Annotated in this window: 52 protein-coding genes, 3 tRNA genes and 1 pseudogene (1 of these 56 only partly in view); 24 read left to right on the forward strand and 32 right to left on the reverse strand. The window is 72.6% G+C overall.

The features are described 5' to 3' along the window. Positions 1-1,166, reverse strand: the 5' portion of a protein-coding gene (locus tag ABD324_RS31185) for a dihydrolipoyl dehydrogenase family protein (RefSeq protein WP_344425320.1). Its footprint begins 217 nt before the window's first position; 1,166 of the gene's 1,383 nt are visible here — the first part of the coding sequence; its start codon is at positions 1,164-1,166; its stop codon lies off the left edge, out of view. Positions 1,167-1,414: 248 nt separating this feature from the next. Continuing rightward, positions 1,415-2,074: an NAD(P)H-binding protein gene (locus ABD324_RS31190; RefSeq protein ID WP_344425323.1), complete on the reverse strand. Its 660-nt coding sequence runs from the start codon at positions 2,072-2,074 to the stop codon at positions 1,415-1,417. 332 nt (positions 2,075-2,406) lie between these two features. On the opposite strand from ABD324_RS31190, the gene ABD324_RS31195 reads away from it, so the two are divergent. From ABD324_RS31195 to ABD324_RS31205, 3 genes are read left to right on the forward strand one after another with little or no spacing between them, the layout of a single operon-like run. Next, positions 2,407-3,435 (forward strand): NAD(P)-dependent alcohol dehydrogenase, encoded by a 1,029-nt coding sequence (locus ABD324_RS31195; protein ID WP_344425326.1) that lies wholly within the window; start codon positions 2,407-2,409, stop codon positions 3,433-3,435. A gap of 22 nt (positions 3,436-3,457) precedes the next feature. After that, positions 3,458-4,522, forward strand: coding sequence for an amidohydrolase family protein (locus ABD324_RS31200; RefSeq protein ID WP_344425329.1), 1,065 nt, complete (start codon positions 3,458-3,460; stop codon positions 4,520-4,522). Then, positions 4,519-5,211 carry an iron-sulfur cluster assembly protein gene (locus ABD324_RS31205; protein ID WP_344425331.1) on the forward strand — a complete coding sequence of 231 codons (693 nt, stop codon included), beginning with the start codon at positions 4,519-4,521 and terminating at the stop codon, positions 5,209-5,211. The genes ABD324_RS31200 and ABD324_RS31205 overlap by 4 nt, the downstream gene beginning before the upstream one ends. Positions 5,212-5,401: 190 nt before the next feature. Here the strand turns inward: ABD324_RS31205 and ABD324_RS31210 are convergent, their stop codons facing one another. The 5 genes from ABD324_RS31210 to ABD324_RS31230 form a co-directional block, all read right to left on the reverse strand. Continuing rightward, a complete protein-coding gene (locus ABD324_RS31210) occupies positions 5,402-6,910 on the reverse strand; it encodes an MFS transporter (protein WP_344425335.1) in 1,509 nt (502 codons plus the stop codon). Positions 6,911-6,975: 65 nt separating this feature from the next. Further along, positions 6,976-7,689, reverse strand: a complete 714-nt coding sequence (locus ABD324_RS31215; RefSeq protein ID WP_344425337.1) for a class I SAM-dependent methyltransferase — start codon at positions 7,687-7,689, stop codon at positions 6,976-6,978. Next, positions 7,686-8,012 (reverse strand): TfoX/Sxy family protein, encoded by a 327-nt coding sequence (locus ABD324_RS31220; RefSeq protein ID WP_344425339.1) that lies wholly within the window; start codon positions 8,010-8,012, stop codon positions 7,686-7,688. The genes ABD324_RS31215 and ABD324_RS31220 overlap by 4 nt, the downstream gene beginning before the upstream one ends. A gap of 114 nt (positions 8,013-8,126) precedes the next feature. Further along, positions 8,127-9,218: a 5-methyltetrahydropteroyltriglutamate--homocysteine S-methyltransferase gene (locus tag ABD324_RS31225; protein ID WP_344425340.1), complete on the reverse strand. Its 1,092-nt coding sequence runs from the start codon at positions 9,216-9,218 to the stop codon at positions 8,127-8,129. 218 nt (positions 9,219-9,436) lie between these two features. Next, positions 9,437-10,648 carry a Y-family DNA polymerase gene (locus ABD324_RS31230; RefSeq protein WP_344425342.1) on the reverse strand — a complete coding sequence of 404 codons (1,212 nt, stop codon included), beginning with the start codon at positions 10,646-10,648 and terminating at the stop codon, positions 9,437-9,439. A gap of 241 nt (positions 10,649-10,889) precedes the next feature. Here ABD324_RS31230 and ABD324_RS31235 point away from each other — a divergent pair, with 241 nt between their 5' ends. Continuing rightward, positions 10,890-11,726, forward strand: a complete 837-nt coding sequence (locus ABD324_RS31235) for an LLM class F420-dependent oxidoreductase (RefSeq protein WP_344425345.1) — start codon at positions 10,890-10,892, stop codon at positions 11,724-11,726. On the opposite strand, the gene ABD324_RS31240 is transcribed toward ABD324_RS31235, so the two are convergent. Further along, positions 11,719-12,459 (reverse strand): IclR family transcriptional regulator, encoded by a 741-nt coding sequence (locus ABD324_RS31240; protein ID WP_344425348.1) that lies wholly within the window; start codon positions 12,457-12,459, stop codon positions 11,719-11,721. The genes ABD324_RS31235 and ABD324_RS31240 overlap by 8 nt on opposite strands. A 70-nt stretch (positions 12,460-12,529) precedes the next feature. Here ABD324_RS31240 and ABD324_RS31245 point away from each other — a divergent pair, with 70 nt between their 5' ends. Both ABD324_RS31245 and ABD324_RS31250 read left to right on the forward strand, forming a co-directional pair. Next, entirely contained in the window at positions 12,530-12,775 is a 246-nt protein-coding gene (locus ABD324_RS31245; RefSeq protein WP_344425351.1) for a DUF2630 family protein, read from the forward strand. Beyond that, positions 12,772-13,395, forward strand: a complete 624-nt coding sequence (locus tag ABD324_RS31250; protein ID WP_344425354.1) for a nucleoside/nucleotide kinase family protein — start codon at positions 12,772-12,774, stop codon at positions 13,393-13,395. The genes ABD324_RS31245 and ABD324_RS31250 overlap by 4 nt, the downstream gene beginning before the upstream one ends. A 78-nt stretch (positions 13,396-13,473) precedes the next feature. Here ABD324_RS31250 and ABD324_RS31255 read toward each other — a convergent pair. Continuing rightward, positions 13,474-13,556 (reverse strand) — tRNA-Leu (locus ABD324_RS31255). Positions 13,557-13,688: 132 nt separating this feature from the next. Next, positions 13,689-13,892 carry a hypothetical protein gene (locus tag ABD324_RS31260; RefSeq protein WP_344425536.1) on the reverse strand — a complete coding sequence of 68 codons (204 nt, stop codon included), beginning with the start codon at positions 13,890-13,892 and terminating at the stop codon, positions 13,689-13,691. Here ABD324_RS31260 and ABD324_RS31265 point away from each other — a divergent pair. The 10 genes and pseudogenes from ABD324_RS31265 (at position 13,803) to ABD324_RS31310 (ending at position 25,734) form a co-directional block, all read left to right on the forward strand. After that, positions 13,803-15,053, forward strand: a complete 1,251-nt coding sequence (locus ABD324_RS31265; RefSeq protein WP_344425527.1) for an FHA domain-containing protein — start codon at positions 13,803-13,805, stop codon at positions 15,051-15,053. The two genes, ABD324_RS31260 and ABD324_RS31265, sit on opposite strands and share 90 nt — an antisense overlap. 91 nt (positions 15,054-15,144) lie before the next feature. After that, positions 15,145-15,603 (forward strand): FHA domain-containing protein FhaB/FipA, encoded by a 459-nt coding sequence (locus tag ABD324_RS31270; RefSeq protein ID WP_344425356.1) that lies wholly within the window; start codon positions 15,145-15,147, stop codon positions 15,601-15,603. Continuing rightward, a complete protein-coding gene (locus ABD324_RS31275; protein ID WP_344425359.1) occupies positions 15,600-16,967 on the forward strand; it encodes a PP2C family protein-serine/threonine phosphatase in 1,368 nt (455 codons plus the stop codon). Before ABD324_RS31270 ends, ABD324_RS31275 begins: the two co-directional genes overlap by 4 nt. Further along, positions 16,967-18,436: an FtsW/RodA/SpoVE family cell cycle protein gene (locus ABD324_RS31280; RefSeq protein ID WP_344425362.1), complete on the forward strand. Its 1,470-nt coding sequence runs from the start codon at positions 16,967-16,969 to the stop codon at positions 18,434-18,436. Before ABD324_RS31275 ends, ABD324_RS31280 begins: the two co-directional genes overlap by 1 nt. Beyond that, positions 18,433-19,902 (forward strand): peptidoglycan D,D-transpeptidase FtsI family protein, encoded by a 1,470-nt coding sequence (locus ABD324_RS31285; protein WP_344425365.1) that lies wholly within the window; start codon positions 18,433-18,435, stop codon positions 19,900-19,902. Before ABD324_RS31280 ends, ABD324_RS31285 begins: the two co-directional genes overlap by 4 nt. Before the next feature lie 8 nt (positions 19,903-19,910). Beyond that, positions 19,911-20,873 (forward strand): annotated as a pseudogene (locus tag ABD324_RS31290) (protein kinase domain-containing protein); the annotation flags it as partial. 1,255 nt (positions 20,874-22,128) lie between these two features. Further along, positions 22,129-24,108, forward strand: coding sequence for a Stk1 family PASTA domain-containing Ser/Thr kinase (pknB, locus tag ABD324_RS31295; protein WP_344425368.1), 1,980 nt, complete (start codon positions 22,129-22,131; stop codon positions 24,106-24,108). Between the two features lie 2 nt (positions 24,109-24,110). Beyond that, positions 24,111-24,746 (forward strand): aminodeoxychorismate/anthranilate synthase component II, encoded by a 636-nt coding sequence (locus ABD324_RS31300; RefSeq protein WP_344425371.1) that lies wholly within the window; start codon positions 24,111-24,113, stop codon positions 24,744-24,746. Positions 24,747-24,916: 170 nt separating this feature from the next. Further along, a complete protein-coding gene (locus tag ABD324_RS31305; protein ID WP_344425373.1) occupies positions 24,917-25,174 on the forward strand; it encodes a cell division protein CrgA in 258 nt (85 codons plus the stop codon). A 119-nt stretch (positions 25,175-25,293) separates the two neighbouring features. Further along, positions 25,294-25,734: a PH domain-containing protein gene (locus ABD324_RS31310; RefSeq protein ID WP_344425376.1), complete on the forward strand. Its 441-nt coding sequence runs from the start codon at positions 25,294-25,296 to the stop codon at positions 25,732-25,734. Between the two features lie 370 nt (positions 25,735-26,104). Here the strand turns inward: ABD324_RS31310 and ABD324_RS31315 are convergent, their stop codons facing one another. Both ABD324_RS31315 and ABD324_RS31320 read right to left on the reverse strand, forming a co-directional pair. Beyond that, entirely contained in the window at positions 26,105-26,959 is an 855-nt protein-coding gene (locus tag ABD324_RS31315) for a rhomboid family intramembrane serine protease (RefSeq protein WP_344425379.1), read from the reverse strand. A gap of 5 nt (positions 26,960-26,964) precedes the next feature. Continuing rightward, positions 26,965-27,507, reverse strand: a complete 543-nt coding sequence (locus ABD324_RS31320; protein WP_344425382.1) for a peptidylprolyl isomerase — start codon at positions 27,505-27,507, stop codon at positions 26,965-26,967. Positions 27,508-27,576: 69 nt separating this feature from the next. On the opposite strand from ABD324_RS31320, the gene ABD324_RS31325 reads away from it, so the two are divergent. Further along, positions 27,577-28,068 carry a hypothetical protein gene (locus tag ABD324_RS31325; RefSeq protein WP_344425385.1) on the forward strand — a complete coding sequence of 164 codons (492 nt, stop codon included), beginning with the start codon at positions 27,577-27,579 and terminating at the stop codon, positions 28,066-28,068. Positions 28,069-28,138: 70 nt separating this feature from the next. On the opposite strand, the gene ABD324_RS31330 is transcribed toward ABD324_RS31325, so the two are convergent. Continuing rightward, entirely contained in the window at positions 28,139-29,341 is a 1,203-nt protein-coding gene (locus tag ABD324_RS31330; protein WP_344425387.1) for an alpha/beta hydrolase family protein, read from the reverse strand. A 271-nt stretch (positions 29,342-29,612) separates the two neighbouring features. Between ABD324_RS31330 and ABD324_RS31335 the strand changes: the two genes are divergently transcribed. Beyond that, entirely contained in the window at positions 29,613-30,194 is a 582-nt protein-coding gene (locus tag ABD324_RS31335; protein WP_344425390.1) for a hypothetical protein, read from the forward strand. Between the two features lie 102 nt (positions 30,195-30,296). Here ABD324_RS31335 and ABD324_RS31340 read toward each other — a convergent pair whose 3' ends face one another. From ABD324_RS31340 to ABD324_RS31355, 4 genes are all read right to left on the reverse strand, one after another. Further along, the gene (locus ABD324_RS31340; RefSeq protein WP_344425392.1) at positions 30,297-31,541 is read right to left on the reverse strand and encodes an Nramp family divalent metal transporter; all 1,245 of its coding nucleotides are present in this window, start codon (positions 31,539-31,541) and stop codon (positions 30,297-30,299) included. A 5-nt stretch (positions 31,542-31,546) separates the two neighbouring features. Continuing rightward, positions 31,547-32,203 (reverse strand): metal-dependent transcriptional regulator, encoded by a 657-nt coding sequence (locus tag ABD324_RS31345; protein ID WP_344425395.1) that lies wholly within the window; start codon positions 32,201-32,203, stop codon positions 31,547-31,549. 56 nt (positions 32,204-32,259) lie between these two features. Beyond that, positions 32,260-32,883, reverse strand: a complete 624-nt coding sequence (locus ABD324_RS31350; protein WP_344425399.1) for a L,D-transpeptidase — start codon at positions 32,881-32,883, stop codon at positions 32,260-32,262. 211 nt (positions 32,884-33,094) lie between these two features. After that, positions 33,095-33,850 (reverse strand): maleylpyruvate isomerase family mycothiol-dependent enzyme, encoded by a 756-nt coding sequence (locus ABD324_RS31355; RefSeq protein ID WP_344425402.1) that lies wholly within the window; start codon positions 33,848-33,850, stop codon positions 33,095-33,097. Between the two features lie 207 nt (positions 33,851-34,057). Between ABD324_RS31355 and ABD324_RS31360 the strand changes: the two genes are divergently transcribed. Further along, entirely contained in the window at positions 34,058-34,882 is an 825-nt protein-coding gene (locus ABD324_RS31360) for an alpha/beta fold hydrolase (RefSeq protein WP_344425405.1), read from the forward strand. A gap of 125 nt (positions 34,883-35,007) precedes the next feature. Here ABD324_RS31360 and ABD324_RS31365 read toward each other — a convergent pair whose 3' ends face one another. After that, positions 35,008-35,673 carry a hypothetical protein gene (locus ABD324_RS31365; protein WP_344425408.1) on the reverse strand — a complete coding sequence of 222 codons (666 nt, stop codon included), beginning with the start codon at positions 35,671-35,673 and terminating at the stop codon, positions 35,008-35,010. Positions 35,674-35,968: 295 nt separating this feature from the next. Continuing rightward, positions 35,969-36,265 (reverse strand): hypothetical protein, encoded by a 297-nt coding sequence (locus tag ABD324_RS31370; RefSeq protein ID WP_344425411.1) that lies wholly within the window; start codon positions 36,263-36,265, stop codon positions 35,969-35,971. Between the two features lie 140 nt (positions 36,266-36,405). Between ABD324_RS31370 and ABD324_RS31375 the strand changes: the two genes are divergently transcribed. The 5 genes from ABD324_RS31375 to ABD324_RS31395 all read left to right on the forward strand — a co-directional run bounded on the left by ABD324_RS31375 (position 36,406) and on the right by ABD324_RS31395 (position 40,590). Further along, positions 36,406-38,058 carry a DUF6924 domain-containing protein gene (locus ABD324_RS31375; protein WP_344425414.1) on the forward strand — a complete coding sequence of 551 codons (1,653 nt, stop codon included), beginning with the start codon at positions 36,406-36,408 and terminating at the stop codon, positions 38,056-38,058. 126 nt (positions 38,059-38,184) lie between these two features. Continuing rightward, positions 38,185-38,796, forward strand: coding sequence for an FMN-binding negative transcriptional regulator (locus tag ABD324_RS31380; protein ID WP_344425417.1), 612 nt, complete (start codon positions 38,185-38,187; stop codon positions 38,794-38,796). A gap of 28 nt (positions 38,797-38,824) precedes the next feature. After that, positions 38,825-39,364, forward strand: coding sequence for a maltokinase N-terminal cap-like domain-containing protein (locus ABD324_RS31385; protein WP_344425419.1), 540 nt, complete (start codon positions 38,825-38,827; stop codon positions 39,362-39,364). Then, entirely contained in the window at positions 39,361-39,984 is a 624-nt protein-coding gene (locus tag ABD324_RS31390) for a GyrI-like domain-containing protein (protein ID WP_344425422.1), read from the forward strand. Before ABD324_RS31385 ends, ABD324_RS31390 begins: the two co-directional genes overlap by 4 nt. Before the next feature lie 111 nt (positions 39,985-40,095). Beyond that, the gene (locus ABD324_RS31395; protein ID WP_344425425.1) at positions 40,096-40,590 is read left to right on the forward strand and encodes a pyridoxamine 5'-phosphate oxidase family protein; all 495 of its coding nucleotides are present in this window, start codon (positions 40,096-40,098) and stop codon (positions 40,588-40,590) included. A 222-nt stretch (positions 40,591-40,812) separates the two neighbouring features. Here the strand turns inward: ABD324_RS31395 and ABD324_RS31400 are convergent, their stop codons facing one another. The 13 genes from ABD324_RS31400 to dnaA form a co-directional block, all read right to left on the reverse strand. Then, complete coding sequence (locus ABD324_RS31400) at positions 40,813-41,748, reverse strand: cold-shock protein (RefSeq protein WP_344425428.1); 936 nt, start codon at positions 41,746-41,748, stop codon at positions 40,813-40,815. Between the two features lie 491 nt (positions 41,749-42,239). Beyond that, on the reverse strand, positions 42,240-42,380 hold the full coding sequence (locus ABD324_RS37410) for a DUF433 domain-containing protein (protein WP_425565941.1): 141 nt from the start codon (positions 42,378-42,380) through the stop codon (positions 42,240-42,242). Between the two features lie 239 nt (positions 42,381-42,619). Beyond that, positions 42,620-42,695, reverse strand: a tRNA-Ala gene (locus ABD324_RS31405). Positions 42,696-42,723: 28 nt separating this feature from the next. Next, positions 42,724-42,831, reverse strand: coding sequence for a DLW-39 family protein (locus ABD324_RS31410; protein WP_344425431.1), 108 nt, complete (start codon positions 42,829-42,831; stop codon positions 42,724-42,726). A 34-nt stretch (positions 42,832-42,865) separates the two neighbouring features. Then, positions 42,866-42,939 (reverse strand) — tRNA-Ile (locus ABD324_RS31415). Positions 42,940-42,989: 50 nt separating this feature from the next. Continuing rightward, on the reverse strand, positions 42,990-44,021 hold the full coding sequence (locus ABD324_RS37415) for a DUF3566 domain-containing protein (protein ID WP_425565942.1): 1,032 nt from the start codon (positions 44,019-44,021) through the stop codon (positions 42,990-42,992). Positions 44,022-44,064: 43 nt separating this feature from the next. After that, entirely contained in the window at positions 44,065-46,572 is a 2,508-nt protein-coding gene (gene gyrA, locus ABD324_RS31425; RefSeq protein WP_344425435.1) for a DNA gyrase subunit A, read from the reverse strand. Positions 46,573-46,628: 56 nt separating this feature from the next. Next, entirely contained in the window at positions 46,629-48,620 is a 1,992-nt protein-coding gene (gene gyrB / locus ABD324_RS31430; protein WP_344425437.1) for a DNA topoisomerase (ATP-hydrolyzing) subunit B, read from the reverse strand. A 395-nt stretch (positions 48,621-49,015) separates the two neighbouring features. Then, positions 49,016-49,681: a DciA family protein gene (locus tag ABD324_RS31435; RefSeq protein WP_344425440.1), complete on the reverse strand. Its 666-nt coding sequence runs from the start codon at positions 49,679-49,681 to the stop codon at positions 49,016-49,018. Positions 49,682-49,750: 69 nt separating this feature from the next. Then, positions 49,751-50,881, reverse strand: a complete 1,131-nt coding sequence (gene recF, locus ABD324_RS31440; protein WP_344425442.1) for a DNA replication/repair protein RecF — start codon at positions 50,879-50,881, stop codon at positions 49,751-49,753. Continuing rightward, on the reverse strand, positions 50,882-51,865 hold the full coding sequence (gene gnd / locus ABD324_RS31445) for a phosphogluconate dehydrogenase (NAD(+)-dependent, decarboxylating) (RefSeq protein WP_344425445.1): 984 nt from the start codon (positions 51,863-51,865) through the stop codon (positions 50,882-50,884). 45 nt (positions 51,866-51,910) lie between these two features. Further along, positions 51,911-53,059 carry a DNA polymerase III subunit beta gene (gene dnaN / locus ABD324_RS31450; protein ID WP_344425448.1) on the reverse strand — a complete coding sequence of 383 codons (1,149 nt, stop codon included), beginning with the start codon at positions 53,057-53,059 and terminating at the stop codon, positions 51,911-51,913. A 1,892-nt stretch (positions 53,060-54,951) separates the two neighbouring features. Continuing rightward, on the reverse strand, positions 54,952-56,670 hold the full coding sequence (gene dnaA / locus ABD324_RS31455; protein ID WP_344425451.1) for a chromosomal replication initiator protein DnaA: 1,719 nt from the start codon (positions 56,668-56,670) through the stop codon (positions 54,952-54,954). Positions 56,671-57,135: the final 465 nt, after the last annotated feature.

Raw genomic sequence — 57,135 nt, forward strand, 5'->3', positions numbered from 1 at the left:
GCGTGCAGCGACGAGCCCGCCACCGCGATGTCCAGCGACACCTCGCGGACCTCGATCCCCGCCTCCCGGGCCTCGGACGCGGTGCGGCCGACGTGCGCGACCTCCGGATCCGTGAACACCACCTGCGGGACGGCGACGTGGTCCGCGGTGGCCGAGTGCTCGCCCCACGGCGCGGTGTCGAGGGCCGTGCCGGCGGCGCGGGCGGTGATCGCGGCGCCGGCGATCCGGGCCTGGTACTTGCCCTGGTGGGTGAGCGGGGCGCGACCGGTGACGTCGCCGACCGCGTACAGCCAGCCGCCCGGGACGCCCTCGACCAGGCCGGAGTCGTCGATCGCGAGCGGCTTCCCGGGCTCCAGACCCACCGCGTCCACGCCGAGGTCGGCGGTGCGCGGGCGGCGGCCGGTGGCGACGAGCAGCTCGTCGACCTCGATCGTCTCGCCCCCGACCGTCAGGGCGATCGCCTCCCCGGCCGCCGCGACGGACTCGAGCTGGGCGCCGATGCGCACGTCGACCCCTTCCGCGCGGAGGGCGTCGGCGACCCGCGACCCGGCGACCGGCTCGAGCGCCGCGAGCAGCCGGTCCCGGACGAGCATGGTGACCTGAGAGCCCAGCCGCTGGTAGGCCTGTCCGAGCTCGCACGCGACCACCCCGCCGCCCAGCACACCGAGCCTGCGGGGCGCCGCGTCGGCCGAGGTCGCCTCGCGCGAGCCCCAGCTGCGGACGTCGGACAGGCCGGGAATCGGCGGCGTGACCGGCACGCTCCCCGTGGCCACGACGACGGCGTGCCGCGCGGTCAGCGTCGTGTCGCCGACCTCGACGGTCCGCTCCCCCGCCAGCCGAGCATGCCCTCTGACCAGGGTCAACCCGGCCGACGCCGCCCACTCGGCCTGCCCCGAGTCGTCGCCACGGCCGGTGAAGGCGTCGCGGCGGGCGAACACCTCCTTCGGGTCGAAGGTCGCCGTGACGCCCGCGAGCCGACGGGCCGCGGCGACCGCGTTCGGCGTCCGCAGCAGCGCCTTCGACGGGATACACGCCCAGTACGAGCACTCGCCGCCGACCTTCTCGCCCTCCACGAGGGCGACGGACAGCCCGCTGCGGTGGGCGTAGTCGGCCGCGTTCTCCCCGACGGGTCCCGCCCCGATCACGATCACGTCGAACTCGGTCATCCTTCGCCTCCGGCCAGTCGCTCACCCGTCACGGCGAGACCTCGCCGCCCGCCCCACCACTCACATCCCGGGCCGACAGCCATCCGGGCCCGCAGCGGCATCGCCGGTGCGCACGGACGGCGCGACGGTGCGGCCCGACGCCACGGCGCGTCACCACCCTCGCTCCCGACACCGCGGCCACACCCTGCGACGCCCCGCCGCACCTCACAGTCCCGCGGGCCGCGCCGTGGCGCGACCGGGCACACCACTCAGACCACCGCCGCGACGGCCTCGGCGATCGGGCTGTCCCCACCCATCAGCTCCAGGGTCAGCCCGTCCGTGCCCGGCGCCGCCAGCAGCGCGGCGAGGACCGCGGCGACGTCGTCCCGGGTGACCTCGCGCCGCTCCAGCGAGCCGGTGGACAGGGCCACCCGGCCGACGGCGGGGTCGTTGGTGAGCGTGCCGGGACGAAGGATCGTCAGATCGAGATCGGTGCGCCCGAGCAGGGCGTCCTCCGCCGCCTTCTTCGCCCGGATGTACGCGACCCACACCTCGCCCCGTGCCGGATCGGGCTCGGCGTCCACCCCGGTCGCCGAGACCAACAGGTAGCGGCGGACCCCGGCGGCCGCGGCGGCGTCGGCCAGCAGTTCGGCGGCGGCGCGGTCGACCGTGTCCTTGCGCTCCGCCGTGCTGCCCGGCCCCGCCCCGGCCGCGAACACGACCGCGTCGGCGCCCTCGAGGTGCGGTGCGAGATCCGTTGCGGCGGCCGACTCGAGGTCCACAACCGCCACCGACGCACCGGTGGCCTCGACGTCGGCCCGGTGGTCCGGATTGCGCACCACCCCGGTCACCTCGTCGCCCCGGGCGGTCAACAGGGTGGCGAGCCGGAGGGCGATCTGGCCGTGGCCGCCGGCGATCACGATGCGCATGGCCGCGACGCTAGCGCGCCGCGCGCCGACGCTCGGGCCGGACACCGCCGATGTTCCACGTGGAACACCCTGCGTGAGGTCGGGCTCAGCTCCTCCTCCGTTGGGGGAGTGCGTCGCAGGATGAGACACCGGCCACCCAGGCCCACGAAGGTCCGCCGAACGACCATCGCCGCAGCTCAGAGGGCCTGCGGCGCGAACCGCATCCGAGCACCGCGGGCCACCAACTGCCCGATATGACCGTTTTCTCGAATAGCGGAAGAGGGCGCCTTGTGACGCCGCCCACCCCTGGCTGACGGTGATCGCGACCACACCGACTCGCGAGGAGGTACGGCGTGAAAGCCGTCCGGGTGCACGAGTACCACTCCGATCCCACGATCGACGACATCCCGGAGCCCACCCTCCAGGGCCCGCTCGACGTGATCATCAAGATCGGCGGCGCCGGCGTCTGCCGGACCGACCTGCACATCATCAACGGCGACTGGAAGGACGCCCAGAACCCGGATCTGCCGTACGTGATCGGCCACGAGAACGCGGGCTGGGTGCACGAGATCGGCGACGGCGTCACCAACGTCGCCGTCGGGGACACGGTGATCCTGCACCCGCAACCGAGCTGCGGACTCTGCCTGGCCTGCCGGCGCGGCCGGGACATGCAGTGCGAGGCCGCCTTCTTCCCCGGCCTGTCGAACAACGACGGCGGCATGGCCGAGTACCTGCGCACGACCGCGCGGGCCTGCATCAAGCTCGACCCGAGCACCAATCCCGCCGACGTCGCCGCGCTCGCCGACGCCGGGATCACCGCCTACCACGCGGTGCGCAAGGCGGTGCCGGACCTCTACCCGGGCACCACCGCCGTCGTGCAGGGCGTGGGCGGCCTCGGCCACATCGCGGTCCAGGCCCTCGCCGCGATCACCGGTACCCGGATCGTCGTGGTCGACCGCAACCCCGATGCCCTGGCGCTGGCCAAGCAGATCGGTGCGGACGAGACCGTTCTCGCCGACGGCAACCACATCGAGGCCGTCAAGGACCTCACGAACGGCCGCGGCGGCGACGTGGTGTTCGACTTCGTCGCCGAACAGGGCGCCGAGCTCGATGCCTGGCAGATGACCGCCCCCGCGGGATCGCAGTACGTCCTCGGTTACGGCGGCGAGTTCAAGGCCCCGACGCTCGACTTCGTCGGTGGCGAGAAGAACGTCATCGGCAACATCGTCGGCACCTACGCCGATCTGTCCGAACTGATGGTCCTGGCGCAGGCCGGGAAGGTCACGCTGCACACGAAGCAGTACCCCCTGGATGCGGCGCTCGACGCCCTCCACGATCTCGACGCCGGCCGGGTCCGCGGCCGCGCGATCCTCGTTCCGTAACTGACGGAAAGGACACCACCACATGTACGAGAAAGACGGAGAGAAGTACTTCGTCGTCGATTCCCACAGCCATTTCTGGGACGCGTCGAAGGAGAACTGGGTCGAAGGCAAGGAGCAGTTCGCGAAGGGTTGGATCGACTGCTTCTACGGCTACCACCAGCTCGGCCCGCCCGAGACCCACTGGGACTGGGAGCACTACCTCAAGGTCACGCCCGAGGACTTCGAGCGCGACATGTTCATCGAGGGCCACGTCGACTACGCGATCTTCCAGTCGACGTACCTCAAGGAGTGGTACAAGAACGGCTTCAACACCGTCGACCAGAACGCCGAGCTGCTCGAGCGCTGGGGCGACAAGCTGATCGTCAACGGCCGTTTCGACCCGCGTGAGGGCGACGCCGGGCTCCGCCAGCTCGAGGCGGACGTGAAGAAGTACAAGCACAAGGGCGTGAAGCTCTACACCGCGGAATGGAACGGCGCCTCCCGCGGCTACAAGCTGACCGACCCCGAATGCTACGAATTCCTGCAGGCCGCGCAGGAGCTCGGCATCAAGAACGTCCACGTCCACAAGGGCCCGACGATCTGGCCGCTGGACAAGGACGCGTTCGACGTCGCCGACGTCGACCACGCCGCCACCGATTTCCAGGGCCTGAACTTCATCGTCGAGCACGTGGGCCTGCCGCGCATCGAGGACTTCTGCTTCATGGCGGTGCAGGAGCCCAACGTCTACGCCGGCCTGTCGGTCGTCGTCGGCGGCCTGATGCACGCCCGTCCCAAGTTCTTCGCGAAGGTCATGGGCGAGCTGCTGTTCTGGGTCGGCGAGGACAAGATGCTCTTCGGCGGCGACTACAACATCTGGGTGCCGAAGTGGCAGGTCGAGGGCCTCGTCGACTGGAACATGCCCGACGACGACCAGTTCGCCGACTACCCGCGCCTCACCACCGCGTCGAAGAAGAAGATCCTCGGGCTCAACGCGGCGAAGCTCTACGACATCCCGGTGCCCGCGGAGCTGCAGCTCGAGACCTCGGCCGGCGACGCCGAGGCCCCGGGTGAGGAGCTCGTCGAGGGCAAGGCGGGTGCCCAGGCATGACCGATCTGCCCGCTGAGGTCTGGCGGGCGCTGGGGACGGTGCTCGACCCGGAGCTGGACGAGCCCATCACGGACCTCGACTTCGTCGAGTCGTGCACCGTCTCCCCCACGGGGGAGGTCTCCGTCGGGTTGCGCCTGCCGACGTTCTTCTGCGCGCCCAACTTCTCCTTCCTCATGGTCGCCGACGCCTACGACGCGGTGTCGGCGGTCCCCGGGGTCACGCGCGCGGTGGTCGCACTGGCCGACCACCACGCGTCGGAGGAGATCAACGGCGGGGTCGCGGCCCATTCCGGGTTCGTCGGCTCCTTCGAGGGCGAGGCCACCGCGGAGCTCGACGAGCTGCGCCACGTCTTCCTCTCGAAGGCCGCACTGGCCGGTCAGGACCATCTGGCCCGGCCGCTGGTCGACGAGGGGGTGGGCCCGGACGAGCTCGCCGCGATGACCCTCGCCGAGGTCCCTGACTCGATGGAGCTGCGCAGGCTGCGCGACCGCCGGATGGCGATCGGGCTGCCCTACGACGACGAGGCACCGCTGCTGATCCACGGCGACGGCAGCCGCGTCACCGCCGCGCAGGTCCCGCTGCACCTGCGGCGGGCGCGGCTGCAGCGCGTGGGGATCGAGACCAACGGGGAGTACTGCAAGAGCCTGCTCAAGACGCGGTACTCGGAGGAGGCCAAGGCGCGCGCCTGACCCACCACCGACGGCCCTCCCGGGCGGCGATCCCGCACGGGAGGGCCGTCCGCATGCGCGCCTCCGGCCCGGCCGAGATGAACCTCAGGGCGCTTCGAGCGCTTCCGAAACGTGCCTGAGGTTCATCTCGGCCGGGTTGGGCGGCGGCCGACGACGGCGGGTCCGCGCCGAGATGAACCCGAGATGAACCTCAGCGCCCTGCCTGCGCTTCCGCGACGTGGCCCACGTTCATCTCGACCTGTTCGGGGGCCGGGCGGGGGCGGAGGAGGAAGGCCGCGACCACCGCGCCGAGCAGGGCCAGGACGGCCGAGACCTCCAGCGCCAGCCGGATCCCGGTGGTCTGCGAGATCGCGTAGGCCGCCTGTACCGCCTGTGCGGGGGCGACCGCCGTCGCGCCGCGCAGATCCCCGGCCGCCAGCAGGTCCGCGGCGATCGGCAGCTCGCCCCTGGCCGAGGCCAGCGCGCCGGCGTGGATGATCGCGCCGAGGGCGGCGATGCCCAGGGCGTTGCCCAGCTGACGGGCGGTGTTGGCGGCGCCGGCCGCGACCCCCGCGCGTTCCGGCGGCACCCCGACGACCGCGGCCGCACCCAGCGCGGGGTTCGCCAGCCCGACCCCGAGACCGGAGAGCACGAACCCGGGCAGGAACAGCGCGAACGTCCAGTCCGTGCGCGCGAACGCGAGCGCGGCCAGTCCGGCGGCCGCGAGCGCGAGCCCGGTGGTGAGCCGGGTCCGCAGCGAGAACCTCGCGCCGATCCGCGCCCCGAAGAGCGCGACGACGGCTGACAGCCCGGTCGCCGGGAGGAACCACAGCCCGGCCTGCAGCGCGGACAGCCCGAACACCACCTGCAGGAAAGGCCCGATCAGCACCAGCATCGAGAGGATCGACAGCGCCATCGCCAGGCCCGCCACCAGGCCGCCGGTATAGCTGGGGATCCGCAGCAGGCCGACGTCGAACATCGGGACCTCGCGCCCGCGCTGCGTCGCGACGAACAGTGGGAGCAGCACCACGGCCAGCCCGAACGCGATCCCGACCCGCATCGAGAATCCCGAGCCGACCCAGCTCACCCCGAGGATCAGACCGCCCAGCCCGACGCTCAGCAGCACCGTCCCGACCAGGTCGAACCGGCCGCCCGCCGTGCCCCGAGGGGTCGGCAGCGCGACCACGCCGACCAGCGCGGCCATCGCCGCGACCGCAGCCAGCACCGCGAACGCCGGACGCCAGCGCCCGAACTCCAGCGCGAGCCCGGCGCCCACCGGCCCGCACGACAGCCCGGCGCCGATCGCGGCACCCCAGAGGGCCACCGCGCCGCCCCGGCGGGCCGGCTCGACGTTGCGCGCGATCAGGCCGAGCGAGCAGGCCATCAGGGCCGCCCCGGCGGCGCCCTGCGCGATCCGGGCCCCGACCAGCAGCGGAACGGTCGTCGCGAGGGCACACGCGGCGGACAGGACGGCGAACGCCGCCATCGCCCCGATCCAGACGCGGGCCGCGCCGAACCGGTCGGCCAGCGCCCCGCCCGTCAGCAACAGGGCGCCGAGGCCGAGCGCATAGCCGCTGACCAGCAGGCTCAGCTCGGAGAGGCCGACGCCGAGGTCCGCGCCGATGGCCGGGAGCGCCACGATCGGCAGCGGGAAGCTCGCGAACACCACGAACGGCGCGAGCGCGGCGGCGGCGACCGTCACGCCCTGAGTTTTCTTCACGAACTCAAGTTACGGACGCCGGTCGCTCCACCGCACCGGACATGACGCGGATCACAGGGCACCGATCACCCGGCGGCGCGGGCCTCCATGACCCGGAACAGGTTCTCCAGGCGGTAGCCCTCCCCGTTGCGGCGGGGCTCGAAGGTGTCCAGCACCGCTGTGCGGACGGCGGCGGGGCCGGCCCGGTTCGCCGCGTACCGGCCGAGATCGGACTGCAGCAGGGGCCCGACCAGCGAATCCTCGTCCGGGTAGGCGAAGGGGCTGCGCACCTCGTCGAGCGCGGTGACCTCCAGCCCGGCGAGCCCGGCGACCTTGCGGAAGCGGTCGGGATCGGTGAGCGGCGGCGGGCCGGCGGGCGTGCGGCGCTGGTCCTTCGGCGGTAGGAACGGCTCGAGGGCCTCGCCGAAGAGCCGGATGTCGGACTCCTCCTCGCGGCCCCAGACCGTCGCCCGCACCGCGCCTCCGACCCGGCCGGCCTCCTGGAGGACCTTCACCGGGTTGGTCACGTGGGCCAGCACCTGGACGAGCGCCACGACGTCGTACTCGCCGCTGAGCTGGTGGGCGTCGCCGATCGCGAAGGTGGCGCCGGGGGCCGTCCGCTCGGCCTGCGCGAGCGCCGCGCGGGAGAGGTCGACGCCGTGCACGGTCATGCCCCTGGCCTGCGCGAACGCGGCGAACACGCCCGGGCCGCAGCCGACGTCGAGCACGCTCGAACCCGGTGCGATCCCGGCCAGGACGCGGTCGTACAGCGGCTCGCCCCACCCCTCGGGGGAGCTCATTTCGGCGGAAGGGTGCGCACGAAGCCGACACCCTCGGCGACCCAGTCCTCCAGGCCGTCCACCTCGTCGATCTCGGGGGACCCGGAGACGCGCAGCCAGCCGTCCATCTCACGGCCGCCCATGACCATCCGGGTGCAGCCGGGCCTCTCCAGCAGCTCCGGCGCCCGCGCGGGATCCACGCGGACCATGAGCCCGCCACGCCCGCTCGCCGCGACGGCCATGTGGCCGTTCAGCAGGAAGGCGAGGCCCCCGAACATCGTCTTCTCCGTGGCGCCGGGCACCAGGTCGCGGATCCGCGCGGCGAGCCCCTCGTCATAGCCCATGCCGGGAGTATTCCGCGCCCGCCGCCCTCCCGCCGGTGATCATCAGGACCTGAGCGCGGAATTTCCGTGATCATCCGACAGCACGGTCCTGATGATCTCCACCAGGGATGATCATCAGGACCAGACGTCCTCGGCCACCTGGACGATCAGCCGCAGCTTCGCCTTCTCCTCCTCGATCGTGAGCGCGTTGCCCTCCACGGTCGACGAGAAGCCGCACTGCGGGGAGAGGCAGAGCTGCTCCAGCGGCACGTACCTCGCGGCCTCGTCGATGCGCCGCTTGAGCGCGTCCGCGTCCTCCAGCCGTCCGTTCTTGGTGGTGACGAGGCCCAGCACCACCTGCGTGCCCGGAGGCACGAACCGCAGCGGGGCGAAGCCGCCCGAGCGCTCGTCGTCGAACTCGCAGAAGAAGCCGTCCACGGCGAGCCCGCCGAACAGGGCCTCGGCGACGTAGTCGTAGCCGCCCTCGGCCGCCCAGCTCGACCGGTAGTTGCCGCGGCACATGTGGGTGGTGATCCGCATGCCCTCGGGCCGGTCGGCGATGGCGGCGTTGATCTGGCGGATGTAGCGGTGATGGTCGGCGTCGGCGTGCGCCTCGCGCTCGGCGGGATCGTTGAGGTAGGCGAGGCTGGTGTCGTCGAGCTGCAGGTAGCGGCAGCCGAGCTCACCCATCGCGCGGATCTCCGCCGCGTAGGCCGCGGAGAGATCGGCCCAGAACTCCTCGACGTCCGGGTAGACGCTCCGGTCGATCGCCGCGGTGCCGCCGCGGTAGTGGACCATGCTCGGGCTGGGGATGGTGAGCTTCGGCGTGGCCGTCGTGACCTGCTGCGACAGGAAACGGAAGGCGTCGGCGAAGATCGGCTCGTCCAGCCGCACCCGCTCGGCGATCGCGAGGCCGGCGCTCGTGAACGAGTCCTCGCCGTCGGCGTTGACCATCCGCACGCGGATCTGCTCGTCAGTCTTCGTGACGCCGCCGAGGCCGTAGATGAAGTCCATGTGCCAGGAGGTGCGGCGGAACTCGCCGTCCGTGGCGCTGCGCAGGCCGAGGTCCTCCTGCATCCGCACGACCTCGCGGATCGCCTCGTCCTCGGCGGCCACCAGCTCCGGCGAGCCGGGGGCGTGCTGCTCCCGGGCCTCCAGCAGGGCCTTCGGACGGAGCAGGGAGCCGACGTGGTCGGCGCGGAACGGAGGTTCGGTGCGGGGCGCCATGAACCGACGGTAGACCCGCAGGAGCCCTGCGACCGGGCCCGAGAGCCGACGAAGATCGACGATTCAGTGCGGTCGAGTACATAGGGGCAGACGGGCGAGCACGGGAACGGCGATCAGTCCCGGGCCGAGCGCGGCAGCGCAGCTCCGCCACGCGCGGTGATCGGCGCTTCGGTGCGCTCAGGCATCTCGGGGCAGCCGTGCGAGCACCGGGACGGCGATCACTCGGGGCCGAAGACCAGGCGCACCCCGAGCAGCCGCACCGGCTTGTGGATCTCGAACCTCCCCAGGGCCACGAGTGCGGCCTCCTCGATGACGGACGGGTCGGTGGTCGCCGGGGTGATGCGGCGCGTCTTCGTCCTCTCCCAGAAGGTCGAGGTGCGGACGGTGACGCCGACCTCCGCGACGGTGTGGCCGTCGCCGAGGACCTCCGCCGCGAGCTCCCGGGCCAGCCGGACGAGCTGCTCGGTGATCACGGCCGGCTCGACGATATCCGCGGCGAAGGTCTCCTGGTGGCCACGTGACACCGCCTTTCTCGGCTCAGTGACGAGATCACGAGGGCTGCCGCCGCGGCCGAGGTCGAGCAGGTGCGCCCCGCCCGTCGCGCCGAAGCGGGCGACGAGCCGGTCGGCGTCCGCGGCCGCCAGCTCGCCGACAGTCGTGATCCCCAGCTCGGCCAGGTGTGTGGACGTCCGGGGGCCGACACCCCACAGCGCCGAGGTCGGACGGTCGCCCATGGTGCCCAGCCAGGTCGCGGTGGAGAGGACGGCCGTGCCGGCGGGCTTGGCGAAGCCGGTGGCGGTCTTCGCCTGCAGCGGGGTGTCCCCGGCGCCCACGGAGCAGACGAGTCCGGTGCGGGCGAGCACGAGGGCCTGAGCGGCGCGGGCGAGGTCGGCAGGCGACCCGGACGCAGCGCAGGCGGGGCGAGACACCTCGCCGACCTGCGCAGCCGCGGCCCGGGAGTCGGGCGGTTCCGCGGTCCGGTCGGTGGGAGTCCCCGCTCGCCCCGGGCCGGCTCCCGACTCGTGCGGCGTGCCGCGTGGGCCGCCGACCCGCGCCGTGCCGGGGCCCGACTCGCGGAGTGCCACCTGCCGGCCCCCGCGAGGCGCGACGAAGGCCTCCTCCCACCCCAGCACCTCGACGTCCCCCAGCTCCCGCAGCGCGTCCATGACCTCGACGGATCCCGCGGCGCAGGCCTTCTCGTCGTACGGGAGATAAACGGCGTCCGGGAGCCGGCGGTGGGCGACCCGGAGCGGCGTGCCCGCCCGGATCCCGCGGTCCCGGGCCTCGTAGGAGGCGCACATGCAGACCGTGCGCGGCACCGTCGGGTCGCCCGTCCCGCCGACGATCACCGCCCGCCCGACCAGCGCCGGGTCCCGCCGGCGCTCGAGGGCGACGAGGAACTGGTCCACGTCGGCGTGCAGCACGACCATGCGGCCATGGTCCCCGATCGTCGCAGTGGCCCGACAGCCCTGAGGCCCGCGGCCCGACGATCGGGCAGCCCCACGGCCAGCAGCCCCACGGCCGACAGCCCGACGGTCCAGCGACCCGGCAGCCCGACGGTCCAGCGGTCCGGCGGTCCGGCGGTCCGGCGGCACGGCGACCCAGCAGCCCGGTGGCACGGCGATCCGCCACCCCGGCGGCTCGGCGGCCGGGGTGGCAGGGTCGGGCCCCATGCAGTTCGGCATCGCCACGTTCCTGACCGACTACGGCATCGAGCCCGTGGACCTGGGGCGCGCGGTCGAGGAGCGCGGCTTCGACGCGCTGTTCCTCACCGAGCACACCCACATCCCCGTCAGCCGCCGCTCGCCCTATCCCGGCGGGGGCGAGCTGCCGCGGAAGTACGCCCACACCCATGATCCGTTCGTCGCGCTCGGTGCGATCGCCGCCGTCACCGAGCGGGTCGCGCTCGGCACGGCCGTGTCGCTGATCAACCAGCACCATCCCGTCAACCTCGCCAAGGAGGTCGCGAGCGTCGACCGGATCTCCCGCGGCCGGTTCGAGCTGGGCATCGGGCCCGGGTGGAACACCGAGGAGATGAGGCACCACGGCGTCGACCCGGCGCGGCGGACGGCGGCGATGCTCGAGCGGCTCGCGGCGCTGCGTGCGATCTGGACGCAGGACGAGGCCGAGTTCCACGGCGAGTTCGTGGACTTCGACCCGATCTGGTCCTGGCCCAAGCCCACGCGGGTGCCACCGGTCCTCATCGGGGGCGGCGGGCCGACCGTGCTGGACCGGGTCGTCGAGCACGGCGACGGCTGGATCCCCCTGCGCCTGAGGCTCTCCGAGCTCGACGCGTTCGCCGCGCGGGTCCGGGAGCTGCGCGACCGCAGCGCGGGCCGGTACCGCTCGGTGACGATCTTCGGTGCCGTCCCGACGCCGGAGGCGCTGGAGTCCTACGTGGAGGCCGGGGCGGACCGGCTGCTGTACGCCCTGACCGACCAGGACGGTCCGGGCGCGCGCGACGCCACGCTGGCCGAGCTCGACGCGTTCGCGAACCTGATCAACTAGCCAGGGCCCGTCCGACGCGTTCCGCGGTCTCCCGGACGGCGTGTTCGAGCTCCCAGCGGCGGGCGGCGAACTCGGCGCGGCTGACGGCGACCCCGACGGCCGCCCCGCTGCCGGCCCGCACCGCGATCCCGGCGACGCCGCGGTGGAACTCCTCGACCTCCACCGCGGCCCCCGCCGCCCGGACCCGGCGCAGCTCGCGATCGAGGCCACGGCGGTCCGCGACCGTGCGCGGGGTGAACGCGGTGAACGCGCGCCCCTCCAGGACCTCGCCGAGCTCCGCGGGGCCGAGCCCGGCGAGCAGCACCTTGCCCAGCGCCGTGGCGTGCGCGGGGGCGGGCTCCCCGGCCACCAGCCCCAGCGCGCCGGGATGGTCCGCGCAGCGGTCCACATGGGCCACCACGACGTCGGTGTCCCGCAGCACGGCGAGGTAGGCCGCGGCGCCGATGCCGTCGTGCACCTCGTGCAGGAGGCCGCGCACCGGGGCCGGGGGCCGGACCTGGGTGGTGAGCCCGCGGTGCAGCTCGGCGACCTTGTAGCCCAGCCCGTAGCCGCGCACGGCGTTGAGCCGCACCAGGTATCCCTCCTCGACCAGGGTGGCGAGGGCGCGGTAGACGGTGGGCAGCGGGCAGCCGAGCCGGCGCGCGATCGCCTTGGCGGTCACGCCGTCGCCCAGCACCGAGACCGCCTCGAGCACCCGCAGTGCCCGTGCGAGGGAGCCGCCCTGCCCTGTCACACGACTAGTGTCGGCGCCGACGCGACCCAGCGGCAAGCACCCACCCCGCGGCACCCACACGGAGGCGATCATGGCCGACGATGCCGAGCTCCGGCACCGGATCACCGAGCTGGTCGACGAGGAGCACCGCCTCGAGCGGGCCCATGTCGGCAAGGCCCTCGACGAGGAGGAGCAGTCCCGCCTCCGGCAGATCAACGTGGACCTGGACCGCTGCTGGGACCTGCTGCGCCAGCGGGACGCCCGCCGCGCCGCCGGTCTCGACCCGGACGAGGCGAGCACCCGCGCCGAGTCCGTCGTGGAGAACTACCGGCAGTGACGGCGGCGATCCGGCCGGTCTCGCGCGCGCTGCTGGCCACGCACCTGGCGGACCGGGTCGAACGGAAGTACGAGGAACGGCCGGGCCGGATCCGGCTCGCGATCGACGGGCCACCGCCGGCGGCCCCGGACGAGCTCGCGGCGGCCGTCGTCGAGGAGCTGCGGCTGCGCGGGCGGACGGCGCTGGCCGTGCGCGCCGCGGACTTCCTGCGCCCGGCGTCGGTGCGGCTCGAGTACGGCCACCACGACGAGGAGATGTTCCTCGACGGATGGCTCGACGAGGGCGCCCTGCGTCGCGAGGTCCTCGAGCCCGCCGGTACCCGCGTGCTGCCCCGGCTCTGGGACGCGGAGCGGGACCGCGCCTACCGCGAGGAGTACGTCGATCTGGGGGACTCCGGCGTCGTCGTCCTCTCCGGGGCCCTGCTGCTCGGCCGGGGCCTGCCGTTCGAGGTCGTGGCGCACCTGCACATGGGGCGCGCGGCGCTGGGCAGGCGCACGCGTGAGGACGAGCGGTGGACCCTGCCCGTGTTCGAGCGCTACGCCCGCGAGCGGAACCCGGAGGGCGAGGCGGACGTTCTGGTGATGGCCGATCATCCGGAGCGGCCGGCGATGCGGGGGTGAGGATGGTCGTTCACCGCACCCCGGGTGCAACTCGGCGAAAGAAGAAAGGCCCGCCGACGGCGGGCCTTCTGAGGATTGTGGGCGAGGAGGGAGTTGAACCCTCACGTCCTTTCGGACACACGGACCTGAACCGTGCGCGTCTGCCATTCCGCCACTCGCCCGAGCGACGGGAGGAAAGCTATCACGCACACTGATCACCCGATCCACGGGGGGTCGGAGTGCACGGAAGTGACCATCGGGGCCCGCGATCCGGCGCGCGCGGGCGGACGGTCACCGCACCACCGGGTCGGGTGTCACCGGGGCGCGGCGTAGCACGGATACGATCGGGAGCGCCGGTAACACGCCGACGCGGAGGAAAGGAAGATCGAGTGGGCCGTGTCGATCGCTTCGAACGCCGTCTCCAGGGGATGGTCGACGATGCCTTCGCGCGGGTCTTCGGAGGCAGTGTCGTTCCCCAGGAAGTCGCACAGGCGCTGCTCAGGGAAGCCGAAGACCATCTACGGCAGCTGGCGGGGGGCCGGGTGCTCGCACCCAACGCCTACACCGTCCAGCTCAGCCCCGCCGATCTGGACCGCATGGCGGGCGACCACGCGGAGGTCGTCGATTCGCTCTCCGCACACGTGGCCGCCCAACTCGCCGACCAGGGGTGGGACACCTATGGCGAGGTCGTAGTCTTCCTGGAGCGCTCCGAGGCGCTGCACACGGGACAGTTCCGCACCCGCTCGGCCGTGGATCCCGACGCTTCCCGTCGGTCCGCCACCCGGGCACGCAACGCAGGAGAAGCACCCATGAGCCAGCAACCGGGCCACCCCGAGGAGAACGGGCAGTACGGCTACGACCGTAGTGCCCCCTATGGTCAGCAGACCTACGCGCCGCCGGCCGACCAGCAGGGCCAGCCTGGCTACGGCCAGCAGGCCCCGCAGGGTCAGCAGGGCCAATACGGCCAGCAGGGCCAGTACGGCCAGCAGGGCGGCTACGACCAGCAGGGTGGCTACGGCGCCCAGCAGGGGTACGACCAGGGCTACGGGCAGCAGCAGTACGGCGGCCAGCAGCAGGGGTACGACCAGGGCTACCAGCAGGGTGGCTACGGCCAGCAGGGTCAGCAGGGCTACCAGCAGGGCGGCTACGAGCAGGGCTACGAGGGCGGCCAGCAGTACGGCGGCCAGCAGCAGGGCTACGGCGCGGCCCAGCCCGGCTACGGCCAGCAGGGCTACCAGCAGCCCGGCTACCAGCAGCCCGGTTACGACGGCTACGGCCAGCAGCAGCAGTACGACCAGGGCTACGACGGCGGCTACGACCAGCAGGGCTACGGCCAGCAGCAGGGTTGGGGCGGGCAGCAGCAGGGCGGCTGGGGACAGCAGGGCCAGGCCCTGCAGGCCTCGCTCACCCTCGACGACGGCTCGGGCCGCAACTACCCGCTGACCGAGGGCACGCACGTCATCGGCCGCGGCCAGGACTCGAACTTCCGGCTCCCGGACACCGGCGTCTCGCGCCGGCACCTGGAGATCAGCTGGGACGGCCACGGCGCCACGCTGTCGGACCTCGGCTCGACCAACGGCACCACGGTGAACGGCAACCCGGTGCAGCAGTGGCAGCTCAACGACGGTGACGTCATCCGGGTCGGCCACTCGAGCCTGGTGTTCCGCACCCAGGCCTGATCCGGCGGGAGGGCCACGGTCGAGGGGTCGGTACCCTGCACCGTCCCCTGGATCCGTCCTGCCCATCGGTTGAGATCGGAGTGCGCGGCGAGTGCCCGAATTGGTGCTGCAGCTGACCAGAGCGGGTTTCCTCGCCCTGCTCTGGCTGTTCGTGCTGGTCGCGTTACGGGTCGTGCGGTCGGACCTGTACGCCGCCTCCGGCCTCCGGGCGATCCTGCCCGGCGGTGGCCGGACGGCACGGCGCACGGGCCGCAGCCGCACCGCACGTCAGCTCCAGGTCACCCAGGGCCCGCTCGCGGGCACCCGGATCACCCTGGACTCCCGGCCGATCCTGATCGGCCGGGCGGACGACTCCACGCTCAAGCTCGACGACGACTACGCCTCGACCCGCCACGCGCGGATCAGCCAGCAGGGCGAGGAGTGGTACGTCGAGGACCTCGGGTCGACGAACGGCACCTACCTGGACCGGGCTAAGGTCACCGGACCCACCCGGGTGCCCCTGGGGGTCCCTGTCCGTATCGGCAAGACGGTGATCGAGCTGCGCTCATGACGCTGGTCCTGCGCTACTCCGCCCGCAGCGATCGCGGGCTCGTCCGGCAGAACAACCAGGACGCGGTCTACGCCGGCCCGCGGCTGCTGGCCCTGGCCGACGGGATGGGCGGGCACGCCGCCGGTGAGGTGGCCTCGTCCCTGGTCATCTCCGCCCTCGCCCCGCTGGACGAGGACCAACCCGGCGACGACCTGCTCGCCGAGCTGCGCGAGGCGACCTTCGAGGGCAACGCCGCCATCACGCGGCACGTCGCCGAGTCCCCCGACCTCGAGGGCATGGGCACCACGCTCACGGCGATCCTGTTCGCCGGCACCCGCCTCGGCATGGTCCACATCGGCGACTCGCGGGCCTACCAGCTGCGCGACGGCGACTTCAAGCAGATCACGAAGGACGACACGTTCGTCCAGTCGTTGATCGACGAGGGCCGGATCACCGAGGACGAGGCGCACACGCACCCGCAGCGCTCGCTGCTGCTGCGCGCCATCACCGGGGCGGACGTCGATCCCTCGCTGACCATCCGCGAGGCCCGCGCCGGGGACCGCTACCTGCTCTGCTCGGACGGGCTGTCGGGGCCGGTCAGCGACGAGACCCTGGCCGAGACGCTGCGCGGCTACACCGATCCCCGGGAGTGCGCGGACCGGCTGATCGAGCTCGCGCTGCGCGGCGGCGGCCCGGACAACATCACCTGCATCGTGGCGGACGTCCTCGACGTCGACTACGGGGACGACCGGCCGATCATCGGCGGCGCCGCCGGGGACGGCAGCGACGACGGGCTCTCCGGTCACGACACCGCCGCGTCGCGGGCCTCGGCGACCACGCTGCCGCGCGCGCTCCCCCGCCGGGTCGAGCCCGGCCAGGTCGAGCCGGCCGCCGCCGGGCGCCGGGACCGCCCGCACCGGCGCACCGCGGTCCGCGTGGCGATCGCCGTCGGCGTCGTCGCCGTGCTGCTCGTCGTCGGCGGGCTGCTGGCGCGCAGCTGGGTGCTGCAGCAGTACTACGTCGGTCTGGACGCCGAGCAGGTCGTGATCTACCAGGGCGTCCGCGGCAGCGTGCTGGGCGTACCGCTGCAGCAGGTCGCCGAACGCTCGGACATCAAGCTCTCGGACCTGCCCGAGGACGCGCGCAACAACCTGCGCAGCGGCTTCTCGGCCAGCAGCGGCATCGACGGCGCCCGCGGCACCGTCGAGCGGCTCGAGTCGCGGATGCTGCCGGTCTGCCCGACCGCGGCCTCCACGCCGGCCACCACCGCGCCCCCGGTCCCGACCGACCCGAACGCGCCGCCCGCGGACACCCAGCAGCCCGACTCGACGCCCCTGCCGAGCGCCACCCCCGTGCCGGGGACGACCTGCCGGCCGGCCGGCTGATGGCGGCCGGTCTCCCCAGCACGGCACCGCCCCGTCCGGACCCGGCACCGGCCGGGCGGGCCCCCGGCCTCCCGACCGGCCGCACGATCGAACTCCTGCTGCTCGTGTTCGCGGCGGTACTGGTCACCGGGGCGCTGGTGCTGGTGGAGGCCAACCAGGAGCAGGAGCTCACCACCTCGCTGCTCTACGTCGGCGCCGCGTACCTCGTGGTGCTCACGATCGCGCACCTCGCGGTGCGCCGGTTCGCGCCGTACGCGGACCCGCTGATCCTGCCCGCGGTCGCCCTGCTCAACGGGCTGGGCCTGGTGATGATCCACCGGCTCGACCTGGCGGACGCGGACCGGGCGGCCCTGCTCGGCAACGCCCCGCCGAGCGCGCTGATCGCCCGGCAGGTGGCGTGGACGGCGATCGGGCTGGCCCTGTTCATCGCGGTGCTGTGGGTGGTCAAGGACCACCGCACGCTCGCCCGCTACGCGTTCACCTGCGGTTTCGCCGGCCTGGTGCTGCTCGCCCTGCCCGGCCTGCTGCCGTCGTCGATCTCCGAGGTCAACGGCGCGAAGCTGTGGATCCGGGTGGGCGGCGTGGGCATCCAGCCCGGTGAGTTCGCCAAGATCCTGCTGATCATCTTCTTCGCCGCGTTCCTGGTGCAGAAACGGGACCTGTTCTCCACCGCGGGCCGGCGGTTCCTGGGCATGGAGCTGCCCCGCGCGCGCGACCTCGCGCCGCTGATCGTGGCCTGGGGGCTCTCGGTCGGCGTCCTCGTCGTGGAACGCGACCTGGGCACGTCGCTGCTGTTCTTCGGCATCCTGCTGGTGCTGCTCTACGCGGCCACCGAGCGCGTGTCCTGGATGCTCATCGGGCTGGCGTTCTTCGTCGTCGGCGCCGTGATCGCCTACCAGCTCTTCGGGCACGTGCAGGTGCGCGTGCAGATCTGGCTGGACCCCTTCGCGGACTACGACAACCGCGGCTACCAGCTCGCGCAGGCCCTGTTCGGGCTGGGCACCGGCGGCGTCGGCGGCACGGGACTGGGCGCGGGCCGCCCGGACCTGGTGCCCTTCGCCGAGAGCGACTTCATGTGGTCCTCGCTGGGCGAGGAGCTGGGCCTGATCGGGCTGGCCGCGATCCTGATCGTCTACCTGGTGCTGATCACCCGCGGCCTGCGCAGCGCGCTCGCGGTGCGGGACAGCTTCGGGAAGCTGCTGGCCACCGGGCTGTCGTTCGCGGTAGCGCTGCAGATCTTCGTGGTCATCGGCGGGGTCACCAAGCTCATCCCGCTCACCGGCCTGACGCTGCCGTTCCTGTCCTACGGCGGCTCGTCGCTCGTCGCGAACTACGCCCTGGTGGCGATGCTGCTGCGGATCTCCAACGCCGCGCGGGCGCCGCTGACCCGCCGCCCCGCCGCCCCGGCCGTCGCCATCGCGGACGCCGGCACCGAGCTCGTCGCGCGACCGGGGGCGGCGGACTCGTGAACACGCCCATCCGCCGTATCGCCATCGCCGTGATGGTGCTGATCCTGCTGCTGCTCGGGAACCTCACCTACGTGCAGGTCGTCAAGGCCGGGGACTACCGGGACGATCCGCGCAACCAGCGCGTCCTGCTCGCCGAGTACGCCCGCAAGCGCGGCCAGATCAGCGCGGACGGGCAGGTGCTCGCGCAGAGCGTCGAGACGGACGACCGGCTCAAGTACCAGCGCCAGTACGCCGACGGGCCCGTCTACTCGCCCCTGACCGGCTACTACTCGGTGATCTACAGCTCCAGCGGCATCGAGCGCTACGCCGATCCCGTGCTCAACGGCAGCGACGACCGGCTCTTCGCCCGCCGGCTCTCGGACCTGATCACCGGCCGGGACCCCAGCGGCGGCAACGTCGTCCTCACCATCAAGCCGTCGGTGCAGGAGAAGGCCTACCAGCAGATGACGGCGAAGGGGTACGAGGGCGCGGTGGTGGCCCTCGACCCGAAGACGGGCGCGATCCTCGCGATGGTCTCCACGCCGTCGTTCGACCCGAACCCGCTGGCCAGCCACAGCAGCTCCACCCAGCAGCAGGCCTGGAAGGCCGACAACGCGGCGAACCCGGCCACCCTGCCGAACCGGGCGATCGACCAGACCTTCCCCCCCGGCTCCACCTTCAAGCTGGTCGACACGGCGGCCGCGCTGCAGAACGGCTACACGCCGGACAGCCAGCTCACCGCGGCCCCGCGGATCACGCTGACCAACACGAACACCACGCTCGAGAACTACGCGGGCACCCAGTGCGGCACGGGGCAGACGGCGTCGCTGCGCGAGGCGCTCGCCCGCTCCTGCAACACCGCGTTCGCGCAGCTCGGCGGCGAGCTCGGGGCGGACAAGATCCGGGCCCAGGCGGACGCCTTCGGCATCGGGCGTTCGGACCTGACCATCCCGATGCCGGTCACCGCGTCGGCCGTGGGCGACATGCCGGACACGGCCGCGGCGCAGCAGTCCGCGATCGGGCAGCGGGACGTGCGGCTCACCCCGCTGCAGAACGCCATGATCGTCGCCTCCATCGCCAACGGCGGGCAGACCATGGCGCCGCACCTGGTCAAGGAGATCCAGGGCCCCGACCTGGACGTCATCGACACCACCGAGCCGGACCGGCTCGGCCGCTCGATGCCCGCCGGGGTGGCCGCCACGCTCACCGACCTCATGATCGGCTCCGAGAACCGCACGCAGGGCGGCGGCAAGATCACCGGTGTGCAGATCGCGTCGAAGACGGGCACCGCGGAGCACGGCACGGACCCGAAGAACACCCCTCCGCACGCCTGGTACGTCGCCTTCGCCCCGGCCAACGACCCGCAGGTCGCGGTGGCCGTGCTGGTGGAGAACGGCGGCGACCGCGCCCTGGAGGCGACCGGCGGCTCCGTCGCGGCGCCGATCGGGCGGGCCGTGATCGCGGAGGCGCTCCGGGGGGGCCAGTGAGTACCCCGCTGGACTCCTTCGCCGCCGGGCGGGTGATCGCGGAGCGGTACCGCCTCGAGCGCCGGATCGCCGTCGGCGGCATGGGTGAGGTGTGGGAGGCGCTCGACGAGCGGCTCGGCCGCAACGTCGCCCTCAAGGTCCTGCGCGCCGAGCTCTCGGACGACGACGAGTTCCTGCACCGTTTCCGCATCGAGGCCCGCACCGTCGCCTCGCTGAACCACTCGGGCGTCGCCTCCATCCACGACTACGGCGAGGACGACGCGGCGGACGACGGCCGCCGCCTCGCCTACCTCGTCATGGAGCTGGTCCGGGGCGAGCCGCTGTCCGCGGTGATCGCCCGTGGGCCGCTCGAGACGGCCGAGACGCTGCGGATCATGGAGCAGGCGTCGTACGCCCTTCATGCCGCGCACGAGCGCGGGTTCGTGCACCGGGACGTCAAGCCCGGCAACATCCTCATCCGCGTCGACGGCACGGTGAAGCTCACGGACTTCGGCATCGCCAAGGCCGCCAACGCCGTGCCGGTCACCCGCACCGGCATGGTCATGGGCACCGCCCACTACATCGCCCCGGAGCAGGCCAGCGGCGGCGAGGCCGGCCCCGAGGGGGACGTGTACTCGCTCGGCATCGTCGGCTACGAGTGCCTCGCGGGGCACCGGCCGTTCCGGGCCGACAACGCCGTCGCGGTCGCGATGATGCAGGTCAGGGACGCGCCCCCACCCCTGCCGGGCACGGTCGACGCGCGGGTGCGCCGGCTGATCGAGACGATCCTGGTCAAGGACCCGGACCGCCGCTACGCCGACGGCGCGGAGCTGGCCGCCGCGGTCGCCGCGATCCGCCGGGACGAGCCCCTGCCCACCCCGCGCCGGATGGCCGCGCAGGGCCTGTCGCTGGGCCCGGACCCGGGCGGTGCCACCGCCCGGGCGACGCCGGCCGCGGCGAGCCCGGAGGCGACCCCGGCCGAGGCGCCGACGACGCACCGGCGGCGGAGCAAGAAGGAGCGCCGCGCGGCGCGGAACAAGGCCTCCACCGCCCGGGCGGGATCGACCGACGTCGAGTCCGGGCCCTCGCCGGCCGCGGGACCGCCCGCAGACCGCAGCACCCCGTCGAGCACCCCGTCGAGCCTCGCCGCGGGCGGCCCGGGCGCGGCGAGCGCGGCCACGGGCAGCCCCGCGGGGACCCGTCCACCGGCAAACACGGAGCGGCCGGGAGGGACCCCCGCCCGGACGTCCGGCGGCACCGGCGGCTCCACGAGCGGCAGCGGTACCGCGCGCCCCGGCGCGGGCCGCGCCGGCGGTCCCGGCACGGGATCCGGGCCGATCCGCCCCCGGACCCCCGGCGGCGGGTCCGGCGCCGTCCGCCAGAGCGGCCCCGGACCGTCGTCCGACCCGATCCGGCCCGGCAGCCCCGGAACCGGCTCCGGGCCGATCCGTCCCGGCGCCTCCGGCCAGGCGCCCGCCCGTGCCCCCGGGACCGGGTCCCGACCCCCCGGAACCCCGGACGGCGGCTCCGACCCGTCCCGTCCGGGTGCGTCCGGCACCACGGGCGCGTCCCGGCCCGGCACCCCGGCCGCCGGAACCACCGGCGCCACCCGGCCGGGCACGGGCAGCACCGGTGCGGGCCAGGCCGGCTCCCGCGGCGGCGCGGCGCCCGTCCCCCAGCCGTTCGCCGGCATGCCCGGCAGCGGGGCACCCTCCTCCCGTTCGGGGTCCGATCCCCGCTCGGCCTCACGCGGAGGTTCCACCACCGCGTCCGCGGCCGGCCCCCGCGCGGTCCCGCCCCGCCCGCCGCTCCGTCCGGAGGCCCCGCCGGCCCCGCCGACCGAGCCGCTGCGGATCACCGCGCCCCGCCACAGCGGTCGCACGGGCACCGTGCTGCTCGTCGCGTTCGTGGTGCTCATCGTCGCCGCGGTGATCGTCGCCGCCCTCACCGTGCCCAAGCTGTTCGCCGCCGGACCGGAACCGGGCACGGGCCCCGGACCGGCCATGACCCGCTCGTTCGCGGCGCCGGGTAGCGTGACGGGCCGGGGGGTCGTCCGCACGCGACCGGCGGTGGACGAGGGCCCGACTGGCCCGAACGACGTCACGGCCGTGCCGATCGGCCCGAAGGAGGTCCGGTGAGCCCTCGCAGGCGCCTGCCCGGCGCAGGCCGGGCGTGGCCGCGACCCGGACCCGCCCCGGACCCCGGCATGATGAAGCCCACCCACGTCCCCCTCAGGAACCGGACCCGATGACCACCCCCAAGCTGCTCTCCGAGCGCTACCAGCTGGGCGACACGCTCGGCTACGGCGGCATGTCCGAGGTCCATTTCGGCACGGATACGCGCCTGAGCCGGGACGTCGCCATCAAGGTGCTGCGCGCGGACCTCGCCCGTGACCCCCAGTTCCAGCTCCGGTTCCGCCGCGAGGCGCAGAACGCGGCCGCGCTGAACCATCCCGCCATCGTCGCCGTGTACGACACCGGCGAGACCCAGAGCGAGTTCGGTCCGCTGCCGTACATCGTCATGGAGTTCGTCGACGGGCAGACGCTGCGGGAGATCGTCAAGACCACCGGGCCGCTGTCCCAGCAGCGCGTCATCGAGGTCATGGCGGACGTGTGCGCGGCGCTGGACTTCAGCCACCGCCACCACATCATCCACCGTGACGTGAAGCCCGCGAACATCATGATCACCACCGGTGGCGCGGTGAAGGTGATGGACTTCGGCATCGCCCGGGCGCTGGGCGAGGGCCAGAACGTCACGCAGACCGCCGCCGTCATCGGCACCGCGCAGTACCTCTCCCCCGAGCAGGCGCGCGGCGAGCAGGTCGACGCGCGCTCGGACGTCTACGCGGCCGGCTGCGTGCTCTTCGAGCTGCTCACCGGCGAGCCGCCGTTCACCGGGGACACCCCGGTGGCGGTCGCCTACCAGCACGTGCGGGAGGACCCGCGCCGCCCGTCGGACGTCAACCCGACGATCACGCCGGCGCTCGACGCCGTGATCCTCAAGGCGCTGTCGAAGAACCCCGTCAACCGGTACCAGTCCGCCGCCGAGATGCGGCAGGACCTCATCCGGGTGCGCAACGGGCAGCAGCCCCTCGCCCCGATGGTCATGGGCGAGGACGAGCGCACCGCGCTGCTCGCCGAGCAGACCGGCGCCACCCGCCGCATCTCCGGCGGTGGCCGGCACACCGCCCCTCCCCCGCACGAGCAGTGGGAGGACTACGAGGACGAGAAGCCCCGGCGCACCGGTCGGACGATCGCGATCGTCGCCGGGGTCGTCGCGGTGCTCGCGCTGCTGGGGTTCGTCGGCTACCAGATCTTCGGCGGCCCGGCCAAGCCCACGCAGGTCGCGGTGCCCGCCGTGACCGGCCAGGATCCGGACGCGGCGCGGGCCGCGATCACCGGCGCCGGGCTGCTCACGAACCTCAAGCAGGAGGCGTCGGACGTCACGCTGGCCGGCAAGGTCACCCGTACCGACCCGGGGGCGGGCGTGCAGGTCGCGCAGCGCACCACCGTCACGATCTTCGTCGGCACCGGGCCGGCCTCCGCCACGGTCCCGGCGCTCACCGGCAAGACCCCGGACGACGCGTCCACCCTGCTCCAGCAGCGCGGCCTCAAGCTGGGCGACCAGACCACGCAGGAGACCACGGACTCGACGCTCGTCGGCAAGGTCATCTCCTCGACCCCCGCCGCCGGGGTGGACGCGCCCGGCGGCAGCGCCGTCGCCGTCGTCATCGGCACCAAGGTGACGACGGTCGCGGTACCGGACGTCAGCGGCCAGCCGCAGGCCCAGGCCCAGCAGACCCTGCAGAACGCGGGCTTCACGTCGATCCAGGCCCAGCAGGTCGACGGCGGGGGCACGGCGGGCACCGTCGTGGGTACCAACCCCGCGGCGGGCAGCAAGATCTCGAAGGACACCACGATCACGCTGCAGGTGTCCAAGGGCAACCAGGTGCAGATGCCGAACGTCGTCGGCCAGTCCGTGTCCGACGCCGTGAGCCAGCTGCGCTCGGCCGGCATCCGCAGCTACCAGCTCCAGCAGCAGCAGGTGTCGGACAGCTCGCAGAACAACAAGGTCGTCTCCACCAACCCGGCCGCCGGGCAGAGCGTGGACCCGAACAACCCCGTGACGCTGGTGATCGGCCAGTCCAGCGTCTTCGGCGGCGGGAACGGCAATGGCAACGGCAACGGCGGCGGGAACGGCAGCGGCAACGGGAACGGCGGCAACTGACGATGCGCGTCCTGGTCGTCGACAACTACGACAGCTTCGTCTACAACCTCGTCCAGTACCTGGCCCAGCTGGGCGTCGAGACGGTCGTGCGGCGCAACGACGCCGTGGAGCTCGACGAGCTGGACGAGGTCGGTGCGGTGCTGGTCAGCCCCGGCCCCGGCGTGCCCGAGGAGGCCGGCCGCAGCATCGCGGTGATCGGCGCGGCGGGCGAGCGGAACATCCCGCTGCTCGGCGTCTGCCTCGGCCACCAGGCCATCGGCGTGGCGTGGGGCGCGATCGTCGAGCGGGCGCCCGAGCTGCTCCACGGCAAGACCTCGCTGGTCCACCACGAGGGCGTCGGCGTGCTGCGCGGGCTGCCGCAGCCCTTCACCGCCACCCGGTACCACTCGCTGTCCATCCGGCCGGACTCGCTACCGCCGGAGCTGGAGGTCACCGGGCGCACCGAGTCCGGGCTGATCATGGCGGTGCGGCACCGGGACCTGCCCCTCGAGGGCGTGCAGTTCCATCCCGAGTCGGTGCTCACCGAGGGCGGGCACCGGATGCTGGCGAACTGGCTGTCCTCGGCGGGCCACGAGGTGCCGGAGGAGATCGTCGCGCGGCTGGGCGCCGAGGTCGCGGCGCTCACCTCGCACACCTGAGCACGCCCGAGCGTGCCTGATCCGTCCCTTTCCGGCCCACCGATCCGGTTCGGGCGCGCCGCTCGTCACGCTCGTCGCTCGTGAGGGGCCCGGTTCGCGATACGGTGGTGTCCGAGTACGTCCGGTGCGCCTGGTGCCCGGATCCCCGCCGCCCTGACGAGGTTCCTCCGATGCCGAAGTCCAAGGTCCGCAAGAAGGCCGCCTACACCGCCCCGGTCAGCCGGCAGCCGGTCAAGGTGTCCGGGCCGACCCATCCCGCGTACGTGATCATCATGCTGGCCGTCGGCATCCTCGGGCTGGCCTGGTTGATCACGGACTACCTGGGCCGGGACGCCATCCCGTTCATGGGCACGCTGGGCGGTTTCAACTTCCTCATCGGCTTCGGCTTGATCGTCATCGCACTGCTGATGTCAATGCGTTGGCGCTAGTCGATCTTCACATCACTCAGCGTAATCCAGGGGAAACGTTCGTGATCATCACCCTGAGCAGCCAAAACTACACGGGTGTGATTCATCCCCAGTGTGGATAAACACTGTGGACAACTGGCGTGATCACAGTGGGTGAGCAGCGGTGGAGCCCGGCACCGGGACTGGTGGTCCTGGCGTGGCTGGGCACCGCGGGCGCCCTCGCGTGGTTCGTCGTCCTCCTTCTGGGGGCGGCGGACCCGGCCGGGCAGCTGTTCGCGGCCGTCGTCACCCTGGGTCTGGGCGTGGCCGCCCTCTTCGGCACCGTGGCCCGTCCCAGGCTCGCCCTGCACGGGCACGGCCTCGAGATCCGGGGGCTCACGGGCCGGCGGCACGTGGACTGGCCGGCGGTGCAGAACGTGCGCGTGCTGCGCACCCGCCGCTTCGGCCGGGAGACCTCGCTCCTGGAGCTGGACCTGCTGATCGGCGGCGAGGAGCGCCTCGTCGTCCTCGGCCGCCTCGACCTCGCCGCGGACCCCGAGGACGTCGCCGACGCCGTCCGCCCCTACCTCCCCACCCGCTGACCCACGCCCCCCACACCCAACCCCCGCGAGTCGGCACTTTCGGGAGGCCGTAGGTGACGTTCGCGCGCGCCGTGAGCGTGCGACTCACCCTCCGAGAAGTGCCGACTCGCGGGTGGGGGGTCACCCGGGTGGCGCAGGAAGGGTGACGCGGGGCGAGGGCGGCCGGGCGATCACCCACGGTCGGAGGATCGCCCGAAGGGCGTCGCGCTTCCTACGCTCGACGGGCCGACGAGAAGAGGAGATCACCATGATCGCCAGGACGCCGATGCGCGGAACCGACGGCTGCTCCACCGGCTGCGGGTGCAGCAAGCCGGAGTAGCCCCACCCGGCCGGGGACCGACGTCGTTCCCCGGCCTGCTCAGGCGGGCCGTCAGGCCACGACGGCCGCCCGGCCGACGATGACCGACAGCACCACGATCGTGAGGACGGCGATCGCGCCGACCTGCATCAGCGTGCGGTTGCGCACGTTGGGGGCATGGACGATCGCGGCCGTGGCCAGCCCGCCGACCACCAGCCCGCCGAGGTGCCCGGCGACGGACAGCGAGCTCCCCGGGATGAACCCGATGGCGAGGTTGATCGCGATGAGCGTGACGACCTGCTGGGTCGGCACGCGCAGCCGCCGCGCGACCACGAAGTAGCCGCCCATCAGGCCGAAGACCGCCCCCGAGGCGCCGGCCGTGGCCGTGTTCGGGGCGGTGAAGACGAGGACGGACGCGGAGCCGCCGAGCAGCGCCACGAGGTACACGGCGAGGAACCGACCGCGCCCCAGTACCAGCTCCAGGTCCCGCCCGATGATCCACAGGGCGAACATGTTGAACGCCAGGTGCAGCGGCCCGTAGTGCAGGAAACCCGAGGTCAGCGGTGTCCACCAGTCGGTGTCGACCCGGCCGGGGACCAGTACCCACTCCCGGAAGAGCGCCGCGCGGTCGTTGCTGCCGATGCTGCGCGCCTGCGCCGCCGTGAACACGAACAGCGCGATGTTGAGCGCCATCAACACCGGGACGACCAGTGGTTTCCCGCCGGGCGGTGCGCCGGCGACGGTCGTGGCCCGCCGGGATCCGCGCGAGCCCTCCCGCACGCAGTCGACGCACTGCTGCCCGACGGAGGCGTCCCGCAGGCACTCGACGCACGCGGGCCTGCCGCACCGGGTGCAGCTCAGCCCCGTGGGCCGGTCGGGGTGCCGGGCACATGCCGGCAACCCGACCGGACCGGCGGGACCTGTCACGTGTCCTACTCCGCGATGTCGATGTGCTGGATCACGACGTCGGTCTGGGGGCGGTCGCCCCGGTCCGTCGTGGTGGCGGCGATCGCGTCGACGACGGCGCGGGACTCGGCGTCCGCGACCTCACCGAAGATCGTGTGGCGGCGGTTGAGGTGCGGGGTCGGGCCCACGGTGATGAAGAACTGCGAGCCGTTGGTGCCGGGCCCGGCGTTCGCCATCGCGAGCAGGTAGGGGCGGTCGAACTTCAGCTCGGGGTGGAACTCGTCCCCGAACTGGTAGCCCGGGCCGCCGCGGCCGGTGCCGGTCGGGTCCCCGCCCTGGATCATGAAGCCGCTGATCACGCGGTGGAAGATGGAGCCGTCGTAGAACGGCCCGCTGGTCCCGCCCGCGGCGTTGGGCTGGGTGTAGGCCTTCGACCCGGTCGCGAGACCGGCGAAGTTCTCCACCGTCTTGGGGGCGTGGTCCGGGAAGAGCGTGATCCGGATGTCGCCCTCGGAGGTCCGCAGCGTCGCGGTCTGCTTCGAGTTGCCTGGTGCAGTCACGCGGTCCATCGTGCCAGGGTCGGAAGTGGACGCGACCGGAGCACCGATCGCGACACCACCGAGAACCCCGGAGGCAGCATGAGCGCGCCCACCATCGACACCACGCGGGAGGCGCTCGTCCGCGCTCGCGAGCACGCGGGGGCGACCCTGCACTCGCTGGGTGAGGCGGTCGAGGAGTTCGCGCACGAGGCCGTCGAGAAGCTCGAGGAGGCCCTCCCGGTGCTCGCCGAGAAGGCCGGTGAGAAGGCCGCCGAGCTGGGCGAGAAGGCCGGTGAGCTGGCCGGCACCGCCCGGGAGCTGCTGGAGGAGTCCGGCGGGAAGCTCGACGAGGGCGTCCTCGCGGCGCGCCGCGAGCTCGCCCAGCGCATCGACCCGGGCCCGCCGCAGCGGCGCTGGCTGTGGATCGTGGCGGTCGTCGTCCTCACGGCCGGGTCCGCCGCCGTCTGGTATCTGCTGTCGCGGCGGCCCCAGGCGGTCGAGGGCACCGAGCCCCCGCCGCGCACCCCGCCGGGTGACCTCGACCTGAAGGCCGAGACCCCGGCCCACGCCACCCGCAACGGCAAGTCCTGAGTCGTGGACGAGCTCGGTCGCTCTCGCGGCCGAGCTCACCCATCCCGCCGGCGACCGTCCCCCTGACCACTCACAGGGTGTCGGTCAGGAAGGCGGTCACGGCGCGGTCGTAGCGCTCGGGGTCGGCGTTCCAGGAGCCCGTGTGCTCCACGCCGTCGACCTCGAGCAGCCGCACCGGCCAGTCGAGGTCGCGGCTGCGCGCCGCGAGCGTGCGGGCCGTCCCGATCGGCACCGCCGTGTCCGGGACGCTGTGGATCACCAGGGTCGGTGGGCGCCGGGCCGGCGGGTGGCGGACCAGGTCGAAGTGGTCGAAGTCGATGCCGATCCGCCGCCGCGCCGACACCTCGGCGATCGGCACCAGGGCGGGCGGGAGCAGGCGGTTGCGGGCCTGGCGGCGCAGCGTGGCGCGCCAGTCGAGCAGCGGCGCGTCCCACACCACGGCGTCGACGAGGTCGGCGGCGGGCGAGCGGTCCAGGAACGCCCCGCTGATCGCGGCTCCCATGGACCAGCCGACCAGCACGATCCGCCGGGCCCCGCGCCCGCGGGCGTACCCGACGGCGGCCTCGAGGTCCTCCCACTCGGTGTCGCCGAGGTGGAAGGCGCCGTCCGGGCTGGGCGGGGCCTCGTCGTCGTTGCGGTAGCTGATCACCAGCGTGGGCAGGCCGAGCGCGTGCAGCGTGGGCAGGATCCGCAGCGCCTCGCGCCGCCGCCCGCCCCGCCCGTGCACCGCGATCGCCCAGACGTCCCGTTCGGCGGGGATCTCCCAGGCCGGGGCGGGCCCGAGCGGGGTGTCGACCGTGACCTCGGTGAACTCCAGTCCGCGGGCCCCGGGATCGGGGTCGTAGGGCCCGGCGTCGACCACCGCGGGGCCGACGGGCGGGACCGGCCCGGAGAGCAGCCGGCGGCGCACCCCGTGCCGGTCGTCCCGCAGGATGTCCCCGACGACGGCGAGACCTTCGGAGGCGGAGCCGACCATCGGCACGGAGGCGGAGCCGACCATAGGTACGCCGGCCGAGCCGACCACCGGCACGCCGGCCGAGTCGGCCGGCGGCGCGGTCCAGCGCAGCCCCCACACCCCCGGCTGCCGCACCAGCCTGCTCGTCGCCAGCGTCACGGTCCCGTCGCCCACCCCGAGCACCCGCTCCGGGTAGGCGACGACGCGGGTGGGGTCCAGCAGGACCGTCGCGTAGTACCGCCCGATCGCGACCGCCCCGCCCGCCAGTCCCGCCCCGAGCCCCGCTCCGAGCGCACCGGCCGCCGTCTTTCCTCGCACGGCCGCATCATCGGCCACCACGACCCCCCGGGTCGACCCGGGACCCCGGGGGCCCGGCCGGACCCGAGGGTCTCGTGACGGGACCGAGATCGTGCACTCGTCAAGCACCGCCCCGTCCCCCGACCCGGTGATGCCTGTGTGACCTGCGTCTTCCTTCCCACCGGTTCGAGTGAAGCGGGCGCTTCGGCCACAACCCGGTAACGACGGGGTCGTTGGGGCAACCGAGATCACACGAGTCCGACTCTCCCCCGATCGGAAGGAACCACCCGCTATGAGCAGCCTCGCGAGGCGCACCCTCCGCACCTCGGCGACCCTCGCCGGCATCGCCGCCCTGGGTGCGGGTTTCGCGGGTCAGGCACTGGCCGCCGACCTGCCCTCCCTGCCCGCAGCGCCGGACGCGGCCGCCGTCCCGGACCTGGGCGCGCCGTCGCTGGACTCGCTCCCGCAGGTGGACCCGATGCACATCCCCGGCATCTTCAACTTCGAGGTGCCGACGGTGAACACCAGCACCGCGCCCGACGGTGACCAGGACGCCTCGGTGGCCGACTCGGCGATGCCGCAGGCCTCGCACCAGTCCGCGACCGACGCGGTGCCGTCGCTGCCCGGTGTCCCCTCCCTGCCGGGTGCGGACGCGCTCCCCGCCCTGCCGGACGTGCCGTCCCTGCCGAACACCGGTGGCGAGCTGGCCACCCCGTTCGCCTCGGTGCCGGTCGACGGCCCGCAGGCCCCGGCCCTGCCGCTGCCGGCCACGGCCAACCAGTCGCTCGACACCAGCGACGCCCCGGCGGCCAGCGACTTCGCGGCGCCGTCGTTCGACGACCTCGCCTCGCAGATCGCCTCCCTCGCGGGCTGACGTCCGCTCCCCACCGCGTCCGGACCCCGAAGCCGGGCGCACCCATTCCGGAACGCCGGCCGGCCCGCACAGGGCCGGACCGGCGTTTCCGGCTTTCCGGGCTCAGCCCCAGAACGTGCGCACGAGCAGGACCACGTTGAGCCCGCTGACCAGGACCGCGGCCCCACCGGCGAGCACGGTCGTCACGGGCCGGTTGACCAGGGCCCCCATCACGCGCTTGCGGGCGGTCAGCATCACGAGCGGGACCAGCGCGAACGGGATCCCGAACGACAGCACCACCTGGGACACGACGAGCGCGGCGGTGGGGTCCACGCCGAAGCCCAGCACGATCAGCGCCGGGGCGAGGGTCAGCGCCCGCCGCAGGGTCAGCGGGATCCGCCGCTTGATGAACCCCTGCATCACGACCTGTCCCGCGTACGTCCCCACGCCCGACGACGCGAGCCCCGACGCCAGCAGCGCGATGGCGAACAGCAGCGCGGCGTTGTGGTCGAGCGCCTGCCCGAGCGCCGCGTGGACGCCCTCGAGGGTGTCCGTGCCGTCGTAGGCGTGGCCGTAGAACAGGCCGGCGGCGACGATCAGCATGGATGCGTTGACGAGCCCGGCGAGGCCCATGCCCAGCAACACGTCGATTCGCTGGTGGCGGAGCAGGAAGCGGCGCTCGTCGAGGGTCTCGGCCGTGATCCGGCGCTGGGTGAGCGCCGAGTGCAGGTAGATGACGTGCGGCATCACCGTGGCACCCAGGATGCCGACGGCGAGCAGCAGGCTGTCCTGGCCCTGCAGGCGCGGCACCAGGCCCTCGGCCAGCTCGGACGGCTCGATCGGCACCCGGATCAGGGTGAGCAGGAACCCGATCAGGATCACCGCGAACAGCCCCGCGATCACCAGCTCGAACGGCCGGTAACCGCGCCCGTGCAGCGCCAGCAGCGCGAACGCCACCGCACCCGTCACCAGGCCGCCGACGAACAACGGCAGCCCGAACAGCAGGTTCAGCGCCACCGCGCCACCGATCACCTCGGCCAGGTCGGTGGCCGCCGCGACCGCCTCCGCCTGCACCCACAGGCCCCGCGAGACGGGCTTGGGGAAGTGCCGGCGGCACTGCTCGGCCAGGTTCTCCCCCGTGGCGAGGCCCAGCTTCGCCGAGAGCGCCTGGATGAGCATGGCCAGCAGGTTCGCCCCGACGATGACCCAGAGCAGCAGGTAGCCGAACTGCGAGCCTGCGGCGACGTTCGTCGCGAAGTTGCCGGGATCGACGTAGGCGATGGCGGCGACGAAGGCCGGTCCGAGGAACGGCAGGGTGCGACGGAAACGGCCCCGGGCGCGGATCTCCGCGACGGTCGTGGGCCTCATCGCCGTCACGACACGACTCGCCCGTGCACCAGGCCGGCCAGCATCGGCGCGAGCGCCACCCGCTCGCCGTCGATCCGCACCCATCGGGGCCCGCCGTAGGGCTCGAACTCCTCCACGTCGACCACGACGCCGGGCCGCAGCCCGCGCTCGCCCAGGTAGCGCAGGGCGTCGCTGCGCCGGTCGGACACCCGCTGGATCTCGAAGCGGCAGCCCCGCGGCGCGGCCGACAGCGGCTGCGCCCAGCTCTCGTCGTGCTGGCCGTCCGCGCTCGGGATCGGGTCGCCGTGCGGATCGTGGGTCGGGTGGCCCAGCGCGGCGTCGATGCGCTCCTCGAGGCGGGTGCTCAGCGCGTGCTCGAGCTGGTCCGCCTCCTCGTGCACCTCGTCCCAGGACATCTCCAGCACCGAGACCAGGAACGTCTCCAGGAGACGGTGGCGGCGGACGATGCGCAGCGCCTCCCGCTCACCCCGGTCGGTGAGGGTCAGGGTGCGGCCCCGCTCCACCAGTTCGCCCTCGGCGAGCCGCTTGACCATGGCGGACACCGAGGGCGAGGACACGCTCATCTCGCGGGCGAGCGAGCCCGTGGTGACCTCCTCGCCGCGCGTGCACAGCAGGAAGATCGTTTTGAGGTAGTCCTCGACGGCCGGCGTCAGCGTGCCCACGAGCCGGGATGGTAGCCATGTCTACCGACGAGCGATAGACGGGCGAGTAGCCGCGCCTACCCCACGGCGGGGGCCGGAGCCGAGGAGGGAGCCGGCGCGGGGGCGGGCTGGCCCTCCGGGGTCAGGCCCCGCGCCTTCATCTCCTCCGACGCCCTCACGACCTGCACCTTGTCGCCGATCTGCAGGTAGTTGAACCAGGCCTCGGCGTCCGCGGGGTCCAGGTGGATGCAGCCGGCCGACGAGCGGTTCGGGCTGCCGCTGTGGAAGGCGATCCCGCCGTCCTCGAAGAACACCGACCACGGCATGGGCGCCGGGTCGCCGTTGGCCAGCCGCGACTCCTGGCTCAGGTGGTTCTGCTCCTTGCGGTACACGCGCAGGGAGTGCCCGACCGGGGTCTCCTGCCCGTTGCCGCCGGAGGCGATCTTCACCGGACCGCGGGTCACCTTGCCGTCCTGGATCAGCCAGGCCTGCTGCGACTCCAGGTCGACGCACGCCTTCGCCGAGATCGAGCACGGGGTGCCCGGCACCAGCGGCTCCGCCCAGGCGGCCTGGGCCGCGGGCGCCGCGGCGGGCGCTCCCGATGCCGCGAAGGCGGGACCGGCCACCGCCGCACCGCCCAGTCCGACCGCTGCCACCACGATGGCGATGACCGCCCTGCGCGTCCCGATCCGCCTGCTCACGCCGCTCCCGTCCTCGGTGGTCGTCCTCCGTCCCGGAGGACGCTTGGCGACGCACTGTGGTTGCTCCATGACGGTGAGTGGTCGATCTCGTCCGCCACCCGGCCCAACGCGCGCGCCCGGCTGCGGGGTGCGGCCCGCGCTTCCCCGACGCAGTGACCGGTCGACAGCTCACGCCGAACGCCTGAGAGTTGGGCCGTTCGGGGTAACCGAATCAGGCGAAAGCGGCGTGGCTCCGCCAGAGCTCGAGCAGCGGGCGCTCGCCGGTGACCTCGGCCGCGTCGAGCGGGAGGCGCCGGTAGAGCACCAGCAGCAGGGTGGTCAGCGGCGCACGCAGCCCGGCCGCAGCCCCGCCGGACCCGCGCCGCCAGGTGATCACGTCGCCGGTGAGGTCGACGAACCAGCTCACCCCGGAGTCGCTCGCCTGAAGGACGAGGGTCCGCCCGGCTCCCAGGACCTCCCGCTTCGACGGGGTCAGCGCGAAGTGCTCCGGGATCGCGTCGAGCTCCAGCCACTCGTCCACCGCGTCGAGCGCGATCTCGCGCCCCGCCTCGAACGCGCGGCCGGCGGCGAGGCACGCGTCCGCGCGGTGCAGCAGGGTCTCGTGGGCGAAGCGGCGGGCGAAGAAGGACGCGCTGTCGTACCGGAACGGCACCCAGACCTTCGCCGCCGGGCCGGCCTCGCGCAGCGCGGCGACCAGCTCGTCCGCCCCGGCCCGCAGCCAGTCCACCGGGAGCGGGCCGGAGTCGTCCCCGTCGACCTTGCGGACCTGCTCGTCGTCCAGGAACTCGGTGGCGCGGGTCCGCACGAGCTCGGCGGCCCACCGGTGCCCGCCGCCGACGTGGCGGACGAGGGCGCCGAGCGTCCAGCCCGGGCAGGAGGGCACCGGCGCCCGCAGGTCGGCGCCGTCGAGGGCAGTCAGGAGCTCGGTCTGGGTGCGGATCTGGGTGCAGTGCGTGGCGAAGTCCATGCCTCCCGGTCGGAGCACGGGCGCCCGATCTCGACATCAGGTGGTGACGACGTTCGCGGTCGCTCAGCGGGATGGCGGATGTTTCCGGGCGCCCTCGGCGGCACGGTCATGAGGTCACCGCCTCCGCGGCCGTTCGCGGCCCGATCCCGTCGTGCCCGTCCCCGTCCCGCCGGGTTCGAACCCATCCCGTTCCCGAAGGATGTCGTCATGACCGAGCTCTTCACCCCGTCCGGTGTCCGGCTGCGCCTGCACTCCCGGAGCCCCGGCGAGCTGAACTGGCTGCTCCTGCCGGGCGGTCCCGGGATCGGGGCCGTGAGCCTGGCCGGCCTGGCCGACGCGATCGACGTCCCCGGCGCCGTCTGGCTGGTCGACCTGCCCGGCGACGCCGACAACGTCACGCCGCCCGGGGTCGCGCCGGACCCGTTCGCGACCTGGCCGGGCGTCCTGGTCGAGGCCGCGCAACTGCTGCCGGACTGCGTGTACGTCGGCCACTCCACCGGCGGCATGTACCTGCTGTCCGCGCCCGAGCTCGAGGGTCTCGTGCGCGGACTCGCCCTGGTCAGCACGTCGCCCGACGCCACATGGCGCCCCGCCTTCGTCGCCATGACCGAGCGCGATCCGCTGCCCGCGGTCGACGAGGCGACGCGCCGCTACGAGGCCGATCCGACGAACGAGAACCTCGGGGCCATCGCGGTCGCCTCCGCGGAGTGGAACTTCACGGCGGGCACCGTCGACCGCGGCCGCGAGTTCCTGGCGCGGATGCCCTACAACAAGGACGCCGTCGCCTGGTCCGACGTCCATTTCGACGACGTCTACGCCGCCACCTGGTGGCCCACCACCCTCCCGGTGCTGGTCCTGGGTGGCGGGGCCGACCGGATCGTCGTGCAGACGGTGTGGGACCGCCCCGGCTACGACACCCCGAACGTCCTGCGCCGCACCGTCGACGGCGGAGCCCACTTCCTCTGGTTCGAGCGGCCCGAGGAGGTCCGCCGGGCCTTCGCCGAGCTCACGGAGCGGGTCCTCGGGGGCTGACCGGCTTACGGTCGGTCCAGGAGCCGCTCCAGCGCGGCCACCGCACCGCACCCGACGATCATCGGGTGCGGAGCGGAAGGCTCGCTCGGCGGTCGCCACGCTCCGGCTCCCGCCGCTCCGACCGCCTAATCCGGACGCTCCCGACGCACGGCGGGCCTCGCCGACACGCTCGTCCCGCCGCCGGTGACCGTCGAGGCGGAGGGCGGCGCCTCCGGCAGGTCGGTCCACACCTCGATCGCCTCGGCCGCCCGCTCCCGCACCGCGTCGCCGTCGAGGGGCACCACGGTCTCCTCGATCCCCCGCTCCCGCCACTGGGTCACCAGCTTCCACGGCCCCGCCGGCAGCGGCGTCAGGTAGAGCGAGAGGGTCCGGAAGTAGGGGCCCCAGGAGCTCCCGGCCCCCATCACCAGCAACGGCTCGTCCGGCGGGACCTCGCGGACCTGCGGGCCTCGGTGTGACCCGTCGAGATGGACCACCCGGCGCCCGTCCGCGAACTCGAGGCCGACGTGCCACCCGTCCGCCCGCGGATGCCGGAGCGCCGGCGGCCCGCTCGCCCCGTCCCACCCGTCCCGCATCATCGCCCGGAGCTGCAGCGTCGCCCCTTCGGGCCAGCACTCGACGTGATCGAGCGCGATCACCGTCGCCGATCCTTCCGCGAGCCGCCGGCCCCATGGCAGAACCGCCGGGAGCACCCAGTCCCGCGGCGGCTGATAGCGCTGATCCCGCTGCCGCGCACGGAGCAGCGGCGGCTCCAGCACCCCGTCCGGAACAGCCTCGTCGAAGAAACCCACCGCACTCCCCCCATTTCCCGGACATCCGGTGCCCGATATCCCCCGTCTCACCGTTCCACCCCATCAGCTCGCGAGTAAAGGGAGCGCCGCCTACGGGCCGCCCATCAGCGAGTACTCGACCACGTGCTGATCGTCCGTCCCGACGAACAGACCCATTCCGCAGTCGGGAAGGTCAGGACGTCCGACCACATGGAGACGTGAATGGAGGGGTGGCCGGAGTTCCTCGATCTCCACGAGCGGACCGTGCCCTATCGAGTCGGCCGCGCCGACCAGGTCGGCAACCACCGGCGAAGGCTCACAGTCCCTCTCGCCGCATCGCCACGATCCTGAACCCACCGAGGACCGCCGCGCCGACGAGCGACAGCACGAGCACCGCCGTACGCACATCCCCCCGCCGAGGCCCACCGAATCCGAACACCCACCCCGCCACGGTGACGAGAAACGGCGGCAGGAACGCGACGACACAAGCGAGCAACACGAGCCGCACGATCGCCACGGTGCGCGCATCCCGTCGCGCCGCCCGCTCGTCCTCGAACTCCACTTGCCCATTCTGACTCATCGAACCGATGGTCGTCCGCTCGACGACCGACACCAGAGATCGCTTTCCACCGCGTGCTCCGCCCGGCGGACAGCCGTCGGATTCCCTCACCGTTCGTCGGCCGATTCGGCTACGCCGCCGAGGCTGCTCACCTCGCGGCCCGATGCCCTCGGCGGCGATGACAGGATCATCCGGTGCTGTCTGGTTCGGGAGCGACGCCGGAATTCGAGCGAGTCGCCACTCTGGTCGCCACGCCGCTGGGCCCGCCCGTCGCGACCGCCGCTCGTCCGGTGGCGGCGCGGGTGTCCGATGGGGCGGCCGAGGCGCTGGGGCGGCTCGGCGACAACACTTCACGGCGCCGACCCCGGCGCGCCGTGGCGGCCCCTCACGCGGTCTTCCCGCCGCCGCCGGCGGCCGTCGTGGACTCCTCCGGCTCCGGGTTACCGGGCAGCGTTCCGAGCGCCCTCGCGCACCGGCTCCTCGGTGCCGTCGAGACCTCGCTGCCGGACACCGGGTTCGCCGCCTCCGTCGCCGACGTGCTGGGCTCAACCGCCGGGACGGCAGCAGCGGACGGGACCATGGCGATCGCGCGGGTGGCAGGAGGTCACGACGCGTTCGACCTCGCCCTGCAGCTCGCCGGCTTCCGCATCCCCGCGGCCGGCCCCATGACGACCGCGCTCCTGCGCGCGCTCTCGGCGACCGGTCCGGTCGCCGACTTCCTCGCCGTCCATACCTCCGAGCCGGCCGGGGCCGTCGCCGCGGACCACGGCCGGAGCTGGTTCGCCGTCGCGGTCGTCGCGGCGGCCGTCGTCGTGCGCGCTGCGGAGCCGGGTCCGACGCCCGGAGGCGAGGCCGCACTCGTCGTCGGCCTGGCCCTGCGATCCGCCGCCGAGCTGCTCCGCGAGCGACCGATGCCGCCGACCTGGGCGGTCGCCCGGGAGGCCGAGCGGAGAGCCGGATTCCGGTTGCCCCACATGACCGCGATCTCCCTGCGCGCCGATCGCGGGCGTATCGCTCTCCTCGGCCCCGAGGGCGACGCGATCCCGGACCTGCCCGCGCCGGCGGATGGTGTCGCGGCGGTGGCGGGCGGCGTGGTCGTCCACACCGGCGTCGGTGACGTCCCTGTCTCGGTGATCGTCGAGACGACCGAGCACGGCCCCGAGGCGGACACGCAGCCCTCCCCGCACGGCGACGACTGGGAGCACATCGTGGAGCTGAGCTACGACGGCGCGGGATCGTCCCGGCTCCTCGGACAGCCCATGACCACCTGGCCGGACGCCCGGGATCTCGCCTTCCCGTGGCCGGGCCCGGTGCGGGCGCGGGTGCACGCCGCGGGCCGCGGCAGCGGCGGCCAGGAGCAGTACCTGATCAGGCTCTGGGAGGCCGGTCCTGCCCCGACCATCGTCCTCCGCGACCGGCCGGTGCGCCCCTCCCTCCCCGCCGTTCACGCCACCGCGCTCATCCGCACCGACTTCGCCGACGACGCCGCCTGGGCGCTCGCCGTGACCCGCCTGACCACGCCGAACGAGTCCGGGTTCGTCGCGAGCCTGGCCGTCCTGGAAGAGGAGCGGTTCGCCGGCGCGACCGTCGTCGACCTGCTGGAGCTCGCCACCCCGAGCTGGTCTCGCAACTGGGCCTGTCTGTTCGTCGTGGACGGCGAGACGCTGGCGTCGGACGACCTGCCGGTGCTGGTGGTGGGCCTGCGGCGGGAGGACCGCGGCCGCACCTTCCGGGTTGTGGCCCGCGAGCTGTGGAGCGTCGAGAACAACCTCTCGATCTCCAACCTGGACTTCCGGGACTTCGCCGGGTCCACCGAGGACGGCGTGTTCCGCGGCTTCGCCGGCTGAGCCGCGGGCCGTCAGAGCGCGGTGACCGGTCGATCCGGATCGGGGCGCAGCGGCCCCCGATATTCCTCCGACTCGGGCCGGAACCCGTCGCATCATGGAGCAGCCGGACGACCGCCGAGGAGCACCGTGTACGTACCCGCCCACTTCGCGCCCGACGACCAGGACGTGCAGCACCTGCTGGACCACCACGGCGCCGCGGACCTCATCACCGCAGGTCCGGGCGGTCTCGAGGCGACGTTCCTGCCGTTCGTGCACGACGGCGACCGGCTGCTCGGCCACGTCGCCCGCAACAACGACCACTGGACGCGCGCCGACGGACAGCAGGGCCTGGTCATCATGCGCGGCCCCGACTCCTACGTCAGCCCCACCTGGTACGCGTCCACGGCCGAGCACGGCCGCGTCGTCCCGACCTGGAACTACCTGACCGCCCACATCCACGGCACCGTGGTCGTCCATGACGACGTCGAGTGGGTCGAGGACGTCGTCCGGCGCCTGACCGACCTGCACGAGTCGGGTCGGGAGCCCTCCTGGAGCGTCGACGACGCGCCCGAGAGGTTCGTCCGCGGACAGCTGCGGGCGATCGTCGGCGTCGAGGTGCGGATCGAGCGGATCGACGCGAAGGTCAAGCTCAGCCAGAACAGGCCGACGGCCGACGTCGACGGCGTGATCGAGGGCCTGCGGTCGGTGGGCGACCATCGCGGTGCCGAGGCGGTTGCGCGGCGTCGTCCCCGGTCCTGATCCCGGCCCGCTGTGGCAGCCTCTGCCCGTGGCCATCGTCCATCGCACGATCCTGACGCCGACCAAGCTCGAGCTGCTCGCCGCCTGGCTGCCCGGCCAGGACTGGTACCGCGGCATCGGCGACCCCGCGCTGACGAAGGCCGGCGGCTTCCGCCTCGACGACCCGGCCGGCGAGGTCGGCATCGAGCTGATGATCGTGACGGACACGGCGAGCCCGGACGTCGACGCCTACCTGGTCCCCCTGGCCTACCGGGCCGCGCCGGCGGGCGGCACGCCCGTCGGGACCATGGAGCACGGCGTCCTCGGCCTGCGCCACACCTACGACGGCCCGACGGATCCGGTCCTCCGCGCCCAGGCCCGTGCGCTGCTGCGCGGCGAGGTGCTCCCGCAGGCCCAGTCGGAGTCGAACACCGTCGACCGGACCGTGCACGTCGAGCCCGTGCCGGACGCCGCGGACGTCGAGTTCGTCCGCCACCTCGTGTCCGGGTCGTCCGGTGCGGTGTCGGCCACCTGGCTCGACGCCGACGGGACGCGCCATCGGGCGGCGGTGCTGCGGACGGCCTCGTGACGAAGCGCGACCTCAAGCGGGAGCTCGCGTGCTACCGGGCGAGACGGGACACGCCGCAGCTCCTCGACGTGCCCGACCTGCAGTACCTCATGATCGACGGCCACGGCGACCCGAACACGCAGGTCTACACGCACGCGGTCGAGGCGCTGTACCCGGTGGCCTACGCCCTCAAGTTCGCCGGCAAGCAGGTCGGGCGCGACCACGTCGTGATGCCGCTGGAGGGGCTGTGGTGGGCGGACGACATGTCCACCTTCACCACGGCTCGCGACAAGACCGCTTGGGACTGGACCATGATGATCATGGTCCCGGAATGGGTCACACCGGAGCTGTTCGACGACGCGGTCGCCCGGGTGACCGCGAGGAGCCGGCCCGCTCGCCTCGGCGACCTCCGCCTGGAGACGCTGGCGGAGGGCCGCTGTGTGCAGGCCCTCCACATCGGCCCCTACGACGACGAGGCCCCGCTCCTCCGGCACATCCACCACGACTTCATCCCGGCCCACGGCCTGGCCCCGGCGGGGAAGCACCACGAGATCTACCTCGGTGACCCGCGGAGGACCGCCCCGGCGAGGCTCCGCACGATCCTTCGACAACCCGTGACCGACGCGCCGCCCCGACGGTGAGACACCACGGTCGCGCGCGCAGGCCGCGTGACGAGACGAGCGGAACCTTTGCGGGCGGGGTTCACGAGCCGGTCTCCCGTTTGCCCCACCCCGCGACGGGCATCCGCGACCATGACCGCCAACACCAGCCCCGACGCCGTCGCGAAGATCGCGGAGCTCACCCGCGGAATCTCGATCGCGATGCTGACGACCGTCGATCCGGCGGGCCACCTCACCGCCCGGCCGATGGCCCAGCAGGAGACCGAGTTCGACGGCGACCTCTGGTTCTTCGTCGAGAAGGACTCCCGCACCGCACAGAACATCGCCGCCTCACCGACGACCGGTGTCAGTCTCAGCTCCGCCAGCACCTGGGTGTCCCTGTCCGGCACCGCCGAGCTCGTCGACGATCGCGCCAAGGCCAGGGACCTGTGGAACTCCATGGTCGAGGCGTGGATGCCCGGCGGGGTGGACGATCCCGACCTCACCCTCGTCCACTTCACTGCCGAGGCCGGCGAGTACTGGGACACCCCGGGCGGCCTGGTCGCCTCCGCGATCAGCTTCGCCAAGGCCAAGGTGACCGGCGAGCGCTACGACGGCGGCGACTCCGACGTCGTCGACCTCTCCTGAGTCTGGCGGCGCCGGCGGAGCGTCCGCGGCAGCCGAGGCCTTCCCGAAGCAGATCGACCGCCGGAGGGCAGGTCAGAGCGTCGCAGCCGCTGCCCGAGCCGCCTCCAGTGTCAGGGTCTGACGAGCGTTCCTTGCCATCGTCAGCGCCACTGTGTCCATGGTGGACGGGGATGAACGAGCACTCTCGTCGGGAGGTGATCAGCCATAGGTGGGGCCGCCTCTTCAGAGGCGTTCGATGCGGTCGGCCTGCGGGCCCCGGTCGCTCTGACGTATCGCGTACCGCACCCGGTCGCCCTTCTGCAGCGGCTCGGAGCCCATGACCACGGACACGTGGGCGAAGAGATCGTCGCCGCCTGCGTCCGGGGTGATGAAGCCGAAGCCGCGGTCGCCGTCGTAGCGCGCGACGACACCCTCGCCGCCTCGCACGGGCACGTTCCGCGCCGCCGGCCCTGCGGCCGGTGCCGACCGCCGCGGCGCCGGCGGGGGCTCCCGGACCAGATGCACGTCGCGGGCCTGCGGGCCCCTGTCTCCGTTGGTCACCTCGAAGCCGACGCGGTCGCCCTCCGCGAGCCACGTCAGCCCCTCGGCCAGGGCCCGGACGTGCACGAAGACGTCCCCCGCGCCGGAGTCGGGGTTGATGAAGCCGAAACCCTTGTCCTCGTCGTACCAGGCCACCGTGCCGTCGGCACCGTCCGCGGTGCCGGCCGCAGCGGGTGGGCCGGCCTCCGCTCCCAGCGGGATCACGTGCCCGGCCTGCGGGCCGCGCTCGCCCTCGACGATCAGGAAGGCCACCCGCTGCCCCTCGGTGACCACGCCGCCGGTCACGATGGCGGAGCTGTGCACGAAGATGTCGGCTCCGCCGCCGTCCGGCGTCGCGAAGCCGTACCCCTTGCCCGGCTCGTACCAGTTGACGGTGCCCAGCATGCCCACGGCGCTGTCGGTGGCCGCATCGGCAGTGACGCGAACGCGCAGCGCCTGGGGCCCGCGGTCGTTCTCGCCGAGCTCGAACACGACAGCCTGACCTTCGCGGAGCACTTTCGCGCTGCCGTCCCCGACGATCTCGGAGGCGTGCACGAACACGTCCGGCGAGCCGTCCTCGGGCGCGAGGAAGCCGAAACCCCGTTCGGTGTCGAACCAACGGACGGTTCCCTGCGACATCAAAGGCTCCAGGTCGAGAGGGCGGGCACTTACCCCCAGTCTCTCTGACGGACCTCGCGGTCCGTCGGGCCGGGCCCACAGGGGGCGGTGCGGATCCAGGGGCGGGGCGTTGGTTCACGTCGCGACACGTGTCGTGGTTGCCTCCAGTGGCGGCTTCCGTCCAGCGTTCATTGCCATCGTCAGCGCACACCTGAGGCAGTTCTAGCCGCAGCTCGAAACCTGTCGCGAGCGTCGCGAGGTTGACGTACTACGCCCGAAGCCGGGCAGCCTGATGTCACGACAAACGGTCCGGACCGTCCTCACGCGGCACACGACCATCCCGGTCAGCCACAACTGCGATCTACGCATCCGTCGTGCGGTTGCACTCCGGCAGATCGGTGGTGTGCAGCGCATCGTGGCCGGCGCCGGACAAGGCTCGTGCCGGTCTCGCAGGTAGCCGCGCGTCGACGAGGAACCTCACGCGGCGCCGAGCGGGACCCCCCGACGGCGACCTACCGCCAACGCGCCGAACTCCAGTGCCGCGAGCAGATCGTCACGCTCGAGGTCGGGTAGTTCTCAAGCACCTCGTCGATGCTCATCCCGGCTGACCACAGCTCGAGCAGGCTCTCGACGGTGTAGAGCAGACCCCGCACCGCCGGCTATTGGTGGCACACCGCCGGGTCCGACGCGATGCGATCCAGACGCGTCATGAGGCAGCGTACCGGCGCGAGGGCCGACTCCGACCTGCTCCAGCTGGGCTGGGCACCTGTGGGAGTCCGACCTCTACACACAAGCCAACCGGCCATGGACAGGGCGGCAGCACACTGTCCCGTCGGACCAGTGCCAGATGATCATCATGTGACCTTGGAACTGGCATCACCGCAGCTCAGTGTGGTGGAGACGAGGGGAATCGAACCCCTAACCCCCGCCTTGCAAAGGCGGTGCTCTGCCAATTGAGCTACGTCCCCGGGGCCCTCACGCTACCCCGTGGCCGGGTCAGCGGGTGGCGTCCTGCCAGGGGTCCTGCGCCGAGCGGGCCTTGACCTTCTGGAGGACGAAGAACGCGGCGCCGGCAGCGGCGACCAGGACGAGGAGCTTCTTCATGGAGATCACCTTCGGAACTGGTGCCGGTGGGAAGTGGGCCTAGCTGGATTTGAACCAGCGACCTCATCGTTATCAGCGATGCGCTCTAACCAACTGAGCTATAGGCCCCTGCGGCGTGCAGAACTTTACAGGACCTCCGCACGCCGCCCGACGGGGGGTCAGTCGCGCTCGGAGAGCGTAACCTCGATGCCGCCGACCAGGTCGGCGGACACGTTGTAGACGAAGGCGCCCACCGTCATCGCGACGGCGAACAGCAGGCTGTTGATCGCCCCGATGACCGCGGCGATGCCGAAGACGCTGCCGGCGCTGATCAACGCGCCGCCGCCCTGCTGGCCGCCCGACACCAGGTCGGCGTAGGTGCCGTTGAGGCGGTCCCAGACGCCCATGCCGTCGAGCACGCCGTACAGCACGCCGACCGCGACCAGCCAGATGAAGAACAGCACCACGGCCAGGACGAGGGCCAGCTTCAGCACCGACCACGGGTCGAACCGCTTGACCTGCAGCAGCGCCTGGCGCGGCGCGCGGCTGGCCACCGCGGGGATCTCGACGTGCTCGCGCTCCCGGGTGGCGGTCGACGCGGCCGCTCCGGCGCCGGCACCGGGGAGGCCGGCCTTGCCCCGGTCGATGTAGGCCGTGGGGGCGTCGCTGAGGAGCGAATCCACGCTCGCCGGGGCCGCCGGGGCGGGGCGGGTACCCCGCTCCGTGACCTCGTCGCCGGGGGCCCGCCGCCACGGCGGCGGGGCGGACACGATGTCCGTCTGGTCCTCGTCCGCGGCGGGCTTCGCCGCCGCGGCTGCGGGGGCCACGCCCTCGGGACGGGGGTGCGGGACCGGGCGGGCGGGCTCGCCCGCCCTGGAACCGGACGACGCCGCGTCGGTGGACGGCGTGCCGGCCGGACCGGCACCTGTCGCCGCCGTACCCGACGACGCACTTCCCGACGAGGAGGCAGCCGACCCGTTGCCGGCCGGTGCGGACCCGTTCCCGGGCGAGACCGAGCCTGCGGACCCGTTCCCGGATCTACCCGGGGTCGCTCCCGCCGGCGTCGTGCGGTCCTCGGTGGCGGCCTCTGCCGGAGCAGCGGCCGCACCGTCCTCCGGCAGGAGCGGCGAGTCCGTCGCGATCCGTCCGTTGTCGCGCGGCTTGCCGTCGCCGGTCTCCGGCGACGGCGCCGACTTGTCGTTCTCGCTCACGAGGTGGTGCTCTCCTCGACTTCTCGGATGCAGGGGAACCGGCTCAGCCGGTCACCTCGGGGCCGTCCTCGTCCGCATCGTCCTCGGCGTTGCGCGCGACCGCCAGCAGTGTGGCCGTCTCGCCGAGGTTCATCAGCCGGACCCCCTTGGTCTGCCGGCCCGCCTTCCGCACCTCGCGGGCCGAGGTCCGGATGACGCCGCCGGTCGACGTGATCGCGTACAGCTCGTCGTCGATCCCGACGATGAGCGCACCGACCAGCGTGCCACGCCGCCTGTCGTACTGGAGCGTCAACACCCCCTTGCCGCCGCGACCCTGGACCGGGTAGTCCTCGATCGGGGTGCGCTTGGCGTACCCGCCGGCCGTCGCGACCAGCACGAACGTGTCCGCCTGGACCACACCGATGGACAGCAGCCGGTCGCCCGAGTTGAACCTCATCCCGAGCACGCCGGACGTGGCGCGGCCCATCGGGCGGAGCACCTCGTCGCTGGCGGTGAACCGGATGGACTGGCCTTCGGCGGACACCAGGAGCAGATCGTCCTCGGCGCTGCAGAGCACCGCGCCGACCAGCTCGTCCTCGTCGCGCAGGTTGATGCCGATCAGGCCGCCCGACCGGTTCGAGTCGAAGTCCTCCAGGCGCGACTTCTTCACGAGGCCGTTTCTCGTCGCGAGGACGAGATACGGTGACGCCTGGTAGTCCTTGATCTGCATGACCTGGGCGATCTCCTCGCCCGGCTGGAACGCCAGCAGGTTGGCCACGTGCTGGCCGCGGGCGTTGCGGTTCGCCTCCGGCAGCTCGTAGGCCTTGAGCCGGTAGACCCGGCCCTTGTTGGTGAAGAACAGCATCCAGTCGTGCGTGGAGCACACGAAGAAGTGGGCGACGATGTCGTCCTGCTTCAGCGTGGCACCCTGCACGCCCTTGCCGCCGCGCTTCTGCGCCCGGTAGAGGTCGGTCTTGGTGCGCTTGGCGTAGCCGGTGCGGGTGATCGTGACGACCACGTCCTCGACGGCGATGAGGTCCTCGTTGGTGACCTCGCCGTCGTCCGCGACCAGGCGGGTGCGGCGCTCGTCGCCGTGCTTCTCGACGATCTCGATGAGCTCGTCGCGCACGATCTGCCGCTGCCGCTCGGGCCGCGCCAGGATGTCCTCGTAGTCTGCGATCTCGAGCTCGATCTCGGCCAGCTCGTCGATGATCTTCTGGCGCTCGAGGGCGGCGAGGCGCCGCAGCTGCATGTCGAGGATCGCCTGGGCCTGGATCTCGTCGACCTCGAGGAGCTCGATGAGGCCCTGGCGCGCGATGTCGACGGTCTGCGACGCGCGGATGAGCGCGATGACCTCGTCGAGCGCGTCGAGCGCCTTGACCAGGCCACGCAGGATGTGGGCCCGCTCCTCGGCCTTGCGCAGCCGGTAGCGGGTGCGCCGGACGATGACCTCGATCTGGTGCCGGATGTAGTGCCGGATGACCTGGTCGAGGCGCAGCGTGCGGGGCACGCCGTCGACGATCGCCAGCATGTTGACGCCGAAGCCGGTCTGCAGCTGGCTGTGCTTGTAGAGGTTGTTCAGGACGACCTTGGCCACCGCGTCGCGCTTGAGCGTGAACACGATCCGCATGCCGATGCGGTCCGAGGACTCGTCGTTGATCTCGGAGATGCCGGTCATCTTGCCGTCGCGGATCATGCTCGCGATGGACTCGACCAGGTTGTCCGGGTTGACCTGGTACGGCAGCTCGGTGACGACGAGGATGGTGCGCCCCTTGGCGTCCTCCTCGACCTCGACGACCGAGCGCATGCGCACCGAGCCGCGGCCGGTGCGGTAGGCGGACTCGATGCCCTCCCGCCCGACGATGAGGCCGGCCGTCGGGAAGTCCGGGCCCTTGATCCGCGCCATCAGCGCGTCGAGGAGCTCCTCGTCGCTCGCCTCGGGATTGTCCAGCGCCCAGACGACGCCGTCCCCGACCTCGCGCAGGTTGTGCGGCGGGATGTTCGTGGCCATGCCGACCGCGATGCCGACGGAACCGTTGATCAGCAGGTTCGGCACGCGGGCCGGCAGGACCAGGGGCTCCTGCGTCTTGCCGTCGTAGTTGTCGGCGAAGTCGACGGTGTCCTCGTCGATGTCCTGCAGCATCGCCATCGCGAGCGGGGTGAGCCGGCACTCCGTGTACCGCATGGCCGCCGCGGGGTCGTTGCCCCGGGAGCCGAAGTTGCCCTGGCCGTCGATCAGCGGGTAGCGCAGCGCCCACGGCTGCGCGAGCCGGACGAGCGCGTCGTAGATCGCCGAGTCGCCGTGCGGGTGGTAGTTACCCATCACCTCGCCGACGACGCGGGCGCACTTGACGTAGGAGCGCTCCGGCCGGAAGCCGTTCTCCCCCATCGAGTACAGGACGCGCCGGTGCACCGGCTTGAGGCCGTCCTCGACCAGCGGCAGCGCCCGGCCGACGATGACCGACATCGCGTAGTCGATGTAGGAGCGCTGCATCTCCTGCTGGATGTCGACCGGCTCGATGCGGTCGCCACCACCTGCGCCGGGGAGCGGGGGGTCCAGGGTGTCTGTCACGAGAGCTCGCTATCTATACGTTCGTATGAGACTTACGTATGAATCAGACGTCTGCGCTAGACATCCAGGAACCGGACGTCCTTGGCGTTGCGCGTGATGAACGAGCGCCGGGACTCCACGTCCTCGCCCATCAGCACGGAGAACAGCTCGTCCGCCGTGGCGGCGTCGTCCAGGGTGACGCGGGAGAGCATCCGGACGCTCGGGTCCATCGTGGTCTCCCACAGCTCCTTGGCGTTCATCTCGCCGAGGCCCTTGTAGCGCTGCACACCCTCTTCCTTCGGCAGCTTCTTGCCCGCCTCGCGGCCGGCGGCGATCAGCCCGTCCCGCTCCGCGTCCGAGTACGCGAACTCCGGCTCGGAGCCGCGACCGCCCCACTTGATCTTGTACAGCGGCGGGTTGGCCAGGAACACGTGCCCGGCCTCGACCAGCGGCCGCATGAAGCGGAACAGCAGGGTGAGCAGCAGCGTGCGGATGTGCTGGCCGTCGACGTCCGCGTCCGCCATCAGCACGATCTTGTGATAGCGCAGCTTGGCGAGGTCGAACTCGTCGTGGATGCCGGTGCCCAGCGCCGTGATGATGGACTGGACCTCGGTGTTCTTGAGGACGCGGTCGATCCGGGCCTTCTCGACGTTGATGATCTTGCCGCGGATGGGCAGGATCGCCTGGAACATCGAGTCCCGGCCGGACTTGGCCGAGCCGCCCGCGGAGTCGCCCTCCACGATGTAGACCTCGGACCGCGTCGGGTCCGTGGACCGGCAGTCCGCCAGCTTGCCGGGCAGGCCGCCGATGTCGCCGGCGCTCTTGCGGCGCACCAGCTCACGGGCCTTGCGGGCCGCGAGCCGGGCCTGGGCGCTCGACACCGCCTTGTTGACGATGATCCGGGCCTCGGTGGGGTTGCGCTCGAACCAGTCCGTGAGCCACTCGTTGCTGATCTTCTGGACGAACGACTTGACCTCGGTGTTGCCCAGCTTGGTCTTGGTCTGCCCCTCGAACTGGGGCTCCTTGACCTTGACGCTGACGATCGCGGCGAGACCCTCGCGGATGTCGTCGCCCGACAGGGCCGGGTCCTTCTCCTTGAGCAGCTTCTTGTCCCGCGCGTACTTGTTGACCGTGGTGGTCAGCGCGGAGCGGAAGCCCTCCTCGTGGGTGCCGCCCTCATGGGTGTTGATCGTGTTGGCGAAGGTGTAGACGGACTCGGAGTAGCCCGAGTTCCACTGCATCGCGACCTCGACGGCGTGCCCGGGGGCCTCGCCGGAGTACGACACCAGCTTCTTGTGGATGGGGTCCTTCGCCTTGTTCAGGAAGGCGACGAAGTCCTCCAGCCCGTTCGGGTAGCAGAAGACGCTCTCCTTGACCTTCGCCACGAAGCCCTCGGCGTCCGGCTCGGTGTCGTCGGAGGCCTCCTCGCCGGAGTGCCCGTTGCGCTCGTCCTTCAGGACGATGGTGAGCCCCTTGTTGAGGAACGCCATCTCCTGCAGCCGGCGGCGGATCGTCTCGATGTTGTAGACGGTGGTCTCGAAGATCCCCGGGTCCGCCCAGTAGACGATCGTGGTGCCGGTCTTCGTGGTGGGCTCGCCCTTGTGCAGCTCGCCGGGGACCGAGCGCGTGTAGTGCTGGCGCCAGACGAACCCGTCGGTGTGGATCTCGACGTCCAGCTCCGTGGACAGCGCGTTCACCACCGAGACGCCGACGCCGTGCAGGCCGCCGGAGACCGCGTAGGAGTCGCTGTCGAACTTGCCGCCGGCGTGCAGCATGGTCAGCACCATCTCGACCGCGGGCTTCTTCTCCACGGGGTGCATGCCGACCGGGATGCCGCGGCCGTCGTCGACGACCTTGATCCCGCCGTCGTCCTGCAGGGTCACCTCGACCTTGGTCGCGTACCCCGCCATCGCCTCGTCGACGGCGTTGTCCACGACCTCCCAGATGAGGTGGTGCAGACCCCGCTCACCGGTGGAGCCGATGTACATGCCGGGGCGCTTGCGGACGGCTTCCAGGCCCTCGAGGACCGTGATCGACGATGCGCTGTAGCCGCTCTTCTTCTCCGCCACGGGCTGCTGGTCTCCTCGCCACGAGAGCCGGCGCCCGGGTGCGGGAACCGGCAACAGGACCGGGACGGGTACGGGGCCCGACTCGGTACACCGTTGATTCTACCGGTCCGCTCCGACAGAAAGGCGGCTAGGACACGTCCAGAACCGTCACAGCCGCGCGATCGGGCTCCGAATCGGGTCCCGACGGCGGAAATGGGGGTCGAACGGCGCTGTCGCGGCGTCATGTGGCGCTCAGCGGGCCTCTGGCGGACGCGAACGGTCACCCGGGAGTGAACGGGCGGGAGTGAACGAGCGGCCCGTTCGCTCACTCGGCGCACCCTCCCGGCCCCCGGTGAGCGGCCCGTTCGCTCACTAGGTACGAGCGAGAGGGCCGTTCGCTCACCGCGGCCGGTGGCTCAGCCGTAGGTGTCACGGGGGCCACGGCCGCGGACGTGTCGGGGGCCGTGGCGCCAGCTGGGGCCCTGCGGTCCGGTCACCCGGATCCGGCGGACGACGTCGGGGCCGACCGCCGCGGCGAGCCGCTGCAGCAGCTGGCGCTGCAGGGTGCGCAGCTGCGTCGCCCAGGCCGTGGACTCCGCCTGCAGGATCAGCTCGCCGTCCCGCAGCGAGATCGGCGTGCAGTGGTCGGCGATGTCCGGGCCGACCAGGGTGTTCCAGCGACCCAGCACGTTCGCGTCCGTGAGCCGCGACGACCAGCCACGGTCCATCGCGACCCGCGACACCGTCTTGCCGAACGGCTGGGGGTCACGATTGTCCGGTCCGGGACCCGACCAGCGGCGCCGGCGGCCCCGCCCGAACCCCTTCGGCCGGGCACCGCGCTGCTCGGACGCCTGCTGCGCGCGCTTCTGCGCGGTGGCCTCGCGGGCCGCGGCGAGGGCGTCACGGGCGAGGTCCGACCCACGCTTCTCCCCCGTCCCCCCGTCCTCACGGCGAGCGGTCGGTTCCGCGGTGTCCCCAGGGGTGTGGACAGGCTTGTGGGCAGAATCCGGGGTCGGCGGTCGATCCGTCGCGTTCGGCGGTGTGCCGTGACGGGAGTCACCGGTGAAGCGTGGGTTATCCACAGTATCCACAACCTTGTCCCCAGAGGCGCCTCCTGCCGAGGCGCTCGTCATCTTGCGTTCCCCTGCACGTCAGGTGCCGTTCGGAGGCTCCACGGGCGCCGGACCGCGGACCGCCTGCCCGCCGCCCACCGCAAAACGGACACCCCGGAGCTCCGTCGGGACGTCCTCCTCGACCGCCGCCGTCACGATGACCTGTTCCGCCTCTGCGGCGACCGTGGACAACGCGCGGCGCCGTTGCGCGTCCAGCTCGGCGAAGACGTCGTCCAGGATGAGGACCGGCTCCACGTCGTCGGCCTTCAGCAGGCGGTAGGACGCGAGCCGCAGCGCCAACGCGATCGCCCACGACTCACCGTGGCTCGCGTAGCCCTTGGCCGGTCCCTCGCCGAGGCCGAGGACGAGATCGTCGCGGTGCGGGCCGACGAGGCACACCCCGCGCTCGATCTCCTGGCGGCGGACCTGGGCCAGCTCGTCGAGCAGCATGATCTCGAGGTTCGCGCGGTCCAGCTCGCCCGGGATCGAGCACTTGTACGCGAGGGTGAGCGGGTCCGAGCTCGGTGCCACCTCGGAGAACGCCTTCTCGGCGTGGGGTGCGATCCCGTCGACCAGCTCGAGCCGGCCGGCCAGCAGCGCGGCGCCGTGGCGGGCCAGGTGCCCGTCCCACACCTCGAGCGTCGAGAGATCGGCGTTGCGGTGGCGCGCGGTCTTGAGCAGCGCGGAGCGCTGGCGCAGCACCCGTTCGTAGTCGCTGCGCACGCCGGCGAACCGCGGGTACCGGGCGACCAGCAGCTCGTCCAGGAAACGGCGGCGCTCGCCAGGGTCGCCGCGGACCAGGGCGAGGTCCTCGGGCGCGAACAGCACGCTGCGGAGGATGCCGAGGATCTCGCGCGGCCGCGGCACCGGCGCGCGGTTCACCCGCGCCCGGTTGGCCTTGCCGGCGGTGATCTCGAGCTCGACGTTGAGCTCGCGGCTGTGGTGGATCACCTGCGCCCGGACGATGGCGCGCTCGGCGCCCCGCCGGATCAGCGGGGCGTCGTTGGCGACGCGGTGCGAGCCCAGGGTGGCGACGTACCCGATCGCCTCGACCAGGTTCGTCTTGCCCACGCCGTTGGACCCGACGAGGACCGTCACGCCCGGTTCGAGCTCGAGTTCGGCGCGTTCCCAGGAGCGGAAGTCCTCGACGGCCAGTCGCCGCAGGTGCATCTAGTGGGTCGAGCCCGACCCGGAGCTGGGGCCGGCGTGGTCGCCCGGGGCGCCCGCGGGACCGGCGGACTTCTTCACCGCGTGGCCGCCGAACTGGTTGCGCAGCGCCGCGACGGCCTTCATCGCCGGCGACTCGTCCTGCCGCGAGGCGAAGCGCGCGAACAGGGCGGCGGAGATCACCGGCAGCGGGACGGCGTGGGTGATGGCCTCTTCGATCGTCCAGCGGCCCTCGCCGGAGTCGTCGACGTAGCCCTCGAGCTCGGTGAGGTGCGGGTCCTCGTTGAGCGCGTTGACCAGCAGGTCGAGCAGCCAGGAACGGACGACCGTGCCTCGCGACCAGGCCTGGATCACCGCCGGCACGTTCTCCACCAGGGGCGCGGCCTCCATCAGCTCGAAGCCCTCGGCGTAGGCCTGCATCAGGCCGTACTCGATGCCGTTGTGCACCATCTTGGAGAAGTGGCCGGCGCCGACCGGGCCGGCGTGGGCGAAGCCCTCCTCGCGCGGGCCCTCGGGGCGCAGCGCGTCGAAGATCGGCATGGCGAGATCGATGTGCTCCTGCGCCCCGCCCGCCATCAGGCCGTAGCCGTTGTCCTTGCCCCAGATGCCGCCGGAGACGCCGCAGTCGACGTAGCCGATCCCCTTGGCGGACAAGAGTTCCGCGTTCGGGCCGTCGTCGGTGTAGCGGGAGTTGCCGCCGTCGATCACCAGGTCGCCGGGCTCGAGGATCTCGGCGAGCGAGCGCACCGTCGACCGGGTCGGGTCGCCCGAGGGCACCATCACCCAGACCACGCGGGGCGCCTCGAGCGCCGCGGCCAGCTCGGCCAGCGACGGCACGTCCGTGACCTCCGGGCGCGGGTCGAACCCGACGACCTCGTGGCCCGCGGCGCGGAGCCGGTCCCGCATGTTGCCGCCCATGCGGCCCAGGCCGATCAGTCCGAGTTGCACGTCCCGCTCCTCATGAGTCGATCGTGGGTACGGCGCCATCGTGCCGCATCCCGGCCGACCCCGATCGACGGGAGGGCGGAGCGATCAGCCGGGCAGCCGAACAGGCATCAACAGGTGGAGGTAGCCCGGGGTGGCGGGCGGCGCGTCGTCACCGTCGGCCGGCGGGACGACGGGCCGGACGAGCGCGGGCCGGTTCGGCGTGGTGAAGGTCAGCTGCGCCTTCTCGGTGTGCAGGGCGCCGAGCGAGTCCAGCAGGTACGCGGGGTTGAACGCGATGGTGAGCGCGCCGCCGTCGAGGATGCACGGGAGCTCCTCCTCGGCGCTGCCCACGTCCTCGCCGCCGGCGGCCAGGCGCAGCCCGTCCTCGCCGAACTCCATGCGGATCTGCGCGACCCGGTCCGCGACGAGCGACACGCGCTTGATCGCCTCGACGAGCGACTGGACGCCGATCTCCGCGGCCGTGGTGTGCTCGGCCGGGATCAGCTGGCGGAAACGGGGGAACTCGGCGTCGAGCAGCCGGGTGGTGGCGCGCCGGCCGCCGCCGGTCATGCCCAGCATGCCGTCGCCCGCGGAGAGCGCGATCTCGACGGATCCGGCGCCCGCCAGCGTCTTCGCGACGTCCGAGAGGGTCTTCGCCGGGATGAGCACGGCGGTCGACACGCCGGTGTCCTCCGGCTGCCAGTCGAGCTCGCGCACCGCGAGCCGGAACCGGTCCGTGGCGGCCAGGGTGAGCCGGCTGCCCTCGATCTCGAGCCGGACGCCGGTGAGCATCGGGAGCGTGTCGTCCCGGCCGGCGGCGACGGCGACCTGGGCCACCGCACCGGCGAGTTCCGCCGCGTCGACCGAGCCCGCCCGCTGCGGCATCGCCGGCAGCTGCGGATAGTCCTCGACCGGCATGATCGGCAGCGAGAAGCGGCTGTTGCCGCAGTTGATCGTGGCGCGCGCCCCGTCGACGACGAGATCGACCGGCTTGTTCGGCAGCGCGCGGGTGATGTCCGCCAACAGCCGGCCGGAGACGAGCACCTTGCCCGGATCCCCGATCGTCGCGTCGAGCTCGACGCGGGCCGAGGTCTCGTAGTCGAAGCCCGAGACGGTGAGCCGGTCGCCGCCCTCGGCCGAGGTGGCGTCGATCAGGACGCCGCCCAGGACCGGCACCGGAGGCCGCGCGGGCAGGCTGCGGGCCACCCAGGCGGCAGCGTCGGCGAGGACGTCGCGTTCGACCCGGAACTTCATGACGAGGAGGACCTTTCACCGGCGGCCACTGGGGTGTGACCGGAGGCGGGCACACGGTGCGCAGTCCCGGGGCTTCGGGAGGACGGCGGGCTCGGAGTCGGCCCGCCGGCTCCGGGGTGTCCGGGATCGGCCGACTCACCGTAGAGCCTCCCGCGCCCGGGTGTCACGTCGCCCGGTCCGTGCTTCCCGGCCGTCGGGCGGAGCGTCGCGACGGCCACGGTCGGGTGTCTGTCCACCCCCTTGTTTCTCTGTAGTTCTTCGAAGAAGAGAACTCCAGTAGCAGAGATAGGGCCTGTGGACAGTGTGGATTGCCGCTGTCGTCGCAGGTCGCACGGTGTGGCGTCCTGGGGAGGGAGCCTGCGGACGGAGCGGGGACGGAAGCCGGCGACGGTGGATGGACGCCGACGGCGCCGGGTTGTGCGAGCTCCGTCCCCGGCTCGGAGGCGAGTTGTCCACGGTTTCGGGGGCATCCGTCCACCGGTCTCGACGCAACAATCCACAGAGTTGTCCCCAGATGTGGGTGAAGCGTGGCCGTGCGTCCACGCTGTGCGACCGGTCGGCGTCCTCGCAACAACCCGGTGGCGACGGTCGGAACCCTCAGAAGTCCCGCCCTGCACACGAACTGCAACGGACAGTGACGAGCTGGGTCACGGGCGTCGAGCTGTCTGCGCTGGGTGGTGCGCCGAATGCCCATTACCGGACGACGAGTGGTCAGTGTGGGAGCGACACGCGGTGACTTTCGATCTCGACCGGAACGAGACCCTCGGCGCGCCTTGTGGTCGTTCCGGAGCGGGGAGTCGATCACTCGGAGCGGACCGGGAACGGCCGGGAGACGCGATCTGAGAGCCCGATCCGGGCGGGCCGCTGCTCCGTGTGGGTGTGGGGAGCGTGACGGGGATGGTCACGGAACGGCATCGGTCCTCCGCCGCGGTCCGCCGCCGGGATCAGCCGCCCCGCTTCGGCCGGCGGCGCGCCGTGATCGGAGATTCGGTGTTCTGACACGGGGCGGCCCTGCCTCAGAACACATGGACGTCGATGTACCCCTCGCAGGGGCCCGGTCTCGGCTGCTGACAGCGGTCCCCGGGCTGACGGCGGTTCCGCGGCTGATGCTGGGCCCGAGGCTGACGGCGGCGGCCGCGGTGGCGGTGACGGGCGCTGTGTGCGAGGTCCTGCCGTCAGCGAGACGGTCGCGTGAGCGAGGCGGACGGCGGACCGCCGGCAGGGTCTGCATTCTGACGAGCATCATCAGGGCTCGACCGGTGGTGAGGCAGTCGGCGGGGTGCGGCCACAGCCGGCCGTGATCGGGAGCCGCCGCCTTCCTTCTGCGCACATCCGGGGCGTGGGGTCCGCGGGTTCTGCCTCAACGCCGGCCCGGACACCAGTGCCCAGGCGCCGCGGACGAAGGCCCGGCGCACCCTGCTGCAGTCCGGATCTGATGCGACAGCGCGGGCAAGCGGACCTGAAGGTGGTGAAGCCGGCGGCTCGGCATGGGGCCGGAAGGACGCAGTGATCGGCGACTCGGTGCGCTCACGCAGCTCGATGCTGCCTGTCGACACAGAGCTGGCGATCAGAGAAGGCTCACCGGGTGCCACGCGGCGCCGTGCCTCCATGATCGGCGGAGCGGTGCACAGTGAGGAAGCGGTGCACAGGGAGCAGGGCGCCACTGCGCGGGAGCACTCAGACGACGATCTGACCTTCGCTGACCCCGGCGGCGACCGTCACGCGGTCATGATCGGCGAACCGGTGTGCACATGTATGTCTCCGATGCGTGCGGGCACACGGACGACGATCAGCCGGGGCCGCGTATCGGGGTGGGGCAGAGCGTCGCGACGACATCCGGGTGTGGATGCGCGGGGACACAGCCGCGCGGGGACACAGCCGCGGGCGCGGGTTCAGTGCCGTGCGCGCTGCTTGATGCGGGCCGTGAGCTCCTGCACCTGCTCGAAGGTCTTGCGGCGCAGGGAGATCTCGTTGCGGATCTTCTTGTCCGCGTGCATGACCGTGGTGTGGTCCCGGCCGCCGAAGATCTGGCCGATCCGCGGCAGGGAGAGGTCGGTGAGCTCGCGGCACAGGTACATGGCGATCTGACGGGCCTGCGCGAGCGCCTTCGTCTTCCCGGGCCCGCACATCTCGTCCATCGTGATGTCGAAGAACTCGGCCGTGGCGGCCATGATCGTCGGCGCGGTGATCTCCGAGGCGGCCGAGTCCGGGATGAGGTCGCGCAGCACGATCTCGGCGAGCTGGGTGTCGACCGGCTGCCGGTTGAGCGACGCGAACGCCGTCACGCGGATCAGCGCACCCTCGAGCTCGCGGATGTTGCGCTCGATGCGCTCGGCGATGAACTCCAGGACGTCCCCGGGGACCGCGAGCCGGTCCTGGGCCGCCTTCTTGCGGAGGATCGCGATCCGCGTCTCGAGCTCGGGCGGCTGGATGTCGGTGATGAGGCCCCACTCGAACCGTGTGCGCATCCGGTCCTCGAGGGTCTCGAGGCGCTTCGGCGGGCGGTCGGAGGAGACGACGATCTGCTTGTTCGCGTTGTGGAGGGTGTTGAAGGTGTGGAAGAACTCCTCCTGCGTCCCCTCCTTTCCTTCCAGGAACTGGATGTCGTCGACCAGGAGCACGTCGACGTCCCGGTAGCGGCGCTGGAAGGCGACCTTGCGGTCGTCGCGCAGGGAGTTGATGAAGTCGTTCGTGAACTCCTCGGTACTGACGTACCGCACGCGCATGCCGGGGAACAGCCGCTGCGCGTAGTGCCCGACCGCGTGGAGCAGGTGGGTCTTGCCGAGCCCGGACTCGCCCCAGATGAAGAGCGGGTTGTAGGCGCGGGCGGGCGCCTCGGCGACGGCGACCGCGGCCGCGTGGGAGAAGCGGTTCGACGCCCCGATGACGAAGGTGTCGAAGGTGTACTTCTCGTTCAGCCGCGTCTGCGATCGAGGGGCGACCGGATCGCCGGCCTTCGGGGCCGAGTAGGTGGGCCAGACCTCGGGCCGGGTCGAGTCGCCGTTGGGCGCGGGTTCGCCGGGAACGCCCGACCCGTTGGCGCCCGACCGGTTGGCGCCGGCCCAGCTGAAGCCGGAGTCGTTCGGCCCGAAGCCGGAGTCGTTCGGGCCGAAGTCGTTGCCGGGCAGGGCCGCGCCGTCGGTTCCGCCGGGGAGGGGCAGGCCGGCCCCGTCGAGGGGGAGGCCGGTGGGCGGGGTGGCCTCGCCGACGCCGTCCGCGCCGGGTGCGGGGAAGCCGCGCCCGGCGTCGGCGATCTCACCGAGCGAAGGCGCACCCACGCGGGCGGCGCGTGACGGCGGATCGGGGACGTCTGTCCCTCCGGAGGCCGCCGACGCGTCGACGACGACCGCCAGGTTGACGGTGACCCCGAGGTGTCGGCCGATGGCGTCGCTGATCGGGCGGCGCAGGATCCGCTCGATCGCGTCCTTGGCGAACTCGCTCGGCGCGGCGAGCAGCGCGGTGCCGTCGAGCAGGCCGAGCGGGCGGGTGAGCCGGAGGAAGGCGCGCTGCTGCGCGGAGAGCCCGGGCGAACCGGCATCCGTGGCCGGGCCGGCGAGGTCGGTGATGACGAGGTTCCAGACCTGGGCGAGATCGCGGGGTTGGTCGGCCACTCGGCTCCCTCTCCGCATGCCGCTGACCTGCAGGCCGGGCACGATCTCACTTGCTGGCTGTCGTCGACTCGCGCGGGCGCCCGGGTATCCCCAGACTTATCCACACATGTGCGTAGACCCTACGCAGGGGAGATCCGCGGGCCGACGACGGCCCGCTGGACGGGGTGCTGCGCTCGTGAGCGTGTCCCGATCCCCCCGGATGGGAACTGCGAAGGGCGCACGCTAACAACGACCGGCCCGCCGCCACAAGGTGCGCAGGTCGGGGGCGTGAAGGGGTTCGGCGTGTCGCCTGCGTGTCGGGCCCGGCCGGGCCCGAGGGTGACCGGTGGGTGACCCTCCGCGTACCGTTCCCGTGCAGGTCGGCGGCATGACGGGGGTGGTTTGACCCTCTCGGAACGGGCTGCGTACCCTTGACCCCAGGCGCGTCCCGGCGTCGGTACCGCTGTGTGCCGCGACTCGGGTCCG

It is taken from the genome of Pseudonocardia ailaonensis, assembly GCF_039531635.1.
In the GTDB taxonomy this organism is placed as follows: domain Bacteria; phylum Actinomycetota; class Actinomycetes; order Mycobacteriales; family Pseudonocardiaceae; genus Pseudonocardia; species Pseudonocardia ailaonensis.

Excerpts from the sequence above, each read along its gene's own strand:
- ABD324_RS31190 (WP_344425323.1), bottom strand. The coding sequence starts at position 2,074 with ATGCGCATCGTGATCGCCGGCGGCCACGGCCAGATCGCCCTCCGGCTC.
- ABD324_RS31200 (WP_344425329.1), top strand. The coding sequence starts at position 3,458 with ATGTACGAGAAAGACGGAGAGAAGTACTTCGTCGTCGATTCCCACAGC.
- ABD324_RS31205 (WP_344425331.1), top strand. The coding sequence starts at position 4,519 with ATGACCGATCTGCCCGCTGAGGTCTGGCGGGCGCTGGGGACGGTGCTC.
- ABD324_RS31215 (WP_344425337.1), bottom strand. The coding sequence starts at position 7,689 with ATGAGCTCCCCCGAGGGGTGGGGCGAGCCGCTGTACGACCGCGTCCTG.
- ABD324_RS31220 (WP_344425339.1), bottom strand. The coding sequence starts at position 8,012 with ATGGGCTATGACGAGGGGCTCGCCGCGCGGATCCGCGACCTGGTGCCC.
- ABD324_RS31225 (WP_344425340.1), bottom strand. The coding sequence starts at position 9,218 with ATGGCGCCCCGCACCGAACCTCCGTTCCGCGCCGACCACGTCGGCTCC.
- ABD324_RS31230 (WP_344425342.1), bottom strand. The coding sequence starts at position 10,648 with ATGGTCGTGCTGCACGCCGACGTGGACCAGTTCCTCGTCGCCCTCGAG.
- ABD324_RS31235 (WP_344425345.1), top strand. The coding sequence starts at position 10,890 with ATGCAGTTCGGCATCGCCACGTTCCTGACCGACTACGGCATCGAGCCC.
- ABD324_RS31245 (WP_344425351.1), top strand. The coding sequence starts at position 12,530 with ATGGCCGACGATGCCGAGCTCCGGCACCGGATCACCGAGCTGGTCGAC.
- ABD324_RS31265 (WP_344425527.1), top strand. The coding sequence starts at position 13,803 with ATGGTCGACGATGCCTTCGCGCGGGTCTTCGGAGGCAGTGTCGTTCCC.
- ABD324_RS31260 (WP_344425536.1), bottom strand. The coding sequence starts at position 13,892 with ATGGTCTTCGGCTTCCCTGAGCAGCGCCTGTGCGACTTCCTGGGGAAC.
- ABD324_RS31275 (WP_344425359.1), top strand. The coding sequence starts at position 15,600 with ATGACGCTGGTCCTGCGCTACTCCGCCCGCAGCGATCGCGGGCTCGTC.
- ABD324_RS31280 (WP_344425362.1), top strand. The coding sequence starts at position 16,967 with ATGGCGGCCGGTCTCCCCAGCACGGCACCGCCCCGTCCGGACCCGGCA.
- pknB (WP_344425368.1), top strand. The coding sequence starts at position 22,129 with ATGACCACCCCCAAGCTGCTCTCCGAGCGCTACCAGCTGGGCGACACG.
- ABD324_RS31300 (WP_344425371.1), top strand. The coding sequence starts at position 24,111 with ATGCGCGTCCTGGTCGTCGACAACTACGACAGCTTCGTCTACAACCTC.
- ABD324_RS31305 (WP_344425373.1), top strand. The coding sequence starts at position 24,917 with ATGCCGAAGTCCAAGGTCCGCAAGAAGGCCGCCTACACCGCCCCGGTC.
- ABD324_RS31320 (WP_344425382.1), bottom strand. The coding sequence starts at position 27,507 with ATGGACCGCGTGACTGCACCAGGCAACTCGAAGCAGACCGCGACGCTG.
- ABD324_RS31325 (WP_344425385.1), top strand. The coding sequence starts at position 27,577 with ATGAGCGCGCCCACCATCGACACCACGCGGGAGGCGCTCGTCCGCGCT.
- ABD324_RS31335 (WP_344425390.1), top strand. The coding sequence starts at position 29,613 with ATGAGCAGCCTCGCGAGGCGCACCCTCCGCACCTCGGCGACCCTCGCC.
- ABD324_RS31340 (WP_344425392.1), bottom strand. The coding sequence starts at position 31,541 with ATGAGGCCCACGACCGTCGCGGAGATCCGCGCCCGGGGCCGTTTCCGT.
- ABD324_RS31355 (WP_344425402.1), bottom strand. The coding sequence starts at position 33,850 with ATGGACTTCGCCACGCACTGCACCCAGATCCGCACCCAGACCGAGCTC.
- ABD324_RS31360 (WP_344425405.1), top strand. The coding sequence starts at position 34,058 with ATGACCGAGCTCTTCACCCCGTCCGGTGTCCGGCTGCGCCTGCACTCC.
- ABD324_RS31395 (WP_344425425.1), top strand. The coding sequence starts at position 40,096 with ATGACCGCCAACACCAGCCCCGACGCCGTCGCGAAGATCGCGGAGCTC.
- ABD324_RS31400 (WP_344425428.1), bottom strand. The coding sequence starts at position 41,748 with ATGTCGCAGGGAACCGTCCGTTGGTTCGACACCGAACGGGGTTTCGGC.
- ABD324_RS31410 (WP_344425431.1), bottom strand. The coding sequence starts at position 42,831 with ATGAAGAAGCTCCTCGTCCTGGTCGCCGCTGCCGGCGCCGCGTTCTTC.
- recF (WP_344425442.1), bottom strand. The coding sequence starts at position 50,881 with ATGCACCTGCGGCGACTGGCCGTCGAGGACTTCCGCTCCTGGGAACGC.
- gnd (WP_344425445.1), bottom strand. The coding sequence starts at position 51,865 with ATGGCGCCGTACCCACGATCGACTCATGAGGAGCGGGACGTGCAACTC.
- dnaN (WP_344425448.1), bottom strand. The coding sequence starts at position 53,059 with ATGAAGTTCCGGGTCGAACGCGACGTCCTCGCCGACGCTGCCGCCTGG.